Source organism: Actinomadura kijaniata NBRC 14229 (assembly GCF_001552175.1).
Classification (GTDB): Bacteria; Actinomycetota; Actinomycetes; order Streptosporangiales; family Streptosporangiaceae; genus Spirillospora; species Spirillospora kijaniata.
On the sequence record NZ_BCQR01000102.1, the window covers coordinates 1 to 43,326 of the forward strand.

Below are 43,326 nucleotides of genomic sequence, written 5' to 3' on the forward strand. Positions count from 1 at the left end.
GCTTTGGAACACGCCCTGGACGGGATGGGACCGGAACCGAGAACGATCACATCGTCGGATCCCGGTGCTCCCGCGGGTGGCCGCATCGGTCAGGAATCAAGAAGCACCGGCCCCGGTCCCGTACGTAGCGTGACGTTCGCAGAGCAGCCGAAGGGTGATCGACGCCGATGCGGCCGCCGGGCCCGACGCGGGTGTCCGGGCGGCACCTCGAACGCAGGGAGACAAGACATGAAAGCGCACGTGAGCTCGATCCTTCTCGGCGTCCAGGACCTGGAGAGGTCCAAGCGGTTCTACGTCGAGGGGCTCGGCTGGAAGATCAAGAACGACTGGGGCATCTCGGTGTTCTTCGAGTCGGACGGGGCCTCGCCGGTCGGCTTCTACGGCCGTGAGGGCCTGGCCGAGCAGGTGGGCACGAGCCCGGAGGGCAGCGGTTTCAGCGGGCTGGTGCTGACCTATGTCGTGCGCGAGCAGGCGCGGGTCGACGAGATCATGGCGGAGGCCGGGAAGGCCGGCGCCACGATCCTCAAGCCCGCCGGTGACCTGCCGTGGGGCGGGTACGGCGGCTCCTTCGCCGACCCCGACGGCTACGTCTGGAGCCTCGGCTACAGCGCCCAGGGAGAGGACCAGCCCTACGCGGAGTAGCCGAGAGACGAACGCGCGCCCGACGGCGGTGTCGTCCGTGCGCCGTCCCGGTTCCCGGTCCGCTCGGACGGCCCTTGCCGCCGGACCCGTCGATCCGAGCCGTGCCGCACGGAGCGCGCGTTCCGTCCGGCCGGACCCCGGACGCGTTCATGGCGGCGGCCACACCAGGGACGGTGCGGCCGCCGTGCGACTCCAGGTCCAAGGGCTTGGGCCACCGCCAGGGTCGGCGGTTCGGCATCGGTCAGCCGGGGCCGACGCCCCGGTCGGTCACCGAGCCTGAACCCCCTTCGCCATGCCCGCACCTCAACGGCTCGGGACTCGCTCAGCTAGGCCGGGAGGGAGAAGCCCTCGGGCGGTGCTCCCTCGGCGAACAGCATCCGCACCCGCATCGCGCCCTCCCGGATTTCCCGGGCCCGCCGGTACTCGGGGGAGTCGTACCACTCCCGGACCCGGTCCATGTCGGGGAACTCGATGACCACGAACCGGCCGGAGTCCCAGGTGCCCTCGACGGGCTCGGGTGTGGGCCCCGCGACCAGGTACCGGCCGCCGTGGTCGAGGACGGACCTCTGGGCCACGGCCGCATAGGCCAGGGCGGCCCGCTCGTCGAGCACATCGATGTTGACGACGACATAGGCGCTCACGGTATTCCCCGTTTCCTTTGGACACGGCGTGTACTTTTGACTCGGTGGAGAGTACGGCATCCCGCTAACCTGATCAAGGTGGGCACCGAGGAGGGCGAACGCGGCGTGAGCGTGATGAGCCGCCGGGAACGGCTGCGGGCGGAGACGGTCCGGGAGATCAAGACCATCGCGTTGCGGCAGATGGCCGACGAGGGCCCCGGAGCGATCTCGCTGCGCGGCATCGCCCGCGAGATGGGGATGACCCCGCGCGCGATCTACAGCTACTTCCCCACCCGGGACGACCTGGTCACGGAACTGATCGGCGGGATCGCCGCCTCGCTCGCGGCGGCGGTGGAGACCGCGTGCGACGCCGTCCCCGACACCGACCCCGGCGGCCGTCTGGTGGCGTGGGGCGAGGCCCTGAGGGAATGGGCGCTGGCCAACCCGGAGAGCTTCCGGCTCTTCTACGGCAACCCCATCCCCGGCTACCGGCCCCCCGAGGGCGGGCCGGTGGACCAGACGGCGCGCCGCGTGTGCCGCGAGCTCACCCGCCTGGTGGCCGCCGCGTGGCCCCACGCGCGACGCCACCAGCCCGAGGACGCCTCCTGGGCCGACCTCCACCCGGACTACGTCGCGAAGATCCGGGCGGACCTCCCGGACGTGCCGCCCGCCGCGGCGGCGCTCGCGCTGCGCGTCTGGGGCCGGATGCACGGCCTGGTGGCCCTGGAGGTCGACGGCCACATCCGCCCCGTCGCGGGCAACCCGGCCGCCCTCTACCGCGCCGAGATGCTCGACCTGGTCAGATCCCTGGGCCTGTCCTAGGCCGTGCCGGCACAGCGGTCAGGGCATCGACGGTCAGGCGGGTCGTACGACGGTGAAAGGGGAGGTCTCGTGACGGAGTATCTGGGGCCACTGGAACGGGTGGGCGACCGGTGGGTCATCGGGGATGCGAAGCAGGCGGGCGGCTCGTACCTGGTCCTCGCCGCCGAAGGCATGGAGCACCGGGAGTTCGGGGCGCCGCAGCCTCGCGCGGTCGTCCCGTGGTCCAGGTTCGTGAACCTGAGGGTGAAGGCCGCCGCGTGGGCGTGGCAGACCACCCGCGCCGCGGGCGTGCTGGACATGCTCGGCGGCAGCTCACCGCCGGTGGGCGGTCCCGATGCCTGTTCGGTGTGGGCGTGGCTGCGCCATCCGTACGAGGACTGGTCGGCGGACTACACCCACCACGGGCGCCGTTACACCGGTTCCCACATCTGGTTGGTGGAGAAGCTGTTCGAGAAGACGGTCGAGGCGAAGGCGGCGCACCGGCTGGGCGACCCGGAATGGCTGGGGGAGGCGGTCGCCCGGCTGGCGGCGCTGCGCGTCCGGGCGTCTCCTCGGATGGGCCGGAGGGTGGACGAGATCCTCCGGGACCTCGGCGTCTGACCTCGTTCCACCGCTCCCGCCATCAGGAGGGCTTGGCGTTCTCGGAGCGCAGGTGGGCGGCGTAGCCGATGGCCACGACGAGGGCGATGGGGGCCATGATGAGCCAGGGGACCAGGGTGTTGGAGAAGTCCTCCTCCTCACCGGCCGCGAAGACCGGGGAGAGCAGCCCGATGAAGCCCAGGGCGAACGCCAGGCCCATGGCGGCGACCATGCCCGGCGTCGGCTCCGGGCGGCGGAAGCGGGCCAGCCGCCAGGCGGCCGCGACCGTCGCCAGCAGGCCCGGAGGCACGATCACCAGCGCGCCGATGAGGAATCGCGCGCGCAGGTCGTCCGGGGCGGCGGCGGTCTTCCGGGTCTCACCGTCCGCCGAGATCTCGACGATCCGGCCGCGCCAGACCGTGCCGGTGACGCGCTCGCCCTTGTCGAGACCGGCCAGCAGGTCCTTGTCGGTGGCGACCTCCTGCTCGGAGCCGCCGGCGTCCCGCAGGCGCGCGGAGTCCGGATCGTACCTCGACGTGGTCAGGCGGACGCCGACCACGGTGAACTCCTGCGTCCAGCGACATTCGGCGGGCCCGGACGGGGCGGACGGGCAGCGCGCCGCCGCCCGGTAGAGGCGCAGGTCGCGGTCGCCGTCCGGAGCCAGGAGGACGGCCCCCGCGATGCCCCACGCCACCATGTTGAGGCCGCCCACCAGGCAGAGGACGGCCATGAGCGGGTGACGCAGGAGGCCGTACATGACCTCATGATGCCATTTGGCGATCTTTGTTATGGCCGTCGGGCCGACGGGCCCGCGCGAAGGCCCCGCGCCGTCAGAGGGCGCGGGGCCTTCCCGTGCGTCCTACGGGTCACTCCCGCGGTCGCCCGGCGGTCGGCGTGTCAGGCGGCGGCCTGGAGGTAGAGCGAGCCGTCACTCTGGACGATGAGGCTCTTCCGGCCTCCGCCGGTGCTGCTGCCCGGGACGGGGAGGCTGCTCTGGTAGCTGTTGGTCGTGCTGTACCTGACCTGGTTCTGGGTGTTCCAGTAGTCCTGGAAGACCCAGTAGCGGGTGGTGCCGCCCCAGCTGACGGTGATGCTCTTCCCCATCTCGGCGTTGTTGCCGACCCAGGGGATCCACATCGATCCGGCCCACCGGCCGTTGGCCGGGACCGTCACGGAGACCTGGTCCTCGCCCTTGTAGAGCTGGACCTGCGTGGACCTGCGGTTGAGGACCTCCCGGACGTCGGTGACCTCCGCCTTCCGGTGGGCGGTGTCGCCGGTCGTCGCGGCGACCGCGGTGGGGGCGGCGACGACCGCGGCGGTGAGAGCGGCCAGGGCGGCGGCGCTTGCGGGACGACGGTGCATGGTGGGAACTCCTTGGTGTGAGGGGACATCGAGCGCCACCCTCCGTCACACCCGCCCACCGCCACATCTGCCCGCGCGGTGCATCGTCACTTTCCCAGAGTATTGGCGAAGTCACTTTTGGTTGACATCGCCTGAAGGCCACTGCTCTGACCGGCGAAAACGCGAAACAGCGTGATCGATCGCATCATCCGGCCGACAGTCACTCTTTGTGGCCAAATGAAAACAGGCCGGCGCCGTCCGGGCGGGGTGATCGGAACGCCTCATGGGCCGATCTTCACCCGGACGGCGTCGCGGGGACCCGGGCGCGGCCCGCGTTGCCGACGAGGGGCGTCAGAGCTCGGGGATGCGGGCCTTGAGCAGGCAGAACACGTTGTCTTCGGGGTCGGCGAGCACGTGCCACTGCTCCTCGCCGGTCTGGCCGATGTCCGCCGGGCGCGCCCCGAGCGCCAGGAGGCGTTCGAGCTCGGCGTCCTGGTCGCGGTCGGTGGGGTTGACGTCGATGTGCAGCCGGGACTTCCCCTTCTCCGGCTCGTCGCGGCGGCTGAGGACGATCGTCGGCTGCGGGCCGCCGAACCCTTCGCGCGGCCCGATCTCGATGTAGTCCTCCGCGCGGTCGAGCACGACGAAGTCCAGGACCTCGCACCAGAACCGCGCCAGGACCTCGGGGTCACGGCAACCGAGCACGAGCTCACCGATCCGGCATGCCATGGTGGAACCTACTTTCAGCGTGGGGACCGCCGGGGGCCACGCGTATCTCACGGCTCCCGCGGCGCGAACTCCCGCGACCGTACCCGGCGAAGTGATCAGGCGCGAAATGATGCCGACGTCCCTGCGCGGGCCGGTCTTGGAACGGGCGGGAGTACGGCTGGCGCACCGTCGGCGAGGCGCGGGATGCCGAAGGTCATGGGTTTCCCTCCCGGGTCCCGGTGGCCGGTTCACCGTGCGGGGTGATGTGCGATCGGCCGCACGCGGGCGAGGCTCGCGCCATGAAGAAGATCTTCAGGAAGGCGATCGCCCTCGCGACCGCGTTCACCGCGATCAGCGCCGTGGCGGTGGCACCGGCGTTGCGGGCGGAGACGGCGCCGGACGACCCGGCCGACTGCCTGCCGGTCCCGCGCGCCGAGTGTGGCACGCTGCGGGTTCCGCTGGTGCGCGCGCACCCCGAGCAGGGCGGCGTCAGCGTCGCCTACGCGGTGGTCCGGCGCCGGAACGCCTCCCGGCCCGCGGCCGGGACGATCGCGGTCAATCCGGGCGGCCCGGGTGACTCCCCGTTCGCGCTCGCCGCCATGTACGCCCAGAAGTTCGGCGGCCTTCTCGACGACTTCGACCTGCTGCTGGTCGACCCGCGGGGGGTCAACCGGTCCGGCCCGGTCGACTGCGGGATCACCAGGATGCCCCCCACGCGCGACGGTTTCGTGCGCATGATCGGCGAGTGCGGCGGGACGCTGGGGCCGCGCAGCCGCGGGTACACCTCGGCCGAGATCGCCGACGACATCGACGCGGTCCGGGCCCGGCTGGGCATCGACCGGCTGGACCTGCTCGGGGAGTCGTACGGCACCTACCTCATGACGGTTTACGCGCAACGGCACCCGACCCGGGTGCGCTCGATGGTCCTGTCCAGCGCGTACCCGCTCACCCTGGACATGTGGGGCCGCCCCGGCGTCCGCGCCGCGCGCCGCGCGATCGAGCTGATGTGCGAGCGCAGCGCGGACGCCTGCCACGGCCGCCAGGTGCTGCGCGAGATCTCGCGGCTCGCGCAGCGGCTGCGCGAGCAGCCGGTCCCGTACACCCTGGGGGGCGAGAACCGGCTGCTGGACGACACCGCGCTGGCCGTCATCGTGCACGACTCGGCCACCAGCGCCCCCGAGGGCATCGGCGAGATCCCGGCCATGGTGCAGGCCGCGCTGCGCGGCGACACCGCCCCGCTGGTCGAGGCCGCCCGGCGGCTGAGCCCGATGAGCGGCTCGACGGCCCGGCGGGACCGGGAGGAGCAGCCGTTCAACCCCGACCAGGCCGCGGCCGTGACATGCAACGACTATCCGAAGCTCTGGAACCGCCGGGCACCGGTGAGCGCCCGGCTGCGGCAGTTCACCGCCAACCGCGCCGCGCTGCCGGAGAGGGCGTTCTGGCCGTTCGGCAAGCGGGCGTGGACCAGCACCTCCCCCGGCATCGGCGACGCCTGCGTCCGGTGGCCCGACCGGCACGGCCCGGTCCAGCCGACCGGCGGGCCGTTCCCCGACGTGCCGGTGCTGGTGGTGTCCGGCGACATGGACCCGAACACGCCTACCGAGGAGGGTCGGCTGGCCGCCCGCCAGTTCCGCCACGCCACCGTGGTGGAGGTGCCCAACGTGGGGCACGTGGCAGAGAAGGAGCCGAGCGGTTGTGTGGCGGGCATCGAGAGCGGCTTCATCCGGAACCTGCGGACCGGCGACACCTCCTGCCTGGCCGACATCCCGCCGGTGCCCGTACGGAGCTACACGGCCCGCCCCTGACGATCTGTGGAAGCGGGCGCCGGTCCGTTATGAAGATCATATTTGTCCTGGTCCGGGGTGAAGGATCACTGCGACCGTGTGAGGACCGATGCCCGCGGCTGAGAAGCGCCTTCCCGGTCAGAGCAACGCCGAGTACGAACGACGCCACAACCCCAACGCCGACTTCATCGGCACCCAGTCGCTCCAGGGTGGCGGGGACCCCTCCTTCATGATCAGAGGCTTCCGCGCCCTCCTGGACAGGCTCGGCCGCCGCAAGGCCCGCCAGAAGCTGTTTCAACCCTCGTGATCACCTTTGCTGCACCGCAGGTGTGGCGGCCTCCAGGGGACTGCTGAGAAGGCTCAGGAGTCGGCTCCGCCGCCACCCATGCCGCCGAATACGGGCTGCTTTGACTTCGTCGCCCCGGCCCACCGCATGCGGGCCGGGCTGACGATTGGGGCGGGGCGTCCCCGCCGGTCTGGCGGCCGTCTCGCAAGAGGCTGATCGGCGAGTGGTCCTGCAGGGGGAAGGGGCGCTCCAGCCGCCTGTATCCCCTGACGGTCGTGGGGGATGCTCTCACGACTTGGCCGGGCTTCGGCAGGCCGGCGACCGGAGCTGTGGGGTAGGGCCTGGTGTGCACTTTCAAACGCGCACTTGACTGGTCGCAGGCCGCCGGGGTGGAGCGGGCGGGGGTGGCCGAGGCGGCGGGAGTGGTGACGCACAGGGCGGACACTCTCCCAGTAACCTCGTGTAATTGCCTTGTAGCATCTCGTGAACAGGTGATGGGAGATCTCGCCGCCCCGGATCCGGCCACCCCCGGAGTGGCGGTGTCGCCGTCGGGGCGGGCCCGGCGGCCATACCAGACAGAATCCAAGCTCTGATTGGTTTGGCCATCCGGCCCGGAACGACGTCTGCGCAGGTCAGCGCCGCGCAGTCCCTCTCGGGAGTGCTCCGGCCTGCGATCACGTGGTTTCGGTCCCGGGTTCCTTCCCGTGATCCACAGCCGAAAGCCCGGGAAGCTGGGGCAACGCTGTCTCGAACGAGCGCGCGTACAGGTGCGTACGTTCATGAACGGCTTCTGGCCTGGCTGGGTGGCCAGGGCGTGATTGATGGTGCTTCCACCAGCCCCCACCGATTGCGGGCCGGTGCCTTCAGCAGCCGTCAATCCCTGCGGCTGAGAGGGCCTACATGGAGGGATACGCCATGCGCACGGTCACGAAACTGCTGGCCTCCGCTGCGGTGGTGGCCGGCCCCGCCCAGGCTGCTCCCGCCGTCGTCCAAGCTCCGGTCCCGGCGGCCCAGTACGAGTACGTCGAGTCCTAGTTCCCCGGCGACGACTACGAGCTGTGGGTGGTGTGGAAGTAGCAGCACTCTCACGAGCCCTCGCTGAACCTCCGGCGCGGCGGGGTGGGGACCGGCCCGGACAGAACCGCACTTCCAGCCCGCCGCGTCCGGCGCCATGTTCAGCGGTTGTCTACGTCTTCGTCTACGCGCCGCCCTCAAGGTGCAGGCGCGCGCGGGGGCGCAGACGAAGACGTAGACAACCGCCGTGTTCGGTCCGGCGCGGCCGCCGTCTCTAGCCGAGACAGCGCAGCTCACGACGCCGGTCCGCTTGGGGGCTGGCGGGCTCAGTCGTAGTACTGGAACCACCACTCGATGGTGTGCTTGCGGCCGACGGAGAAGTGGACGCGGTACTCCGAGTGCCCGGCGTTGTGGATGCGCACGGTGCGGTAACCGCCGTCGCAGTTCCACCGGCCCTTCTTGGCGACCGCCCAGCCCAGGGCCGCGCGGCGCTTGTACTGCAGCTCGACCGTCAGCCGGGTGTCGTTGCCCCAGCAGCGGGCGTGGACCTGGATCACGCGCACGTGCCTCTTGCGCTTCCAGTTCTTGCTCCCCGTGACCTTGGCCAGTTGCGACTTGTGCTGGATGGTCCTCCACTTGAGGGCCGCCGCACCCGCGTCCGGCTCGGCCGCGGCACTGGGCTGTGCCACGGTGGGGGCGACCGGAGTGAGGGCGGGCGGGGTGAGGGCCGCGTGGGCGGGGGCCGGGGCCAGCGTCAGGGTCGTGGCGGCCGCGACGCCCAGCAGGCCGGCCCGGGTGGCAAGGGTGGTGCGCATGACTGCTCCCAGGTTCGAGTGGATCGGCGGCGGTGGGTGCCGCCGGGTGCCACCGATCCTGATCAGCGGGAGCAGCGATCGGGTAGAGCCTGCCCGGCGGACGGGACCGCGCGGGACGTCCCGGCCCCCCGACCAGCCGCGACACCCCGTCCCACCGGGACGTCCCGGCCACCGCTTGATCCAGCCGTTTCCCTTGGCGAAGTCGGCCTGCAAGACGGCGCACTCATGAGTGCGGTTGGTCCGTCGTGGCCAAGGAGGATCTGGCCGACGTCGCCGTCCGAGTCACGGCCAGGACATCGCCGAGGTGCTGAGCAACGCGCTGGATCGTCCGGTCGATTACCAGCCGGGTCGGGCGGTGGGGGTGAGGTTCAGGGCAGGACGGCGCCCACCCGTTTGACCGTGCGGATCACGGGCGCGGTCTCCAGTTCGCGTACGCCGTCGAGCGGCGCCACCCGCTCGGTGAGGTAGCGGTAGAGGTCCTGGGTGTCGCGGCAGGTGATCCCGGCCATGAGGTTGGTGGGGCCGGTGGTGGCCGCCACCACGTCGGCCTCGGGATGCGCGGCCAGTGCGGTGCCGACCGAGGCCAGGGCCGACGGTTCCACCTTCATCCACAGCCATGCCTCGGCGCGGTAGCCCAGGGCGTGGGCGGGGATCTCGACGTCGAACCTGAGCGCGCCGCTGGAACGCAGCTGGTCGAGACGGCGGCGCACGGTGCTCTGCGACCACCCGCTGGCCGCCGCCAGCTCGCCGTGCCCGGCCCGTCCGTCCCGGGCCAGCACGCGCAGCAGGGCGTGATCCCGCTCGTTCAGGGAGATCTCCGTCTCGCGCGGCGCGGGCGGCCGGAGCCGTTCTGCCTGCTCGTCGGAGAGCGCGGTGACCCGGCTGCGCCATCCGGCGAACATGTGCAGGGTCGCGTGCGCGGACATGGCGACGATGCGGGGGGTTCGCGGCAGCTTCTCCAGCAGCAGGGCCTCGCCGTTCTGGTCGCTGTCGCCCTGGACGCCGCAGGCGATCTCGGTGCCGCCCGACAGCAGGCGCACCCAGACGGTGTCGTCGCGGCGGGCGAGCGCCTCGGCTATCGGACGGGCCGCGTCCGGTGCGCAGACCAGGCGCACCGACCACGAGGTGTGCCCGGACCGGGTGCCGTCGAGCAGGCCGACGACCCGCAGGGTGCCGTGGGAACGCAGCCTGCGGTAACGGCGGGCGACGGTGTGCTCGGAGGTGCCCAGTACCTGGGCGATCGTGCGGAAGGAGGCGCGGCCGTCGAGATGGAGCGCGTGCACGAGAGCGTGATCCGTCGCGTCCAGCAGGCTGGTTTTCGCCATATTCCATCTTCACATGATGCTTATCGCCACCTCATGGCCTGTGGCCTGCGTGCCGTGCCGGGGCGGCGTGATCGTTGGGGCATGAGCACTTACCTTGTCTTCGGCGCCACCGGGAACGTCGGCAGAAGGGTGGTCGAGCGGCTGGCGCGGGACGGCGCCGCCGTGCGGGCCACGAGCCGCACCCCGCAGACCGCGAAGCTGCCGCCCGGCGTTGAGGTGGTCACGCCGGACCTTGAGGCGCCCGGTGTCCTCGACGGTGTCGAGGCGGCGTTCCTGATGTGGCCGTTCCACTCGGCGGAACCGGCCCGTCCCCTGGTGGACGCGCTGAAGCGCGGCGTGCGCCGTGTCGTCTTCATGACCGGCGGCGGTGCCCGTCCCGGGCTGGCGCCCGAAGAGCAGCCCAACCCGGTCGCCCGCTGGCACGCCACGGTGGAACGGCTGATCGAGCGTTCGGGCATGGAGTGGACGGTGCTGAGCCCCGGCACGTTCATGGCCAACACGCTGTGGTGGAGCGAGCAGATCAGGGCGGGCGACACCGTGTGCGGGGCCTTCGGGTCGCTGGCGATGGCGCCGATCCACGAGGACGACATCGCGGCGGTGGCCGTCCACGCCCTCACCGGGTCCGGGCACGCCGGACGCCGGTACACGCTCACCGGGCCGGAGGTGCTGACCCAGGCCGAGCAGGTCCGCGTGATCGGCGAGGCGATCGGCCGCACGTTGCGCTGGCGGGAGCTGTCACCGGAACAGGAACGCGCCCGGCTGCTGGCCGATCCGGACTTCCCCGACGGCTTCGTCGATGAGCTGCTCGCCGGTTACGCCACGATGGCGGCGACCCCGCCCCCGGCCGTCAGCTCCACGGTCCGCGACATCACCGGGACGCCCGCCACGCCCCTGGAGGTGTGGGCCGCCGAACACGCCGCGCACTTCGGCGGCGAACCGCGTGCATGATCCGCCGACTGGTTTCCGATCACCCTCGAAGCCGTGGGAAACGATGGCCGATCGGGCGGCGACCCTTGCATAAGGTGCAGCAATAGGGTGACGGGAGGGAGGTGCGGGGTGGAACGACGCGAGCTGGAGGTCTTCCTCGTCCTGGCCGAGGAGCTGCACTTCGGCCGCACGGCCGAACGGCTCCATCTGTCCGCCGCGATGGTCAGCCGTATCGTCCAGAGGGTGGAACGCCGGATCGGCGCGCCGCTGTTCGCGCGCACCAGCCGCCGCGTCGACCTCACCCCGCTCGGCCGGCAGCTGCGTGATGACCTGGAACCCCACCACCGGGGCATCCAGAACGCGCTGGCCAAGGCCATCGCCGCCGGACGCGGCGTGCACGGACCGCTGCGGCTGGGTGTCATGGGCGCGCTGGGGAACGAGATGCAGCCGGTGATCGGGAAGTTCCGGGCCGAGTACCCCGGCTGCACCGTCGACATGGTCGAGATCCACTTCAGTGACCCGTTCGCCGCCCTCCGCGCGGGCCGGGTGGACGCGCAGGTGACATGGCTGCCGGTCCGCGAGGCGGACATCACCGCCGGACCCGTGGTGCTGACCGAGGGGCGCGTGCTGGCCGTCCCCTCGCACTCGGACTTGGCGGGCCGGGAGTCGGTCTCGCTGGAGGACCTGGCCGACCACACCGTGCCGGGCACCGGCCCCCAGGTTCCCGAGTACTGGATCGAGGCGATGGTCCCCTGGAGCACCCCCTCCGGGCGGCCGATCCCGCGCGGACCCGCCGCTCCACGGACCTTCCACGAGGTCCTGACCCTGGTCGCCGGCGGACACGTCGTCTGCCCGCTCAACGAGCACGTCACCTGGTACTACAGCTATCCGGGCGTCACGTTCGTGCCGATCCACGACGCCCCGCCCACCGAGTGGGCCCTCCTCTGGACCACCGACGGCGCCAGCGCCGCCACCCGAGCTCTGGCCCAGATCGCCCGCACACTCGACCCGAGGCCCATCACCCGCGGCGGAACACCCGGCTGACCGAGTGACGCCCCTCGCCCGACGACCTCACGGAACGAGTCTCCCGGGCCGGCCCCGGACGGCCCCGCTCCCGAACCGGACGGGAACGGGGCCGCCATGGGCTGCTCAGCCGATACGCGGTGTGAGGATGAAGAGCGGGTTAAGGCCGTAATGGGCCTTGTTCAGACCCGCGATGAGGTTCCTGTCACTGACCGAGCCGCCGTAGTAATTGATGCCGGTCGCCGTCAGCTTCCAGGTGTAACGCACCGAGATGCCGTTCATCTCGGGATACTCGCACTGCTTGGTCACGTATTCGACGCTTCCGCTCACCGATCCCCACAGGCCGGGATCCGCGCTCACCGACCAGGTGCCCCAACTGGTCATGGTCGTGGGCGGTTGCGTGGACCAGGTGGCGTTCCTGTCCCCTGGAGTGGCCGTGACCAGGCCGAGCGAGCAGGAGATCTCGTTGACGAACACGGCGTTCATGACACGCGTCTCGGCCGACGCCGTTCCCGTGGCGGCCCCCGTGGCGAGGACCCCCGCCGTGGTGAGTCCGACGGCGGCCGTCCTCATTTTCCACCCGATGGCCATGACCAGCCCCTCTCTTGCGAACGCCCCCCGACGCGAACGACGTTAAGAGAGGGGAAATTCAAACGGCAGTGATCAGCGTCCCGGCACTTTTCCGCCTTTGTCCCACCACGGTCGGGACCCACGTACCGACCAGATCGGGACGTCGGTGACGCTCACCGAGCGACGCACCCATGCGGTAGGGAACGACCTCACGGAACGAGGTTCACGCCGTCGTGCTGGCGCACCGGACAGGCCGGGCCATCGGCGCGCAACGCATCCAACACCCGGACCGCATACGCCTCGTCCATGAGCGAGGGGACGTCGGCGAACGCAGCCCAGCGGAACGCCCGCACCTCATCGTTCGTCGTGAGTTCGCCACCGATCGCCCGGCAACGGAAAACCAACGCCACAACGCCCCGCGTCATCGTTCACCACGACCCCGGCGACGCTGACCGAGTGACGCACCTCCTCAGGCGCCGAACTCGCCCGCCTTGATCTTCTGGAAGAACGCCCCCATCTGCGCGGCGGGGAAGAGCAGCTTGGGACCGTTCGGGTCCTTGGAGTCTCGAACGGCGATGGTGGGCGCAAAGCTCGCGAGCTCAACGCACTGCCCGCCGCTGTTGCTGCTGTGGTTGCTCTTACGCCAAGTGCCGCCAAGCTCGATGCACGCGCCGCCGGTGTCAGTGCTGCGGCTGCTCTTACGCCAGACGCTGCCAAGCTCGATGCACTGGCCACCCGTGTCGCCGCTGCGGCTGCTCTTGCGCCACTGCACGTTGGACAAGTCCAGCCCGGTCATAGGCTCTCCAAGATCGAATGGAGCAACTCCAGGGTGCCGCTCGTGGAGAGAGCCGCGCCCCTGATCAAATCGAACCGTAGCTCATGTTCTCTCACCGCATCGGGATGATCCAAGAGCTGCGCGCCCATATGACCTTCCAAATGGACGGCATCAGCCACATCAGTAAAGCTCAGGATCGTGAAAGCCCCCATAAGCCCTGGGTACGCGCCTGCTTCGGACGGCACGATCTGAAGTGTGATTTCGGGACGTTCCGACAACTCGATGAGTCGTCGGAGCTGGCCGCGCCTGGTCTCGGTGTCGCCGATCGGGCGGCGGATCGCGAACTCGTCGAAGATGGCCACGATGTGCGGCGGATCCTCGTCGTCCAGGATCTGCTGGCGTTCCATGCGGGTCGCCACCAGGCGTTCGACCACTTCGGGCTTCTTGCCTGACTTCAGTACCTCGTAGGCGTACTCGGGGGTCTGGAACAGGCCCGTCACGACCATGGTCTCGAAGATGTGCATCGAGGCCGCCTCCGCCTCGCGTTCCAGGAAGTCCGGGAAACCCGGCGGGAGGAGGTTGAGCTCGGCGACCTGCTGGATCCACTCCCAGCCCCGGAAGAACAGGCCGTTCGTCCCGAAGAACGTGTCGCAGTCCTGGGCGAACTCCTTGGACGGGGACTCCTTGCCGTTCTCGATCTGGCCGATCCACACCGACGAGTAGCCGATCCTGGCGGCGAGCTGGGCGCGGCTCTGGCCCGCCAGGTCCCGGTGGGCGCGCAGCTCCGCGCCGAAGTGCTGGACGGGGGTGCGGGGGACGCCCGGGTCTCGGGGGCGGCGGGGCATCGGGACCTCCGGATGGAAACCTGGTCGGGTTTCGAATGGCGCGCGCGGGCTTTTCGGGGCTGAGCTTCCGCTTCTTCCCGACCATAACCCGGTCACGGGAGGCTCTGGGTGGTGACCGAGAGAAATCGTTCCTCGTGAGGCGATCTTTCATGAACGAGCAGTGCCCCGCCGACGAACCAGAACTCGCCCGGCTTCGCGCCCTATATACCGGGCACCGCATTTGGCGGGCTATTCGCTATGACGGGCTACCGGGGGACTGGGTCGCGACGCTTCGGGATAGCAGCGAAGGGGTCGATCCGACCGTCATCCGTACGAGTGCCGACGAGCTTCGTAAGGCGCTGGACGTCGAGCGCGCCCGCGCCGCCCGCCGGAGCAGGCCGTGAGCGGGGCGGACGCGTTGGCCGTTCTCGGCCACGAGCTGGAACGCGCCGGGTGGTCGGTCCGGCTGCTACCTGGTCCCGTGCTGCGGGTGTTCTCCCCGGCCGTTCCGATCTTGGGGGAGACCGTCACGCTGGAGGAGGGGGCCGTTCCGGGGCGGTGGTGGTACCGGTCGAGTACGGGCAGGTTGCTGGGGGCCGACGCCGTGACCGCCGCCGCACGGGTGGGTGATCTGCTCGGGCCGCTGGTGGCGGGGGCGCTGGCCCGGCGCTCCCCGGAACGCGAGATGAGCGTCGCCGAGCTGCGCCGCCGGTTCCCCGGCGTTCCGTGCTGGTGGGGCGCTCACACGCGGCAGTGGTGGGCGCTGACGGCCGCGCCGCCCCGGCTCGTCTGCGCCGCCACGGTGGACGGGCTCGCCCGCGCCCTCGCCGACGTGCGGCCGACGGCCGCCAAGGACGCGTAAAAAGACCGTCAGATGTGCGCTTTTGTGGCGGAAGTGGCGGTTCCTGATGGTTAGCCTCGATGCGGTACGGCCCGGATTCCCGTCGGTGAAGGGGGTGAGCGTCATGTCGACGACCCTTGTCCGGCCTCGCGACGACGCGCCTCCCAGTCGCGTTCCACGTCCGACCCGCTGACGCCGCATCCGCCTTCCCCGCGCACCCCGCCCCGACGGGCGCGGTCCCGCGTGCCGCCGATGCGCGCGTCGGTCCCGCACTCGAAGGGAGACCCCTCATGGCCACGCTGACCACCCTCGACTTCGTGACCCGTCTCGCCGTGGGCGCGGCCTGCGGCACCGTGCTCGGGCTGGAGCGCCAGTGGCGGGCCCGGCTGCCCAGCCTGCGCACCAACGCCCTGGTCGCCACCGGCGCGACGCTGTTCGTGCTGTACTCGGTCGTCGTCGTGGACGTCGAGAGCCCGACCCGCGTCGCCTCCTACGTCGTCAGCGGCGTCGGCTTCCTCGGCGCGGGTGTGCTCATCAAGGACGGCGCGAGCGTGCGCGGCCTCAACACCGCCGCGACGATCTGGTGCTCGGCCGCCGTGGGATGCCTGGCGGCGGCCGGGCAGCTCGCGTTCGCCGCGATCGGCACGGCGGCGGTGATGCTGGTCCACCTCCTGCTGCGTCCGGTCGGGCACGTGGTGGAGCGCACGACGCCGGTGCTGCACGAGCGGCGGGGGCGGTCCCGCTCCTGCGACCAGGAACGGGACCGCGTCCGTTAGGCCCGGCCGAGTCGGCGGGTCAGGAACTCCTCGAACGTCAGCAGGCCAGGGAACCGCCCGCGCAGCGCGCCGAGGTCGGCCCGGTAGCCGTCCTCGGCGAACCACTCGAACATGCGCTCCTCGATCGGCAGCGGGACGAGCCGCGTCGGGACGCCGGTGACCCGCTGGTAGATCTCGGCGACGCGGGCGAACGACGGATCGTCCCCGGCGATCTCCAGCTCCGCACCGACGAACTCGGCGGGCGCGGCGAACGCGGCGGCGGCGATGCGGCCGATGTCGTCGGAGGCGATCATCTGCATCGGCCGGTCGGGCAGCACCGGGAGCTCCATGACCCGCTCGCCGGTCGCGTCGGCGTAGTGCAGCAGGTTGTCCATGAAGAACACCGGCCGCAAGATCGTGGCGGGCAGGCCGAGGGCGCGGACGTGCCGTTCGATCTCGGCCTTGGTCTCGAAGTGGTCGATGCCGGTGCCGCGTTCGGCGCCGCCGACCGAGCTGTAGACCAGGTGCCGGACCCCGGCGTCGCGGGCGGCGTCGGCGACCGCGACGCCCCGGCGGACCTCGGCGGCCAGTGTCTCCGGCTCGTACGCCAGGGGTTGCACGCTGAACACGCCGTGGGCCCCCTCCATCGCGCGGCGCAGCGACCCGGCGTCGTCCAGGTCGCCCGCGACGAGCGTGACGCCGAGACCTTCCAGTTCCCGCGCGGCGGGGGCGGCCGGGTCGCGGACCAGCGCCCGCACCGCCCAGCCGTCCCCGACCAGGGCCCGCGCGGTCGCGCCGCCCTGGTTGCCCGTCGCTCCGGTGACGAGCACGGTCTTGTCGTTCATCGGATCTCCTCGATCTCAGGTCAGGGACGCGTGCGTCCGGGAAGGAGCACCGAGGCCGCCAGCCCCAGTGCGGTGAGGGCGAACATCCAGGTCAGCGCGGTGGCGAAGGTCGTGAGCTGGAGGATGAGGGCCATCAGGGCGGTGCCGGTGGCCGCGCCGATCCGCTGGATGACGTTGCCCGCGCCGGTCGCGTCGGGGATCGAACGCTCGGGCACCGTCCGGTAGAGCGAGACGCTGATCGGGAGGCTGGCGACACCGAAGCCGACGCCCCGGACGAACAGGGCCGCCGCCAGGAGCGCCGGTCCGGACCCGGTCACGAACGGCAGCGTCCCGAGCGTCGCGACGGCCAGTCCCGCCAGGGCGAGCGGGCGCGGCGGCATGCGGTCGGTCAGGCGGCCCGCCACCAGCAGCGCCAGCGCCATCCCGGCGCTCTGCGGGGCCAGCGCCAGGCCCGCGTCGAACGCGTCCAGCCCGCGTTCCCGCTGGAAGTACAGCGGCAGCAGGAACATCGGGCCCCAGGTGGTGACGCCCAGCACGAACATCATCAGCGCGCCGCCCCGGAAGCCCCGGTCGAGGAACAGCCGCAGGTCGATCAGCCCGGTGCCGCCGTGCCGCACCGAACGCGTGACGTAGGCGGCCAGCAGGCCCGCGCCGCCGACCAGGCTCACCCACGAGGCGGTCCGAAAGCCGGTCTCGGCCGACGACAGCGCGTACAGCAGCAGGACCACGGCGGTCGGCAGCAGCGCCAGCCCGACCGCGTCCAGCGGAGCGCGCTCACGCCGGTCGTCGCGCGGGAACCACCGCCACATCATCAGCAGCGCGACCAGCACCAGCGGCACGTTGACGAAGAAGATCCAGCGCCATCCCCAGCCGTCCACCAGGAACCCGCCCAGCACCGGCCCCGAGACCGGCGCGAGCTGCCCGATCAGCCCCACCACGCCCATCACCCGGCCCAGCCGCTCCGGCCCGGCCGCCCGCGCCAGGACGAGCTGGGTCAGCGGCAGGATCATCCCGCCGCCCAGGCCCTGCACGACCCGGAACGCGACCACGCTGCCGGGCGACCACGCCAGCCCGGTCAGCACCGACCCGGCGAGGAACAGCAGCAGCGCCGCGCCCCACACCGCCCGCGCGCCGAAGCGCCCCACCGACCACCCCACCAGCGGGATGACCGCCGTCATCGCCAGCACGTACGCCGTGGTGACCCACTGGACCACCCCGACCGACGCGCCGAGCTCCCGTCCCAGGTCGTCCAGCGCCACCGCGACGATCGTCGTGTCCAGCAGCGCCGCGACCGCGCCGACCAGCAGGGTCGCCGCCAGCGGCACCAGCGCGCGGCCGGTGTCGCGTCCCGTCGTCGTCACCATCTCGCCCTCCCAATCGGAGTGAATCGCTCCGATTGACGGGAACGCTATAACGGAGCGATCTACTCCGCAACGGGCTAAGATGTGATCATGAGCACTCCGCGACGCGCCCCCCGCCAGGCCGAGGCCGAACGCAACGACCGCGAGCTGCTGCGCGCCGCCCGCGAGGTGCTGGCCGAGGACGGCGCGCACGCCTCGGTGGCCGCGATCGCCGCCCGTGCCGGGGTCGGCATCGGCAGCCTCTACCGCCGCTACCGCACCAAGGAGGAGCTCTTCCAGCGCCTCGTCGAGCTGTCCCTCGACCAGAGCGTCCAGGCCCTCGAACGCGCCCTGGAGCGCGACGACCCCTGGGAGGCGCTGGCCGGGTTCGTCACCGAGTCGCTGGAGGCGGGCGGCGGCTCACTCGCCCCGATCGCCGGGAGCGTCGAGATCACCCCGGACATGTGGGAGAGGAACCGGCGCGCCGACGCGATGCTGGCCGCCCTGGTGGAACGCGCCTCCGCCGCCGGGGTCCTGCGCCCCGACGTCACCGTGACCGACCTGTGGGCGCTGCTGGAGCAGCTCTCCGCCGCCCCGATGATCGAGCAGCTCCGCAAGCAGGGCCGCGCCGAGCGGCTCCCGGCCGCGCTCGCCGCCCGGCGGCGCGTCGTCGCGATCGTCCTGGACGGCCTGCGCGCCCCCGGCACGCCCCTGCCCGGCGATCCGCCCGGCGGCGAGCTGTTCGCCGACCGCTGGGCGCGCGACTGACCCTCAGCCCTCCCCGGGCGCGCGCGGGGCCTCGCGGCGGGCGGCGCGCTCGGCCTCCTGGCGCTCCCGGGTGGCCTGGAGCCGGGGGACGTACCAGACCCCGAACAGCCCGATCACGATGCCCGCGCCGCACACCCCCAGCCACCAGCGCTCCTCCGCGGGGAGGCCGACCAGCAGCAGCACGACCAGGGCGACCGCCCAGGCCGCGGTGCCGACGGCGGCGACCCGGACGTCGTTGGTGCGCAGCGGCGGCGGGTCGGGACGGCGCGCTCGGCTCATACGATCAAGAGTACGTGGCGCGGTCCAGAGACCGGGGTCACACCGGAGCGCGCGGACGCCCGGCGCGGGCGGGGCTCCGGGCCGTCCGCGCAGGTGGCGGCGTGGGACCATGAAGGCCGGGCAGGACCACGAGCGAGCGGAGGAGGAAGTCGGTCCCCGGCGGCGATGACGCGGAATAGCCTCCGCCCGCTTATCGTTAGCAAGGGTAATGACTTCTGCGAACGACAATGAGCATGTCACCGACCCCTCTGGCCGAAGAGCTGCGCATCGCCATCGCCCGGCTGTCACGTCGGCTGCGCACGCTGAGGCCGGTACCCGGAGCCGGCGCCGCCCCGCTGTCCCTCACCCAGTTCGCCGCGCTCGCCGCCATCGAGCGGCACGGCTCGATGACCCCGCGGGAGCTGGCCGACCACGAGAAGGTGCAGCCCCCCTCGATGACGCGGGTGATCGCGTTCCTGGAGGGGGAGGGCCTGGTGGAGCGGAGCCCGCACCCGACCGACGGCCGCCAGGTGGTGCTGCACGCGACGGAGGCGGGCAGGAACCTGCTGGCGGAGGAGCGCCGCCGCAAGGAGGCGTGGCTGTCGCAGCGCCTGGCCGAGCTGACCTCCGAGGAACGGGAGATCCTCCACCGGGCCGCGCCGATCCTGGACAAGCTGAGCAAGGCGTAGAGCGGGACGTAGAGGGGCAGGTGACCGGAGGGATGTTCCGGTCACTGCGGGTCCGCAACTACCGCTACTTCGCCGCCGGGCAGATCGTCTCCAACACCGGCACCTGGATGCAGCGCGTGGCCCAGGACTGGCTCGTGCTGGAACTGGCCGGACGCAACGGAGGAACGGCCCTCGGCATCACCACCGGCCTGCAGTTCCTGCCGCTGCTGCTGTTCGGCCTGTGGGGCGGGGTGATCGCCGACCGGTACCCCAAGCGCCGCGTCCTGATGATCACGCAGGTGGCGATGGGCGTGCTCGCGCTGGTCCTCGGCCTGCTCACGATCGCCGGGGCGGCGCGGGTCTGGCACGTGTACGTGCTGGCGTTCGCGCTCGGCCTGGCCACCGTCGTCGACAACCCGACCCGGCAGTCGTTCGTGGTCGAGATGGTCGGCAAGCGCGACCTGCCCAACGCCATCGCCCTCAACAGCGCCTCCTTCAACGGCGCCCGCATGCTCGGCCCGGCCGTCGCGGGCCTGCTGATCGCCTGGCTCGGCACCGGCCCGGTCTTCCTGGTCAACGCCGCCTCCTACGTCGCGGTCCTGTTCGGCCTGTACGCCATGCGCGAGAGCGAGCTGACCGTCCCCGAACCCGTCAAGCGGGCCAGGGGGCAGCTCCGCGAGGGCCTGCGGTACGTGCGCGGACGCCGCGACCTGATGCTGGTGCTCGCGCTGGTCGCGTTCGTGGCGACGTTCGGCATGAACTTCCAGCTCACGATTGCGCTGGTGTCGAAGGAGGTCTTCCGCACCGACGCCTCCTCGTTCGGCCTGGCCTCCTCGATGCTGGCGCTCGGCGCGCTCGCGGGCGCGCTGCTGGCCGCCCGCCGCGTCACCCGGCCGCGCCTGCGGCTGCTGATGGCGGCGGCGCTGCTGTTCGGGGTGCTGGAGGTCGCGACCGGGCTGATGCCGACGTACTGGGCGTTCCTGGTGCTGCTGGTGCCGACCGGCATCGCGCTGATGACGTTCAACACCGCCGCCAACGCCACCATGCAGCTCGGCGTCGCCCCCGAGATGCGCGGCCGGGTGATGGGCCTGTACATGTTCGTGTTCCTCGGCACCAACCCGCTGGGCGCGCCGCTGGTCGGCTGGATGGCCGAGGAGTTCGGGCCGCGCGCCAGCATCGTCGTCGGCGGGCTGGTCCCGGTGGTCGCGGTCCTGGTCCTCGGCGCCCTGGCCGCGCCCCGCGACCGCCTCCCCGCGCTCTGGCGACGCCTCCTCCGACTCGGGTAACCGCGTGACAAGGGACCGTCACTGCTGGAAAGCTGGTCGGGTGGTTCCCCGGACGTGCCCATGAGACTGTTCGCGGCGATCCTGCCGCCGCCGGACGTCCTCGACGAACTGTGCGCGTTCATCGCGCCCTACCAGGCCGAATGGCCCGACCTCCGGTGGACCGACCGGGATCTGCTGCACGTCACGCTGACGTTCTACGGCGAGGTGGACGACCGGACCCTGGAACGCCTGCTGCCCCGCCTGGAACGCGCCGTGGCCCGCCACGGCCCCCTCAACCTGTCGCTGGCGGGCGCGGGGGCGTTCCCCGGCAACGGCGCCCACGCCCGCGTGCTGTGGACCGGCCTGTACGGGGACCGGCGCGACCTGGCACACCTGTCGGCCGCCACCACCGCCGCCGGGCGCCGCGTCGGCGCCCCGGGCACCCCGCCGGACGCCCCGGCCCGCGCCTACCGCCCGCACCTGACACTGGCCCGCACCCGCCGCCCGGTGGACGTCCGCCCGATCATCGAGCCGATGTCGGCGTTCGCCGGAAGCCCGTGGACGGCCACCGAGGTGCACCTGATGCAGAGCCGGTTCGCCGCCCGCGACCGCCGCCAGCCCCTCTACGAGTCCCTCAAGTCCTGGCCCCTGACCTAGAGTCCTCGTTCCTGGGCGTCGTGCCGCGCGGGGGCGTGGCACGCGGCCGGGGCGCGGGTGGGCCGTGCCCCGGCCGACGCGGAGGTCCTACGGTCAGCGGAACGAGACCATCGGGAAGCCGTACTTCCCGTAGCCGACGTCCGGAACGCGGACGTTCTTCCTGTAGCTCACCGAAGCCGTGCCCCTGCAGTTGATTTTCGCGCGCATCGAGGAAATGGCCCGGTCCCGACCGGTGATCAGCGACTTGACGGGGAATCGGTAGCCCTTGGTGTAATGCCAGCAGGTGCCGGGCACATTTCGAACGGTGATTTTGGTGCCCCGGAAGTTCACCCCGTTCCACATGCATACGGCATTCGCGGGGCAGGAGGCGGCCAGCGCCCCGACCGAGCCCGCGGGCGCCACCGTGATCTGCGAGACGGCAGCGTTTCCCGGCGTGGCCAGCGCCAGCGTGAGGGCTGGGGCGGAGACGAGGGTGACGAACGCCGCACGGGTCATCATGCGCATTGGTGCTCCTTTACGCGGCCGAAAGGCGGCCGGACAGTGGATCATTCGCCCCGAACCTAGGCATGGGGTGATCACGAGGGCAACCCTCGGATTGCGCCATGACCACGACATGGCATTTCGGACCTGGGAAAACGGCGCGAGAATTGATTTCTCCGGTCCGCCGCGCGGTGGGCGTTTCCCGTCCACCGTGCGCCGCGCGACGTTCCGTCCCGTGCTCGATGCGCGCGGTCCCTGCGGGACACTGGAACGGTGACCACCGACGACGACCGTCCCGGCCCGCCCGTGACGAGCGCCTCCGTCGTGGTGCTGTCGCTGGCGCGCAGGGTCGAGACCGAGCTGAACGCCGCGCTCGCGCCGCTGGGGCTCACCGTCGCCCGGTTCGGGCTGCTGGGCCATATCGCCGGGGTGCCGGGCGCGTCCTTCAGCGAGCTGGCGCGCATGTCGGGGATCACCGTGCAGAGCGTGCACGGGGCGGTGAAGGCGCTGGTGGCCGCCGGGCTGGTGCGCGACCGCAACACCCGCGCCGGGTCGGCCTCGACGCTGGAGATCACCACGGAGGGCGCGCTGCTGCTGCGGCGGGCGCGGCGGGCGGCGGCCGAGGTCGACGAGCGGCTGTTCGGCCCCGACGCCGATCCGATCCAGCAGCGCCTGGGAGCGGCCGTCCGTGCCGCGTTCCCAGGCCCTCCCCCCTCCTGACCTGGTGCCGAACGGGACCGCCGCCCTTCGCCCGCCGCCACCTTCAGTCTGACTGAAGCATGGCCTAGGCTTCAGGAAACCTGAAGGGCAGGTCTCGATCGGGGGGAGTCCCGCATGTCCGACCGACCGGGGGCCCGCCTCTCGCGGCGCGCCCTGCTCACCGCCGCGGCGACCACGGGGGCGGCGGCCACCGGCACGGCGGTCGGCGGAGCGCTGCTGGCCGACGGCGACACCCCGCCCTCCACGACCCGCGCACCCTCGCCGACCGAGCCGTTCCACGGAAAGCACCAGCCCGGCATCGCCACCCCGCAGCAGCACCACGCCCTCTTCGCGGCCTTCGACCTGGAGACCGTCGACCCGGTGAGGCGCACCCGCCGGAGCGCGGAGCAGATCGCGGCCCTCCTCCGCGCGCTGACGGAGCAGTGGGCCCTGGTCGCCGGACGCCTCATGGAGGGACGGGAACCCGGCCTGCGTCCGGCCGGTTCGCCCCAGGCCCCCGCCGACTCCGGCGTCGCCGACGGCCTCACCCCGGCCTGGTTGACCGTCACCTTCGGCCTGGGACCCGAGCTGTTCGAACGCATCGGCCGACCGGAGGCCCGGCCCCGTGCGCTGCGCCCGCTGCCCGCCTTCGAGCACGACCGGCTCCAGGACGCCTGGAGCGGCGGCGACCTCCTCGTCCAGATCTGCGCCGACGACCCCCAGATCGTCAGCCGCGCGTTCCGGACCCTGCGCAGCCGCACCCCGGGAACCGCCCGGCTGCGCTGGACCCAGCAGGGCTTCCTGGGAACGTTCGGCGACGCCACCCCGCGCAACCTGTTCGGCCACAAGGACGGCACCGCCAACCCCCGCCCCGGCGACACGGGGTTCGACGCCGCGGTCTGGGCCGACCCCGCCCGCGAACCCGCCTGGTTCGCGGGCGGCACCTACCTGGTCTTCCGGAAGATCCGCATGGACCTGCCCACATGGGACACCTCTCCCGGCCACGCCCAGGACCAGACCATCGGCCGCCGCCGCGACGACGGGGCCCCGCTCAGCGGCGGGCACGAGTTCACCGCCCCCGACCTCACCAGGACCGGACCGGACGGCAAACCCCTCATCCCCGCCGACTCCCACGTGGCCCTGGTCCGGGACATCCCGATGCTGCGCCGCTCCTACAACTACGACTACGGCCTGCGGGCGGACACCGCACCGGCCACCGACCACCGGCACGACGACCACCGGCACGACCACGGCCCGGGGATGCCTGCCCGCTCCGGCAGCGGCCACGCCCGCTACGACAGCGGCACGCTGTTCTGCGCCTACCTGCGCGACCCCGCCGAGTTCGTCCGGGCCCAGCGCGCCCTGGCCGCCGACCGGCTCAACGCCTTCATCCAGCACACCGGCAGCGCCGTGTTCGCCGTTCCGCCCGGAGCGCCCCCCGGCGGCCACCTCGCCGCCGGACTGTTCCCCACCCGCTGACATCCAGGGAGACCTGACATGGACCGACGCGACCTCCTGCTCGCGGGCGCGGCCGCCACGACCGGGCTCGGCCTCGGCACGCTTCCGACGGCCCCGGCGGCCGCCGCGTCGGAGGTCCGCGAGCCGGGCGCGGAGCCACCTGCCGGTGGTGATGCCGTTCCGCAGCGTGTCACCGTCCCGGCCGGTGGTCGGCTCGTCCGCGGTCCTGGAACCCCTGCGCCGCCACGAACCGGAAATCCCCGGCGTTCTCCCCGCGCACCGGCGACCATCACACGCCGAACCCTTTTCCCGCCCGGTGCTCCACGGCTTGATCATTTGCGACCGCCGTGTCCACACCGTCACAGCCTGAGCGTAAGCGGATACCCGCATCGTCGTCGCAGTCCGGCTGCTGACGTGGCCATGTACTCCTAGAGCTCGGGGGGTGGCGGAGCGGGCCGGTCCGCGTCCGGCGGTCCCCAGGGGACGCCGTGGCGTTCGCAGGCGCGGCGCAGGGCCGTCAGGTCCGGCGGGAACGACACCTGCCGCAGCACCCGCCCCGCCGGGCTCCACACGACCAGCCGCGGCATCCGTTCGGCGGCGTCGTCGATCCCGACGCCGCCGACGCGGTCGCGGGTCAGCTCCCACTCCACGCGCCCGCGCCGCGTCACCACCGCCAGCCCGGCCGTGGACACCTTCAGCTGCGGGCGGTTCCGGTCGTACAGCCAGTAGCCGCCGAGTCCGACCAGAAGTCCGGCCGGCACCGTCCACGACGCCGTCGTGGTGAAGCCCCCCAGTTCGGGCCCCAGCCACACCGATCCCAGCATCGCCACGATCTCGCACAGCAGCACGCTCATCGCGTAGGTGGCGATCCGCGACCTACGCGTGGCGTCCAGCACCGCGCCCGGCGCGGCCACCGGCCCCGGCGGGGGCGTCAGCGACAGCTCGGCCGCCGCCGGGACGGCCTCCTTCATCGCCGTGACCTCCGACGGCCCCCCGGGGGCGTCCGACAGCGTGGAGACCGCCGAGTGGAACGCCGCGCTCAGGTAGGCGTCGTACTCGGCGTCCGTCACCGGCAGCCCCTCGCGCCGCGCGCCCTCCCGCAGGTCGGTGCGCGAGATCCGCAGCGCCGACAGCGGCGCGGCGAAGAACTCGGCGCCCTCGGAGTCGTACAGCCGCATCCACGCGTGCCCGGAGATCGTCAACAGCTCGATCCCGCCGATCCGGTCCTCGGGCATCGCCACCACCACGTCCCCGGCGGCGTCGGCCCAGCCCAGCGCGCCGTCGGCGACGACCAGCCGCCCGCCGGGCACCCGCGCGAACACGTCCGGCAGCCCCTCCAGGCCGTAGTCGGGCGTGCGCGGCGGGCGCGCCCCGGGAGTGATCACCCGGTAGCCGTGCTCGTCGAGGGCGTGCGCGAGCTGGAACGCGTCCAGCCCGTGCGCGGGCAGCCGCGCCACCAGCCGCAGCCGGTGGTCGAACGCCAGCACCGCAAGGTCCGTCGGGCGCGGGTCCCCGCCGGCCGGGTCGGTCCGCAGCCCCGGCCCCAGCACCAGCGCCGCGACCTCGGACGCGGCGACCTCCAGGCCCTGGCGGGGCGCGGGACGGCCGCGCACCCGCAGCCGGTCCCGGGTGATCGTCCACTCGACCGGGGTGGAGGCCAGCAGCCTGCGCCGGGTGCCCGCGACCGCCACGATCGCGGCCAGCGCCCAGCATCCGGCGGCCAGCCGCGTCCCGAACCCGCCGCCGCCCTCGGCCGCGATCCGCAGCACCATCACGATGCCGAGCAGCCCGGCGACGGTGCCCAGCAGCGCGATCCGGCCCCGGCCCGGCCGGGGCGCGGGCGTGGCCAGCCGCACCTCGTCGTCGCGCGCGGCGGCGTGGCCGGTGTCGTGGTCGGTGTCGTGGGCGGCGGCCAGCAGCGCGGCCTCCTGGTCCAGCAGCCGCTGCTCGGCGACGTGGTCGCGGGGCAGCGGGTCGAGCGCGTCGCGGACCGCGGACGGCGCGTCGCCGAGGGCCCGGTCCAGCGCCGGGTCGAGCAGGTCGGCGGCCTCCCCGTCCAGGATCCGCACCTGGACGCCGAGCCGCCGCGCCGTGACGAACAGGGCGAGCGGCTCCATCCCGAGCGTGACCAGCCCGCCGACCGTCGTGCGGCCGAACTTGTGCACCACGGTCAGCACGCCGTCGTCGGTCGTGATCACCAGCGCCTCGACGCGGTCCCGCTCGTAACGCACGATCGGCAGCCCGCCGGGCCCGATCCGCTCCAGCCCCGCCGCCGACAGCCGCCAGTACGGCCGGTGCCGCCCGGCCGGCGCCGACAGCACCTCCGGTGCCGCCCCCAGCAGCCACGGCATGGCCGCGACCCCGCAGATCAGCGCCGCCCACAGCCACACCGGGTGGATCGGCAGCAGCGCCAGCGCGACCGCCAGCAGGGTGAACGGCCCCGCGGCGACCGGACGCCACCGGCCTCCGGTGCCGTGCAGGCCCACCAGCTCATGCTCCACAGTCCGCATCCTCACACGGGTCCTGGTGGGCCCGTCGCCTCCTTCCGCGATCCCGGGGGCGTCCTCGCCGAGTCGAACGTCCCACCCGCCCCGAACGTCCCCACCGTCACGCCCGCCTGCGCAGCAGCCCGTAACCGACCACCGCGGTGATGCCCACGGCGAGGAACAACCCGACCCGTACCCCGCCGGGATCGTCGCGCCGCCCGTCGTCCAGTTTCCGGTCCTTCCCGGCCAGCCGGTTCGGCGTGGCCGAAGGCGCCGGCAGCGCCTCCCGGGGCAGCGGCACCTGGTGGACCGGCTGGCGGACGCCCTCGGACCCGGCCAGCAGCGACCGGCCGTCGGCCGCGTACGTGATCGACTCGCCCTGCTCCTGCGCGGGCAGCCCCACCGACCCCAGATCCTTGGCCGGCCGGCCGCCCGCGTCGACGCCGTACAGCCGCGCCCCGAAGTAGGTGCGGATCACGGCGGTGCGGCCGTCCGGCGAGAACGCCCCGTCCGTCGCGATCGGCGGCGCGTCCCCGACCTTGCGCATCCGGTTGTACCCGCCGGTCCGCAGCCGCGCCGGGGCCTCGTACAGCGCGGCCCCGAACAGCTTGCTGGCGACGTACAGCCGGTTCGTCCGCGGGTTGATCATGAGGGTCTCGGCGTTGCGCGGGCCGTCCTCGTACTTCATCCGGAACGCCGTCGCCCTGATCGTCTGGCTGCGCAGCTCGCTCGGCTCCGGGATCCGGTACACCGTCACGTACGGCCAGGCCCCGCCCAGGTTGTCGCCGATGTCGCCCACGTAGATGGCGGGGCGGCCCTGCTCGTCGCGGCCCATCGCCATGCCCTCCCAGTCGCGGGCGGCGGCCCCCGCCAGCGTGAACACGGCCCTGGTCGTCCCGTCCGGCCCCAGCGCGTAGATCTTGGGAACGCCGCCGGAGTCGTTGTGCGTGTAGATCACGCCCTGGTGCCGCCGGCTGACGCCGATCCCGCTGGCCTCGTTGATCCGCGGGTCGGAGACCGTGAACAGCACCTTGGAGTCGGCCGCGGATCCGGCCGCGGAACCGGCGGCGCGGCCGGATCCGGCCAGTCCCGGCCCGGTGAGGACGAACGCGCCCGCCAGGGCCGCCGCGGCGGCGCCCCGACCGGCCCGGCGGAGGAACGAAGACGTGATCATCCCTCGATCCTTCCCGACGCGTTTCCCGAGGTCGCGTGACCGGCGCTCGGTTTGTCGACCATCTCGTCCGGCAGCTCGGTCAGTTGAGCAGCGCACCGATGACCACGGCCAGCACGAGCGCGGTCAGCACGGTGGGAAGGAGCCATTGGGGCGCGCGGTTCACGGGTTCGAGCTTATTCGCCCGGGACCGCCGCTCGAACCGGCCCCTCATGATCTGCATCTCATGGGGCATGTGCGGATTGTTCGGGTTGTTGCGCTCGCCCCATGCCGACCACCCCGACTGGGCGTCGGACGCGTTCGTGACCCTGGGCACCCTCGCCGAGGAGCGCGGAACGGACTCGGCCGGGGCGGCCCTGCTCACGGGCCGGCCCGTCGTCGCCGGGCAGGAGGCGCACGCCAACGGGCGGGCCGACGACCGGCGCAGCGACGTCAGCCACGACGGCGTCCGGGTGGTCAAGGGCCGGGGCCGGTTCTCGGCGGTCTGGCGGCCGGACCTGGTGCCGCTGCTGGACCACGCGCCGGTCGCGCTCGGCCACACCCGCTGGGCGACGCAGGGCTCGCCGTTCACGCTGGACAACGCCAGCCCCCTGGTCGTCCCCGGCGGCGCCGCCGGACGGGTCGGCGGGGAGCCGACCGCGTCCGCCGGGGTGATCGCCTCCCACAACGGCGACATCGAGGCCGCCGCGCTGCGCGCCCGGTTCCCGATGCCGCCCGCCACCGGCACCACCGACAGCGAGCCGGTCTTCCAGGCGCTCGCCGGATGCCGCGACGGCGACGACGTGATCACCGTGCTGGCGTCGCTGGTCGGCCGGGCCGCGCTCGTCTGGGTGGACCGGGACCGGCCCGACCGCGTCCACCTGGCCCGCGCGGCGCTGAGCCCGCTGGTCGTCGCGGTGGACCACGAGCAGAACCTGTACTGGGCGTCCAACCCGCGCTGGTTCCGCGACGTCGAGCGCCACACCCGCGTCCGGTTCGCCTCCGCCGTCATGCTGCGCGAGGGCACCTACCTCCAGATCGGGCTGGCGGGCCCGGCGGCGGAGTGGTTCCAGCCCCGGCCGCGCGTGCTGGCCCGCGCGGGCTTCGTGCCGACCGCGCGGTCCTGGGACGTCGACGACCGCGTGTGGACCGGCTTCACCGACGCCGACGCCGCGGCCGACCGCGCCACGCTGTGCCACCGCGTGGCCGAGAGGGCCACCGGGGACACCGGCGAGTTCGCCGTCGCCTGACGGCGGCCCGCCCGAGGAGACGGCGAAGGCCGGGCCCCCGCGGGGGGAGCCCGGCCTTCGCGCCGTTCCTGCTAGAGGCGCTCGACGACGTGGTCGATGCAGGCCGTCAGGGCCTCCACGTCCGCCGGGTCGATCGCCGGGAACATGCCGACGCGCAGCTGGTTGCGGCCCAGCTTGCGGTACGGCTCGGTGTCGACGATCCCGTTGGCGCGCAGGACCTTCGCGACGGCGGCGGCGTCCACCTCGTCGGTGAAGTCGATCGTGCCGACGACCTGGGAACGCTGCGCCGGGTCGGTCACGAACGGCGCCGTGTAGGAGGTCTTCTCCGCCCACGTGTACAGCCGCTGCGCGGAGTCGGCGGTGCGGCGGGTGGTCCAGGCCAGGCCGCCCTGCGCGTTCATCCACTCGATCTGCTCGGCGAACAGCAGCAGCGTGGCGACGGCCGGGGTGTTGTAGGTCTGGTCCTTGGCGGAGTTGTCCACCACGGTCTTCAGGTTGAAGAACTCCGGCACGTAGCGGTCGGAGCCCGCGATCTCCTCGATCCGCGCCAGCGCGGCGGGCGAGGCCAGCGCCACCCACAGGCCGCCGTCGGCGGCGAAGCACTTCTGCGGCGCGAAGTAGTAGACGTCGGTCTCGCTCACGTCGACCGGCAGGCCGCCCGCGCCGGAGGTGGCGTCCACCAGGACCAGGGCCTCGTCGGCGGTGGTGCCCTCCGGACGCGCGATCGGCATGGCGACGCCGGTGGAGGTCTCGTTGTGGGTGAGGGCGTACACGTCGATGCCGTCCTCGGCCCGCGCCACCGGGTGGGAACCGGGGTCGGCGGAGACCAGCGACGGGTCCGCCAGCCACGGCGCGCCCTTGGTGACCTTGGCGAACTTGCTGGAGAACTCACCGAACACCAGGTGCTGGGACCGCTCGCGGACCAGGCCGAACGCCGCGGCGTCCCAGAAGGCGGTGGTGCCGCCGTTGCTCAGCAGGACCTGGTGGCCCTCGGGCAGGGAGAACAGCTCGGCGAGCCCGGCACGGACCCGGCCCACCAGGGACTTCACCGGCTTCTGGCGGTGCGAGGTGCCCAGGTAGGTGGAGCCGGACTCGGCCAGGGCGGCCAGCTGCTCGGGCCGGACCTTGGACGGACCGCAGCCGAAGCGGCCGTCGGCGGGCTTCAGATCGGCGGGAATGACAATGGCAGGATTCGCGCTCTCGGTCACCTCGCAAACCCTAACGCCCCAGCTAGGAAGATCGCCGGACGGCTCACATAGCGAGACGCGGCTCACGTCGTGGCGCGTTGGGACAGGTCGGGGCAGGTCGCGTCACGAGGCGCCGCGGCGGCGACGGCGACGCAGCCCCCACAGCAGCAGGCCCACCAGGAGCAGGACGAAGATCGCGGCATTGGTCGCGGGCGGGTACAGCCAGTCGTCGCCGCGGCCGTGCGCCCGCACCGCCGTCGCGACCGAGTCGTAGGCCAGGAACGCCAGCAGCGCCGCCGCGAGCCGGAAGGCGACACGCCCGGCGACCGCGTCGGCCCGCCGCCGGCGTTCGGCGCGTTCGGCCTCGTACCGGCGCAGCTCCTCGGCCGCCGCCTCCGCCTTCCCCGCCTCCCCGGCCGGGGAGGAACGGTCCGGAACGGCGGTCGCGGCGGGGCCGATGTCGCCGTCGAGTGGTTCGTCCGGGGCATGCGTCACACGGCCCATGATGGCAAAGGGCTTCCCCGGACCCGTAGTTGATCGCTTTCATGGCCGGAGCACCCCGCCAGGGCGGGCGGCACGAGGGGGACCGGTGACGAGGGGGTACGGGTGACGACGGGGCACACCGACGGCCAGGGGGCCGACCGGCTGGAAGGCCTGCTCGGGCTGTTCGAGCGACTGCGGGAGCGGCCCACCGCCCGCGCCGGGGACCGGCTGCGTCCGCTGCTGGTCACCATCGGGTCGGCGGTCGAGACCCGGCAGGCGGCGCACGCGTTCGTGGAACGCTGCATCGCCGACGGCGGCCCGTACGCGCACGTCGCCGACGACCCCGGCCACACCGAACGGCTCACCGACCTGGCGGTGCTGCTGCGGCACCTCAGCCGCCAGCTCTCGGCCCACCACCGCCGGTTCGAACCCGCGCTGCGCTTCCCGCTGCTGTCGATGGTGGTGTGGCTGCTGGAGCTGCGCCGCATGCGGATCCGCCAGGAGCGGGGCGAGGGCGCCCCCGACTTCGCCTCCGACGCCCAGCGCGAGCTGTGGCTGCTGGCCGGCCAGCTGCACGCCGCCGACGAGGACTCCCACCGCCGCACCCTGCTGGGCCGGGGCATCCTGCGCCGCCGCCAGATCGTGGTGCCCGCCGAACGCCCCGGCCAGCAGGGCCGCATCGCCTCGGTCCTGTCCCACCTGGAGCAGGTCGCGCCGATCGGCGTCGCGGCCGTCGCGCTGATCAGCGCCACCGCCGCCAGCACCCTGGACCTGGCGGCGGCGTTCCTGGCCGCCGGGGTCGGCTCGTCGGTGATCCTCGGGCAGGTCGCCGCCCGCACCCGCGACCGCGCGGGCCGCCGCCGCTACCGCTGGTTCACCTCGCCCACCCAGACCTACCTGCGCGGCAACCGCTCCCTGGACTTCCTCGGCTTCGCCCTCGACGTGATCTACCGCGAGGAGGCCGACCCCGCCCGGCCGCTGGACGAGGAGCTGGAACGCCTGCTGGTCGCGGCGTTCCTCCAGGACCTGCGGCAGGCGTACCGGCGCGGCGTGTGGCGCGCGACCTGGGCGCGGGTCCGCTACCCCGCCGTCGTTGTCGACCTGCTGCCCGAGCAGAGCCCCGCCCGCGCCCAGACCCGCCGCTTCGTCGAGCGCGTCGAGGAGATCCGCCGCGCCGAGGAACGCTTCGACCCCCTGGTGACCGCCCTGGCCGTCGCCGACGAACGCGAGGCCGCCGCGCTGGCCGACGCCGTCCGCGTCCCGCTGGCCGACGACGACCCCGTCCACCTGGGCACGCTGCGCGAGACTCCCGAGGGCATGCCGTTCTGGGCCACCTACCGGGCCGAACAGCAGCGCGCCGCCGTGCTCGGCACCCGCCGCGCGCTGCGCGTCCACACCGGCCGGGGCGACGGCTCGTCCCCCGAGCCGGTCCACCGGGGCCGCCGCCGCCCCCTGCTGGCACACCCGGCGCTGCCGTGGCTGGCCATGGGCGCGATCCTGGCCGCCTCCGTCAGCGTGATCTCGGTGCAGACCGTGCGGTACTGCGACCCGTTCACCGTCGCCCACGCCACCAACGGCGAATGCGTCGGCATCACCGACGGCTCCTACGTCTTCACCCCGCGCCTGGCGGCCGTGGAGAAACGCATCGAACGCCTCAACGACGACGTCCTGAACTCCGGCAAGCCCTACGTCACCCTCGTCTACCTGGGCGCGATGACCACCGACCCGCAGACCCGCAACCCCCAGGCCGACCTGCTGGCGGGCATCCACGGCGAACTCGTCGGCCTGTCCATCGCCCAGGAACGCCACAACGCCGCCAGCGGCCTGCCCCGCCTGCGCGTCCTGCTCGCCAACGCCGGATCCCGCTTCCGCTACGCCCGCCACATCGCCGACCTGGTCCGCCGCCGCGCCGCCGCCGACCCCACCCTGGTGGCCGCCGTCGGGTTCGGGCAGAGCCGCCGCCAGACCAGCGAGGCCATCGACGTGATCTCCAAGTCGGCGCTGCCGATGATCGGCACGACGAACACCTTCGACGGCACCGGCCGCCTCCCGGGCGGATTCTCCCCCTACTACTTCCGGCTGGCCCCCTCCAACGCGCGGCTGGCGGCGCACGCGGCGTTCTGGGCCAGGAACGGCCAGACGGGCGCGCGGGCCGCGACCGCCGACGTCTTCTACGACGCCACCACCGACGACCTCTACAGCCGCAACCTGGCCGAGGACTTCGTCCGCGCCTTCGCCCCCGGCCGGGTCCGCCGCCTGCCCTACTCCGACCCCAGCCAGGTGCCCAACCGCATCCTGGAGGCGTGCCAGAACCCGTCCGACCTGTTCTACTACGCGGGCCGGTCCGACGAGTTCCGGTCGTTCATCAACCGCCTGGCCAACACCGACTGCAAGGGCCGCCGCACCGTCCTGGCGGGCGACGAGGTGACCAAGTACGTCAGCGACAACGCCGCCGAGGTCGCCCGCACCGACTCGATCCGCCTGTTCTTCACACCCCTGGCCGCCCGCGAGGCGTGGGTCCCGCGCTGGGTGGGCCGCCAGCCCCTCCAGCTCTTCTACAGCGAGTTCGACCCGGTGGTGAACGCCCTGGTGGGCCGGGAGACCGCCGCCAACGGACGCCCCTCACGCACCCACGCCGCCCTCGGCTACGACGCCGCCCGCACCGTGATCAGCGTCGCCGAACGCATCTACGGCGACCAGGGCCGGGCCCTGCCCACCGCCGCCGCGATCCTGTCGGAACTGACCGAACCGGGCGCGGGCGCCGAGACCCAGGGGGCCACGGGGTTGCTGCGCTTCGGCCCTCGGGCCGGCGGCCATCAGATCGAGCACAAGCCGGTTCTGCTCACTGAGTTGAGGACTGACGGGGCCTTGATGGTGGTGGCGGTTTGCGGGCGGCTGGTCAGCACCGGGCAGGCGGGTGCTCCTTGTCCTCGGTGATGTGAGGTTGAGGTGGTCGTGGGTGGGCCGGGGCTCTGAGCGCCTCGTGGCTCAGATGGCGTACCTGTCGCGGAGGTTGGGACCTCCGCGACAGGATCTGCCTCACGGGCTCAGCGCAGGGCGTAGGCCCGGATCGTGGTCTGGGTGACCGAGTCTCCCGCCGTGTCGGTGGCGGTGACTCTCAGGGAGACGTGGCCGGGGCGTGGTGGGTGGTTCAGGGTGATGGTCCGGTTGTTGCGTACGGTCGCGGGCTGCCAGGTCTGGCCGTCGTCGTAGGAGACCTGCGCGGTCATCCGGGCGACCGCGCGGGGGGTGACGCCGGGTGGGGTCAGGACGGTGGTGTCGAGACGGAAGGGGTGGCCCGCGGTGGCCTGGCCCAGGGGGTTGAGCGCGGCCTTGTACCGCACGGTCATCAACGGCGGGGCGGTCGGCTCCGTCGACGGCTGGGAGGTGAACGTCCAGGTCGCGCTGCTCCGGGTGCCCAGGGGCGACCAGGGGGCGGTCCGGGTCGCGTTCGTCTCCAGCACGTACCGGCCCGGCTCCTTCGGGACGTCGAACGAGCCGTATCCCGCGAACGGGCTCGTCCCGATCGGCTCACCGTCCCGGCTGAGCGTCGTGTCGCCGGTGATGTGCCCGTCCTCCCAGGGCGCGCTGCGCGGGCCGACGTGGTCGCCGGCGCCGTCGGAGAACAGCGACAGGTTCACCTCGATCCGGTCGTCGCGGCGCACCACGCCCGGCCGCAGATCGCGCGCCTCCCACATCCAGGGCACCGGGACCGACGGCACGGTGAACCAGGAACGCCGGTAGTCGCCCGGCGCGGGGAACCGGTCGGTGCCGTGGCCGCTCTCGGTGATGGCGCAGTCGGTCCCGCCCAGGCCGTGGTCGGACCGCCAGGTCACCCCGGGGCTCAGGTACGAGGTGCGGACGGACGGGGTCGGGCCGGTGACCACGCCGTGGGCCAGGGCCGCGCTCATGTCGGGCAGGTCGGGGCTGAGGAACGCGCCGTGGCACTGCGCGGCCCCCTGCCCGGGGACGGTGGTGCGCACCCTGGCCAGGTCCCGCGCCCGGACGTCGAGCTCGGGCCGGTCCGGGATGCGCCCCGCGAACTCGTGGTAGGCGGTGTAGCGGTACGGGCTGGTGTACCCGCCGTCCCTGGTCCAGGTCGCCAGGAGGCGCAGGGGCACGCCCGCGGCCGGGGACACGCGGACGCCGTCCTCCAGCGGCAGCCCGTAGCCGTGCCGCTGGCCCTGCGTGGTCATCGGAACGATCACGTCGCCGAGCGCGAGCCTCGCGTCCGGGGTCTCCGGCGCGTCCAGCGCGACCTTGACCTCCCTGGTCGCGCGGGCGTCCAGGACGAGCGTCGCGTCGCCGGTCAGCTCCAGCCGGGGGTGGATCATGAGGGCCTTGGCCTCGGGCCGCCCCGGCTGCGGGACGTAGATCCAGCTCCCGACCCGGTAGACGCCGGGCGGCAGCTCCACCCGCCCGCTGCCGTCGACGAGCCCGCCGGTGGTCGGCGCCCCGGTGGCCAGGTCGAACACGGTGAACATCGAGGCGGCGTCACCGGCGGGCGCCGTCCCGTCCAGGCCCAGCACCCGGACGGTCAGCCGGTGGACCGGCCCGGCCCGGCGGGGGGCCGGACGGGAACGCTGCGCTTTCTGGACGACACGCCTCCCGGATGTCGCTTTCCCGCTCGTCGTCTCCCCGGCCAGGCTTCCGGCCCGGACCCGGGGCTCCCGCGCCTCGGCCGCCGGGCCGGTCGGGGCCAGGAGGGCGGCGCCCAGGGCGAGGGTCATGCCGTACACGTGGAATCTCATGGATTCCCTTCGTCTCTCGTGGACCACATCTGCTCTGTCTGTGTCCGGGAGAGACGCGGGGATTACCCATCCCTGGGAACCGAAAAGGCCCCCGGAGAACCGGGGGCCTCAAGGCGCTCGACGCGGGGGGCGAGACGATCCGGGGGATCAGCTCGCGTAACGCTTGAGGGCGTCGGCGGAACCGGGGACCTCGTCGATGGAACGGGTGCCCGGACCGGTGTAGCGGGCGCTCGGCCGGACCAGGCGGCCGGTGCGCTTCTGCTCCAGGATGTGCGCCGCCCAGCCGGCGGTGCGGCCGCAGGTGAACATGGCGGGCATCATCGCGGTCGGGACCTCGGCGAAGTCCAGGATGACCGCCGCCCAGAACTCGACGTTGGTCTCGATCGCGCGGTCGGGGCGGCGCTCGCGCAGCACGGCCAGGGCCGCGTCCTCCAGGGACTTGGCGGCCTCGAAGCGCGGGGCGTCCAGTTCCTTGGCGGTACGGCGCAGCACGCGGGCGCGCGGGTCCTCGGCCCGGTAGACGCGGTGCCCGAAGCCCATCAGGCGCTCGCCCGAGTCGAGGATGTCGGTGACGACCCGGCGGGCGTCGCCGACCTGCTCGACCTTCTCGATCATCGGCAGCACGCGGGCCGGGGCGCCGCCGTGCAGCGGACCCGACATCGCGCCGATCGCGCCGGACATCGACGCGGCCACGTCGGCGCCGGTGGAGGCGATGACGCGGGCGGTGAAGGTGGAGGCGTTCATGCCGTGCTCGGCGGCCGACACCCAGTACGCGTCGATGGCCTGGACGTGCTTGGGGTCCGGCTCACCGCGCCACTGGATCATGAACCGCTCGGTGATGGTGCGGCCCTCGTCCACCCGCGACTGCGGGACGACGGGGACGCCGATGCCGCGCGCGGACTGCGCCACGAACGACAGCGCCGTCGACGAGACGCGGGCCAGGTCGGCGCGGGCCTCCTCGTCGGTGATGTCCAGCAGCGGGCGCATCCCGTACTTGGGGGCCAGCGTGGGCAGCCCTGCCTGGGCGTCCACCCGCACGTCGCCGGAGGTGACCGGCAGCAGGTGCGGGTCGGCCGGGGTCAGGCCCGGGTCGAAGCTGTTGTCGACCAGCAGGCCCCACACGTCACCGAAGGAGACGCGGCCGACGAGATCCTCGATGTCGACGCCCCGATAGCGGAGGGCGCCGCCCTCCTTGTCCGGTTCGGCGATCTCGGTCTCGAAGGCCACGACCCCCTCGAGCCCGGGTTTGAAGTCGGACATTTGTTCGTCCTGCCTTTCGTCCCCATAGTGATAAGGCGGTAGCCGTGCCATTGAACCCTGTCCGCCTTACTGACCAGTACCCAGGTCCCCGTGATGTGCACAACGCCCTGGTGGGAGGCTGTGAGGCTGTGGATCGCACCGCTGCTCACAACACACCTGACCCCGCACGGCTCCGCAGATCCTACGAGGGAGCCGGGCTGACCGAGGATTCCGTCCCCGCGGACCCGTTCACGCTGTTCGCGGCCTGGTTCACCGAGGCCGCGGCGGCCGGGCTGCCCGAGCCGAACGCCATGGTGCTCGCCACCGCCTCCGCCGACGGGACCCCCGACGCCCGTACCGTGCTGCTGAAGGGCTTCGGGCCCGACGGCTTCCGTTTCTTCACCAACCTCACCTCCGTCAAGGGCGCCCAGCTCGCCGCCAACCCGCGCGCGGCGCTCGTGTTCCCCTGGCACGACCTGCACCGCCAGATCCGGGTGTCGGGGCCGGTGACGCGGCTGACCAGGGAGGAGGACGCGGCCTACTTCCGTTCCCGCCCCTACGGATCGCGCCTCGGGGCATGGGCCAGCGAGCACCAGTCCGGCGTCATACCGGACCGCCGGACGCTCGCCGAACGCTACGCCGCCCTCGCCGAACGGTGGCCGAAACCGGCCGACGGTGACGACTTCGATGCCGTTCCATTGCCGGAGTTCTGGGGTGGCTACCGCGTCGTCCCGACCGCCGTCGAGTTCTGGCAGGGCCGCCCGAACCGCCTGCATGACCGGCTGCGCTACCGGCGCGCGCTTTCCGCTGAGCGGGAGCCGGACGGATCGGGCGGATGGGTGTTGGAGAGACTCTCTCCGTGAAACCGGAACAGGACCAAACACCCCCCGACACTCCTGACACCCCCCGCAAGGAACCCGAGGAACCCGAGGAACCCGTCCGGCGCGGCGGCCGGCTGCGCCGGCTGGCGATCGACACCCGGCCGCTGGCCGACCGCTCCTTCCGGCGGCTGTGGCTCGGCCAGGGCGTGTCGTTCGTCGGCTTCCAGGTGACCGCCGTCGCCGTGCCGGTCCAGGTCTACGACATGACCCGGTCGTCGTTCTGGGTCGGCATGCTCGGCGTCGTCAACCTCGTCCCGCTGATCGTCTTCGGGCTGTGGGGCGGCGCGGTCGCCGACCACGTGGACCGGCGCCGGCTGCTGTTCTGGTCGTCCTGCGTCACCTGGGTCTCCACCCTGCTGCTGCTCGCCCAGGCCCTGCTGGACGTCCGCAACCTGTGGCTGATCATGGCGATCGTCGCCGTCCAGGCCACCGGCTTCGCCGTCTCCTCGCCGACCCGCAGCGCGATCACCCCGCGCCTGTTCGACAAGGACATGGTCCCCGCCGCCAACACCCTCAACTTCACCGCCAGCCAGGTCGGCATGCTCGCCGGGCCCCTGCTGGCGGGCGTCGTCCTCGCCCGCTGGAGCTACCCGGCCGCCTACGCCCTGGACGCCGTGCTGTTCACCGTCGGCCTGTACGCCGCGCTGCGCCTGCCCCCGATCCCGCCGCTGGGCGACGTCACCGGAACGCCCGGCCTGCGCTCGGTCGTCGAGGGCCTGCGCTACCTGGCCACCCAGCCGGTGCTGATGATGTCGTTCGTCGTCGACATCATCGCCATGGGCGTGGCGATGCCGCGCGCCCTGTTCCCCGAACTCGCCGAGGCCCGGTTCGGCGGCGAGGCCGCCGTCGGCTGGCTGTTCGGCGCGATCTCCATCGGAGCCGTCCTCGGCGGGCTGATGTCCGGCTGGATCGGTCGCGTCCACCGGCAGGGCGTCGCGCTCGTCGCCGCGATCGTCGTGTGGGGCCTGGCGGTCGCCGCCGCCGGACTCGCCCACTCCCTCTGGCTCGCCGTGGTCCTGCTGGCCGTCGGCGGCGCGGCCGATCTGGTGTCGGCGGTGTTCCGGCAGACCATGCTCCAGACCTACGCGCCCGACGAGATGCGCGGCCGGCTCCAGGGCGTGTTCACCGTCGTCGTCGCGGGCGGCCCCCGCCTCGGCGACCTGCGCGCCGGGGCGACGGCCACGTTCGTCGGGGCGTCCGCCTCCTGGGTCGGCGGCGGGATCGCCTGCGCCGTTCTGGTCGTGCTGGCCGGCCTGGCCGTCCCGGCGCTGCTGCGCTACGACACCCGCACCGCGACGCCCGTCCGGGCGTGACCGGCGGGCGAGGCCGACGGGACGGGGGAAGAAAACGCAGACTCCCAAACGTTGTGCCATACCCCGCCGACAGGGATATGTGCGCAACCCGGCCGGAGACGTCGAGAACAAGTAGACTCTAAGGCCGAAAGACTGGAGGGAGCTGTGACCTCACACGGCCTGATCGACACCACGGAGATGTACCTCCGGACGGTGTTCGAGCTCGAAGAAGAGGGGATCGTGCCCCTCCGCGCCCGGATCGCCGAACGGCTCTCGCAGAGCGGCCCGACGGTGAGCCAGACGGTGGCGCGAATGGAACGTGACGGGCTGCTGCGGGTCGAGGGGGATCGGCACCTTGAACTGACGGAGGTCGGCCGCAGCCTGGCGACCAGCGTGATGCGCAAGCACCGCCTCGCCGAGTGCCTGCTGGTCAACGTCATCGGACTGCCCTGGGAGGACGTCCACATCGAGGCGTGCCGCTGGGAGCACGTGATGTCGGAGGAGGTCGAACGGCGCCTGGTCGCGCTGCTCGGCAACCCCACCGTCTGCCCCCACGGCAACCCGATCCCCGGCCTCGACGAGCTCGGTGGACACAGCGACGACGCCGGCGACACCGACCTGTCGGTGATGACCGCGGTCGCCGGCGAGGAGGGCACCCCCGCGATCATCCGGCGTATCAGCGAGCAGGTGCAGAGCAACTCGGACCTGATGCTTAGACTCAAGAGGTCCGGGATACAACCCGGACGAGAGGTGACCCTCCGGGCAACCGACGACGGGGTACGGGTGATCAGTGACGACGAGGCGGACGACCCTGCCGACCTGCCCCGCGACATCGCCGAGCACGTCTTCGTCAGCCGGCGCTGACGGGCCGCCGGTGCGGACGCTCGCGGTCTATACCGAAGATCTCCGTACCGGCGCGCCGTTCCGGCGTATCCCCGCGGCGGTTTCGTCGTTCAATACCTACGACGGCGGCGTCCGCTCCCGAGGGGCGACCGCGCACCACAACGGCACGAGGCATACGAAAGCGGCGCCTACCCTCGGTGGACGGGCGAGGAGCGCGATGGTGGTCAGGGTGGGCACATGAACGACTGGGGGGAAGCGCCGATCACGGCGCACCTGCCGCCCGAGACCGTGCTGAACCAGATGGAGATGGCGGTCATCGTCTGCGACCGCTTCAGCAACGTCATCTACGGCAACGCGTTCGCACGCGAACTGTTCGGCTTCGGCGGCGACGACCTGATCGGCCACTCGGTGCTGTCCCTCGGCATCGCCGAGGAGGACCACGAACAGGCCACCGAGCTGGCCCGGCACGTCCTCAAGGGCGGCGTCTGGGAGGGCACGTTCTGCAACCTGCGCGCCGACGGGTCCACCGTCTACACGCGCGCGCACGCCGTCCCGCTGCGCCACCCGTCCGGCGCCGTCGACGGCGTCGTGATCTTCGCGCGCGAGGCCCTCCGCTCCAACCAGCGCGAACAGGACCGCTACGGCCTCCTGGAACGCATCGGCGAACGCCTGGCCGGCTCCCTGGAACTCGAATCCACCCTCCGCCGCGTCGCCGACACGCTGGTCCCGCAGTTCGCCGACCACTGCTTCATCGACCTGTTCTCCGGCGACCGCCTCTACCGGCGCGTGTCCCGGCACGCCGGCGGCTGGACCCCGCCCCCCGGCACCTGGGCCGAGGTCGGCGAACCCGTCTCCTACCCGCCCGGCCACTTCAGCGCCAAGGCCATGAGCCGCCGCGACGCCGTCCTGGTCGAGGACATGGTCCAGCGCAGCTTCGCCGCGCCCAGCGAGGAGTCCAAGCGCCTCGGCGACGCCATGGGCATCACCTCCGTGATCTCCGCGCCGCTGCTGGTCCGCGGCGAGCTCCTCGGCGTGATGAGCCTCGCCCTGTCGAACCTGTCCAAGCGCCCCGACCCGCACTACGACGGCTTCGACCGGGACCTGATGGGCGCGATCGCCAGCCGCGTCGCCCTCGCCGTCGACAACGCCCTGCTGTTCGAGGAGGAGCGCGAGACGGCCCTGGCGTTCCAGAAGCACCTGCTCCCCGGCGACCGACCGCCCCGGCTCGACGGCCTCCAGATCGCCTGGCGCTACGAACCCGCCCGCCCCCTGGAATCCCACGGCCACGGCATACAGACCCAGGTCGGCGGTGACTGGTACGACGTGATCCCGCTGTCGGCGGGCCGCGTCGGCGTCGTCATCGGCGACGTCGAGGGCCGCGGCGCCCGCGCCGCCGCCGTCATGGGCCAGCTCCGCGCCGCGCTGCGCGCGTTCGCCCAGGACGACAAGCCGCCCGCCGACATCCTCCGCAAGCTCGACGAGTGGGTCCGCACCATGACCCGCCCCGAGCGGATGAGCTCCGGCTGGAACAGCGACGACCTCGTCCGCCCGCCCCTGGTCTCCTGCACCTACTTCGTCTACGACGCCTGGTCACGGGTCCTGGAGTTCGCCAACGCGGGCCACGACCCGCCCCTGCTGATCGTCGACGGCCAGGTCAGCGAGCTGAGGTTCGAGAGCGAGGGCGCCATGCTCGGCGTCCGCGGCCCCGGCCTGGGCGGCGAGATCCTCTTCAACGAGGAGACCGCCGAACTCAAGCCCGGCTCCACCCTCGTCCTCTACACCGACGGCCTCATCGACCGCCGCCCCAAGGACGACGGCGACTACTACACCCGCGAGGAGGCCCGCGAGGCGGTCCGCTCCGCCGTCGCCGAGGTGGCCCGCCGCGACGTGGAGACCATCGCCGGAGCCGTCTACGACGCGCTGCCCGGCGACATCAACGACGACGTCGCGATCATGGTCATCCGCACGGCGGGCGAGGAGCTCGCGGTCGCCGACCGGACCTTCCCCGCCGAACCGATCATGGTGTCGGAGGCCCGCCGGATGGCGGCGGACACGTTCGCGGCCTGGGGCATGCTCGACGAGCAGTCCGAACTGGCCTGCCTGCTGGTCTCCGAGGTCGTCACCAACGTCGTCCTGCACGCCACCGCGACCCCCGCGCCCCGCCGCGAACTGGTCCTGGACGGCGGCCTGGGCGCGGTCCAGTTCAACACGGGCTTCGGCCAGAACGCGTTCGACGAGGACGACTGGAGCCTGGACAGCTTCGACGACCTGGACCTGGCCGAGCAGCTGGGCCGCCGCGAACCCCCGACCAAGGAGTTCCGCCTGCGCCTGCGCAAGGGCGCGAACTCCATCTGGGTCGAGGTGTTCGACACGGACATGCGCCTGCCGAGGATCCGCAGCGCGGGCGAGACCGACGAGGGCGGCCGGGGCCTGTACCTGGTGGACCAGCTGGCGTCCCGCTGGGGAGCCCGCCCCACCTCCAACGGGAAGGCCGTCTGGTTCGAACTGCCCCTGAAACCCTGACCGAACGCCACGCTGAAGGACGACGGTGACGACCCAGACCCTGGCGGGCGGGCCGTACCGGTGCGCGCTGGTGATCCGGTCGACGGACGGGGTGGACGATGACCTGCTCACCGAGATCGCCGACGCGACGGGCCTGAACTTCGCCCTGTACGGCCACGGCGGCTTCGGCGGCGAGAGCACCGCGACGGTCTACACCGCCGACGACGACCTCCTCATGGAGGTCCGGTGCGACGAGACCGACGCCAAAGCCCTGTTCGTACGGGTGCACTCGGCCGAACACGCGGCCGCGATCCGGAACGTCATCGCCGCGCGGCGACCGTTCTGGAACGAGCCGGCACTCCGCGCCCAACTGGAGGAGAACCTCCGCGAACAGCCCCGGGCACTGGTGGCGCTCCTGATGGCGACCGGCGGAGCGCCTCCCGAACCGGAGACGGCGGAACTCCTCCAACGCGCACTCGACCACGACGACGAAGAGGTCCGGAACGCCGCCGAGTACGCACGGCTGGTCGCCGCGGAACTCGTTCACCCCGTCCTCGTGCGGAAAGCCCAGCCGAAACCGGAACTGGAGCCGATCCTGCGGCCCGCCCGCCCCGTGGACGACGAAAGACACTGGATCACGGTGCGCGCGGGCGTCCCGGAACGGGCGGTCCCCCGTCCCGTGACCTGGCTGCGCGCCCCCTTCGACGACCCGGACGAAGCGGTGTTCTGGGCGGCGGCGCGGGCCTACTGGGTCCTCCTGGCGGTCGACGACCGTGACGGCACGGGATGGCACGAGGAAATCTTCAGCGAGCCGCGCGGCCACCGCACCGCACTCCACATCGTGCGGCATCCGGCCGTGGACGAGGTGCACCTCGCCCTCCACGGCGACGCCGCCGACACCACCGCCATGGAGCTGGTCAGGGACCTGGGCGCGGAAGTCCTCGACGGACCTCCCGCAGGCTGGGAACGCACAGCCCCCTGAGACGGACGGGCGCGTTTTGGGGAATGCCTGCGCGACCGACGGCGTTGTCCTACAGTGGAGACGCGCTGAGGCGGAGCGCACACCACGGGCTCCTGGCCTCCCGGTTTGACGTCTCCGCTTGAAGCGCATAGATTCTTTCCTTGTCCCCAACGGGATGCAGGACGCCCATGCGGCGGCCGGCCCGGGGGAAG

At 72.6% G+C, this 43,326-nt stretch carries 43 protein-coding genes; 22 read left to right on the forward strand and 21 right to left on the reverse strand.

The features are described from left to right. Positions 1 to 228: 228 nt before the first annotated feature. Positions 229 to 642, forward strand: coding sequence for a VOC family protein (locus tag AKI01S_RS29155; RefSeq protein WP_067824950.1), 414 nt, complete (start codon positions 229 to 231; stop codon positions 640 to 642). Positions 643 to 968: 326 nt separating this feature from the next. Here AKI01S_RS29155 and AKI01S_RS29160 read toward each other — a convergent pair whose 3' ends face one another. Next, the gene (locus tag AKI01S_RS29160) at positions 969 to 1,283 is read right to left on the reverse strand and encodes a DUF1330 domain-containing protein (RefSeq protein WP_067824952.1); all 315 of its coding nucleotides are present in this window, start codon (positions 1,281 to 1,283) and stop codon (positions 969 to 971) included. A gap of 78 nt (positions 1,284 to 1,361) precedes the next feature. Here AKI01S_RS29160 and AKI01S_RS29165 point away from each other — a divergent pair, with 78 nt between their 5' ends. Both AKI01S_RS29165 and AKI01S_RS29170 read left to right on the forward strand, forming a co-directional pair. Beyond that, entirely contained in the window at positions 1,362 to 2,084 is a 723-nt protein-coding gene (locus AKI01S_RS29165; protein WP_245681823.1) for a TetR/AcrR family transcriptional regulator, read from the forward strand. 69 nt (positions 2,085 to 2,153) lie between these two features. Beyond that, positions 2,154 to 2,684, forward strand: coding sequence for a hypothetical protein (locus AKI01S_RS29170; RefSeq protein WP_067824954.1), 531 nt, complete (start codon positions 2,154 to 2,156; stop codon positions 2,682 to 2,684). A gap of 22 nt (positions 2,685 to 2,706) precedes the next feature. Here AKI01S_RS29170 and AKI01S_RS29175 read toward each other — a convergent pair whose 3' ends face one another. The 3 genes from AKI01S_RS29175 to AKI01S_RS29185 all read right to left on the reverse strand — a co-directional run bounded on the left by AKI01S_RS29175 (position 2,707) and on the right by AKI01S_RS29185 (position 4,733). Then, complete coding sequence (locus AKI01S_RS29175) at positions 2,707 to 3,420, reverse strand: hypothetical protein (RefSeq protein ID WP_067824956.1); 714 nt, start codon at positions 3,418 to 3,420, stop codon at positions 2,707 to 2,709. Positions 3,421 to 3,560: 140 nt separating this feature from the next. Next, positions 3,561 to 4,025 (reverse strand): hypothetical protein, encoded by a 465-nt coding sequence (locus tag AKI01S_RS29180; protein WP_067824958.1) that lies wholly within the window; start codon positions 4,023 to 4,025, stop codon positions 3,561 to 3,563. Positions 4,026 to 4,355: 330 nt separating this feature from the next. After that, positions 4,356 to 4,733, reverse strand: a complete 378-nt coding sequence (locus AKI01S_RS29185) for a VOC family protein (RefSeq protein WP_067824960.1) — start codon at positions 4,731 to 4,733, stop codon at positions 4,356 to 4,358. A 278-nt stretch (positions 4,734 to 5,011) separates the two neighbouring features. On the opposite strand from AKI01S_RS29185, the gene AKI01S_RS29190 reads away from it, so the two are divergent. Next, complete coding sequence (locus AKI01S_RS29190; RefSeq protein WP_067824962.1) at positions 5,012 to 6,517, forward strand: alpha/beta hydrolase; 1,506 nt, start codon at positions 5,012 to 5,014, stop codon at positions 6,515 to 6,517. Between the two features lie 88 nt (positions 6,518 to 6,605). Beyond that, complete coding sequence (locus tag AKI01S_RS29195) at positions 6,606 to 6,803, forward strand: hypothetical protein (RefSeq protein ID WP_067824964.1); 198 nt, start codon at positions 6,606 to 6,608, stop codon at positions 6,801 to 6,803. Between the two features lie 1,319 nt (positions 6,804 to 8,122). On the opposite strand, the gene AKI01S_RS29200 is transcribed toward AKI01S_RS29195, so the two are convergent. Beyond that, complete coding sequence (locus tag AKI01S_RS29200) at positions 8,123 to 8,611, reverse strand: hypothetical protein (RefSeq protein ID WP_067824966.1); 489 nt, start codon at positions 8,609 to 8,611, stop codon at positions 8,123 to 8,125. A gap of 368 nt (positions 8,612 to 8,979) precedes the next feature. Next, positions 8,980 to 9,936 (reverse strand): Lrp/AsnC family transcriptional regulator, encoded by a 957-nt coding sequence (locus tag AKI01S_RS29205; protein ID WP_067824968.1) that lies wholly within the window; start codon positions 9,934 to 9,936, stop codon positions 8,980 to 8,982. 81 nt (positions 9,937 to 10,017) lie between these two features. Here AKI01S_RS29205 and AKI01S_RS29210 point away from each other — a divergent pair, with 81 nt between their 5' ends. After that, positions 10,018 to 10,884 carry an NAD(P)H-binding protein gene (locus AKI01S_RS29210; protein WP_067824969.1) on the forward strand — a complete coding sequence of 289 codons (867 nt, stop codon included), beginning with the start codon at positions 10,018 to 10,020 and terminating at the stop codon, positions 10,882 to 10,884. Between the two features lie 108 nt (positions 10,885 to 10,992). Beyond that, positions 10,993 to 11,907 carry a LysR family transcriptional regulator gene (locus AKI01S_RS29215; RefSeq protein ID WP_157420225.1) on the forward strand — a complete coding sequence of 305 codons (915 nt, stop codon included), beginning with the start codon at positions 10,993 to 10,995 and terminating at the stop codon, positions 11,905 to 11,907. 105 nt (positions 11,908 to 12,012) lie between these two features. Here the strand turns inward: AKI01S_RS29215 and AKI01S_RS29220 are convergent, their stop codons facing one another. From AKI01S_RS29220 to AKI01S_RS29235, 4 genes are all read right to left on the reverse strand, one after another. Further along, positions 12,013 to 12,477: a hypothetical protein gene (locus tag AKI01S_RS29220; RefSeq protein ID WP_067824971.1), complete on the reverse strand. Its 465-nt coding sequence runs from the start codon at positions 12,475 to 12,477 to the stop codon at positions 12,013 to 12,015. Positions 12,478 to 12,665: 188 nt separating this feature from the next. Then, positions 12,666 to 12,866 carry an NUDIX hydrolase gene (locus tag AKI01S_RS29225; protein ID WP_067824973.1) on the reverse strand — a complete coding sequence of 67 codons (201 nt, stop codon included), beginning with the start codon at positions 12,864 to 12,866 and terminating at the stop codon, positions 12,666 to 12,668. Between the two features lie 59 nt (positions 12,867 to 12,925). Beyond that, a complete protein-coding gene (locus tag AKI01S_RS29230; protein WP_067824975.1) occupies positions 12,926 to 13,252 on the reverse strand; it encodes a DUF397 domain-containing protein in 327 nt (108 codons plus the stop codon). Continuing rightward, on the reverse strand, positions 13,249 to 14,076 hold the full coding sequence (locus tag AKI01S_RS29235; protein WP_067824977.1) for a helix-turn-helix domain-containing protein: 828 nt from the start codon (positions 14,074 to 14,076) through the stop codon (positions 13,249 to 13,251). The genes AKI01S_RS29230 and AKI01S_RS29235 overlap by 4 nt, the downstream gene beginning before the upstream one ends. Positions 14,077 to 14,455: 379 nt before the next feature. On the opposite strand from AKI01S_RS29235, the gene AKI01S_RS29245 reads away from it, so the two are divergent. Then, positions 14,456 to 14,917, forward strand: a complete 462-nt coding sequence (locus tag AKI01S_RS29245) for a hypothetical protein (protein WP_067824981.1) — start codon at positions 14,456 to 14,458, stop codon at positions 14,915 to 14,917. A gap of 269 nt (positions 14,918 to 15,186) precedes the next feature. Continuing rightward, positions 15,187 to 15,672, forward strand: coding sequence for an MgtC/SapB family protein (locus AKI01S_RS29250; protein ID WP_084000357.1), 486 nt, complete (start codon positions 15,187 to 15,189; stop codon positions 15,670 to 15,672). On the opposite strand, the gene AKI01S_RS29255 is transcribed toward AKI01S_RS29250, so the two are convergent. Both AKI01S_RS29255 and AKI01S_RS29260 read right to left on the reverse strand, forming a co-directional pair. Then, entirely contained in the window at positions 15,669 to 16,496 is an 828-nt protein-coding gene (locus AKI01S_RS29255) for an NmrA/HSCARG family protein (protein ID WP_067824983.1), read from the reverse strand. The two genes, AKI01S_RS29250 and AKI01S_RS29255, sit on opposite strands and share 4 nt — an antisense overlap. 20 nt (positions 16,497 to 16,516) lie before the next feature. Continuing rightward, positions 16,517 to 17,860, reverse strand: a complete 1,344-nt coding sequence (locus AKI01S_RS29260) for a DHA2 family efflux MFS transporter permease subunit (RefSeq protein ID WP_067824985.1) — start codon at positions 17,858 to 17,860, stop codon at positions 16,517 to 16,519. Between the two features lie 87 nt (positions 17,861 to 17,947). On the opposite strand from AKI01S_RS29260, the gene AKI01S_RS29265 reads away from it, so the two are divergent. Then, a complete protein-coding gene (locus AKI01S_RS29265) occupies positions 17,948 to 18,604 on the forward strand; it encodes a TetR/AcrR family transcriptional regulator (RefSeq protein ID WP_067825028.1) in 657 nt (218 codons plus the stop codon). A 3-nt stretch (positions 18,605 to 18,607) separates the two neighbouring features. On the opposite strand, the gene AKI01S_RS29270 is transcribed toward AKI01S_RS29265, so the two are convergent. Then, entirely contained in the window at positions 18,608 to 18,883 is a 276-nt protein-coding gene (locus tag AKI01S_RS29270) for a DUF2530 domain-containing protein (RefSeq protein WP_067824988.1), read from the reverse strand. Positions 18,884 to 19,116: 233 nt separating this feature from the next. On the opposite strand from AKI01S_RS29270, the gene AKI01S_RS29275 reads away from it, so the two are divergent. Genes AKI01S_RS29275 through thpR form a run of 3 tightly spaced genes read left to right on the forward strand, consistent with a single transcriptional unit; the run spans position 19,117 to position 21,452 of the window. After that, complete coding sequence (locus AKI01S_RS29275; RefSeq protein ID WP_084000358.1) at positions 19,117 to 19,551, forward strand: MarR family transcriptional regulator; 435 nt, start codon at positions 19,117 to 19,119, stop codon at positions 19,549 to 19,551. A 32-nt stretch (positions 19,552 to 19,583) separates the two neighbouring features. Next, positions 19,584 to 20,816 carry an MFS transporter gene (locus tag AKI01S_RS29280; protein ID WP_067824992.1) on the forward strand — a complete coding sequence of 411 codons (1,233 nt, stop codon included), beginning with the start codon at positions 19,584 to 19,586 and terminating at the stop codon, positions 20,814 to 20,816. Between the two features lie 60 nt (positions 20,817 to 20,876). After that, positions 20,877 to 21,452, forward strand: a complete 576-nt coding sequence (gene thpR / locus AKI01S_RS29285) for an RNA 2',3'-cyclic phosphodiesterase (protein ID WP_067824994.1) — start codon at positions 20,877 to 20,879, stop codon at positions 21,450 to 21,452. A 93-nt stretch (positions 21,453 to 21,545) separates the two neighbouring features. Here the strand turns inward: thpR and AKI01S_RS29290 are convergent, their stop codons facing one another. Then, complete coding sequence (locus AKI01S_RS29290) at positions 21,546 to 21,956, reverse strand: peptidase inhibitor family I36 protein (RefSeq protein ID WP_067824996.1); 411 nt, start codon at positions 21,954 to 21,956, stop codon at positions 21,546 to 21,548. Between the two features lie 249 nt (positions 21,957 to 22,205). Between AKI01S_RS29290 and AKI01S_RS29295 the strand changes: the two genes are divergently transcribed. Beyond that, positions 22,206 to 22,652: a MarR family winged helix-turn-helix transcriptional regulator gene (locus tag AKI01S_RS29295; RefSeq protein WP_067824999.1), complete on the forward strand. Its 447-nt coding sequence runs from the start codon at positions 22,206 to 22,208 to the stop codon at positions 22,650 to 22,652. Positions 22,653 to 22,766: 114 nt separating this feature from the next. Continuing rightward, positions 22,767 to 24,110, forward strand: coding sequence for a Dyp-type peroxidase (locus AKI01S_RS29300; protein WP_067825001.1), 1,344 nt, complete (start codon positions 22,767 to 22,769; stop codon positions 24,108 to 24,110). A 407-nt stretch (positions 24,111 to 24,517) separates the two neighbouring features. Here the strand turns inward: AKI01S_RS29300 and AKI01S_RS29305 are convergent, their stop codons facing one another. The 3 genes from AKI01S_RS29305 to AKI01S_RS50950 all read right to left on the reverse strand — a co-directional run bounded on the left by AKI01S_RS29305 (position 24,518) and on the right by AKI01S_RS50950 (position 27,981). Next, the gene (locus tag AKI01S_RS29305; RefSeq protein ID WP_067825003.1) at positions 24,518 to 26,590 is read right to left on the reverse strand and encodes a hypothetical protein; all 2,073 of its coding nucleotides are present in this window, start codon (positions 26,588 to 26,590) and stop codon (positions 24,518 to 24,520) included. A 106-nt stretch (positions 26,591 to 26,696) separates the two neighbouring features. Next, positions 26,697 to 27,749, reverse strand: coding sequence for a hypothetical protein (locus AKI01S_RS29310; RefSeq protein ID WP_084000359.1), 1,053 nt, complete (start codon positions 27,747 to 27,749; stop codon positions 26,697 to 26,699). Between the two features lie 79 nt (positions 27,750 to 27,828). Beyond that, a complete protein-coding gene (locus AKI01S_RS50950) occupies positions 27,829 to 27,981 on the reverse strand; it encodes a hypothetical protein (RefSeq protein ID WP_157420226.1) in 153 nt (50 codons plus the stop codon). A 19-nt stretch (positions 27,982 to 28,000) separates the two neighbouring features. Here AKI01S_RS50950 and AKI01S_RS29315 point away from each other — a divergent pair, with 19 nt between their 5' ends. Beyond that, a complete protein-coding gene (locus AKI01S_RS29315; protein ID WP_169814033.1) occupies positions 28,001 to 28,975 on the forward strand; it encodes a class II glutamine amidotransferase in 975 nt (324 codons plus the stop codon). A 71-nt stretch (positions 28,976 to 29,046) separates the two neighbouring features. Here AKI01S_RS29315 and serC read toward each other — a convergent pair whose 3' ends face one another. Together serC and AKI01S_RS29325 are read right to left on the reverse strand one after the other, a co-directional pair. Beyond that, a complete protein-coding gene (gene serC / locus AKI01S_RS29320) occupies positions 29,047 to 30,183 on the reverse strand; it encodes a phosphoserine transaminase (protein ID WP_067825007.1) in 1,137 nt (378 codons plus the stop codon). A 102-nt stretch (positions 30,184 to 30,285) separates the two neighbouring features. Next, a complete protein-coding gene (locus AKI01S_RS29325) occupies positions 30,286 to 30,657 on the reverse strand; it encodes a hypothetical protein (protein ID WP_157420228.1) in 372 nt (123 codons plus the stop codon). Positions 30,658 to 30,768: 111 nt separating this feature from the next. On the opposite strand from AKI01S_RS29325, the gene AKI01S_RS29330 reads away from it, so the two are divergent. Beyond that, on the forward strand, positions 30,769 to 33,582 hold the full coding sequence (locus tag AKI01S_RS29330) for an ABC transporter substrate-binding protein (RefSeq protein ID WP_067825011.1): 2,814 nt from the start codon (positions 30,769 to 30,771) through the stop codon (positions 33,580 to 33,582). A gap of 110 nt (positions 33,583 to 33,692) precedes the next feature. Here AKI01S_RS29330 and AKI01S_RS29335 read toward each other — a convergent pair whose 3' ends face one another. After that, entirely contained in the window at positions 33,693 to 35,396 is a 1,704-nt protein-coding gene (locus tag AKI01S_RS29335; RefSeq protein ID WP_157420229.1) for a hypothetical protein, read from the reverse strand. 147 nt (positions 35,397 to 35,543) lie between these two features. Continuing rightward, positions 35,544 to 36,656: a citrate synthase 2 gene (locus AKI01S_RS29340; protein WP_067825016.1), complete on the reverse strand. Its 1,113-nt coding sequence runs from the start codon at positions 36,654 to 36,656 to the stop codon at positions 35,544 to 35,546. A gap of 128 nt (positions 36,657 to 36,784) precedes the next feature. Here AKI01S_RS29340 and pdxH point away from each other — a divergent pair, with 128 nt between their 5' ends. From pdxH to AKI01S_RS29365, 5 genes are all read left to right on the forward strand, one after another. Continuing rightward, positions 36,785 to 37,498, forward strand: a complete 714-nt coding sequence (gene pdxH / locus AKI01S_RS29345; protein ID WP_174567426.1) for a pyridoxamine 5'-phosphate oxidase — start codon at positions 36,785 to 36,787, stop codon at positions 37,496 to 37,498. Beyond that, positions 37,495 to 38,829, forward strand: a complete 1,335-nt coding sequence (locus tag AKI01S_RS29350; protein ID WP_245681824.1) for an MFS transporter — start codon at positions 37,495 to 37,497, stop codon at positions 38,827 to 38,829. The genes pdxH and AKI01S_RS29350 overlap by 4 nt, the downstream gene beginning before the upstream one ends. Positions 38,830 to 38,973: 144 nt before the next feature. Then, positions 38,974 to 39,672, forward strand: coding sequence for an iron-dependent transcriptional repressor DtxR (locus AKI01S_RS29355; RefSeq protein WP_067825018.1), 699 nt, complete (start codon positions 38,974 to 38,976; stop codon positions 39,670 to 39,672). A gap of 216 nt (positions 39,673 to 39,888) precedes the next feature. Beyond that, positions 39,889 to 42,174 carry an ATP-binding SpoIIE family protein phosphatase gene (locus tag AKI01S_RS29360; RefSeq protein ID WP_067825020.1) on the forward strand — a complete coding sequence of 762 codons (2,286 nt, stop codon included), beginning with the start codon at positions 39,889 to 39,891 and terminating at the stop codon, positions 42,172 to 42,174. A gap of 25 nt (positions 42,175 to 42,199) precedes the next feature. Continuing rightward, complete coding sequence (locus tag AKI01S_RS29365) at positions 42,200 to 43,135, forward strand: hypothetical protein (RefSeq protein ID WP_067825022.1); 936 nt, start codon at positions 42,200 to 42,202, stop codon at positions 43,133 to 43,135. Positions 43,136 to 43,326 lie beyond the last annotated feature (191 nt).

Bases quoted from the DNA above. Each gene is read 5' to 3' on its own strand.
- AKI01S_RS29155 (WP_067824950.1), top strand. From the start codon at position 229: ATGAAAGCGCACGTGAGCTCGATCCTTCTCGGCGTCCAGGACCTGGAG.
- AKI01S_RS29175 (WP_067824956.1), bottom strand. From the start codon at position 3,420: ATGTACGGCCTCCTGCGTCACCCGCTCATGGCCGTCCTCTGCCTGGTG.
- AKI01S_RS29180 (WP_067824958.1), bottom strand. From the start codon at position 4,025: ATGCACCGTCGTCCCGCAAGCGCCGCCGCCCTGGCCGCTCTCACCGCC.
- AKI01S_RS29185 (WP_067824960.1), bottom strand. From the start codon at position 4,733: ATGGCATGCCGGATCGGTGAGCTCGTGCTCGGTTGCCGTGACCCCGAG.
- AKI01S_RS29190 (WP_067824962.1), top strand. From the start codon at position 5,012: ATGAAGAAGATCTTCAGGAAGGCGATCGCCCTCGCGACCGCGTTCACC.
- AKI01S_RS29195 (WP_067824964.1), top strand. From the start codon at position 6,606: ATGCCCGCGGCTGAGAAGCGCCTTCCCGGTCAGAGCAACGCCGAGTAC.
- AKI01S_RS29200 (WP_067824966.1), bottom strand. From the start codon at position 8,611: ATGCGCACCACCCTTGCCACCCGGGCCGGCCTGCTGGGCGTCGCGGCC.
- AKI01S_RS29205 (WP_067824968.1), bottom strand. From the start codon at position 9,936: ATGGCGAAAACCAGCCTGCTGGACGCGACGGATCACGCTCTCGTGCAC.
- AKI01S_RS29210 (WP_067824969.1), top strand. From the start codon at position 10,018: ATGAGCACTTACCTTGTCTTCGGCGCCACCGGGAACGTCGGCAGAAGG.
- AKI01S_RS29220 (WP_067824971.1), bottom strand. From the start codon at position 12,477: ATGGCCATCGGGTGGAAAATGAGGACGGCCGCCGTCGGACTCACCACG.
- AKI01S_RS29230 (WP_067824975.1), bottom strand. From the start codon at position 13,252: ATGACCGGGCTGGACTTGTCCAACGTGCAGTGGCGCAAGAGCAGCCGC.
- AKI01S_RS29235 (WP_067824977.1), bottom strand. From the start codon at position 14,076: ATGCCCCGCCGCCCCCGAGACCCGGGCGTCCCCCGCACCCCCGTCCAG.
- AKI01S_RS29250 (WP_084000357.1), top strand. From the start codon at position 15,187: ATGGCCACGCTGACCACCCTCGACTTCGTGACCCGTCTCGCCGTGGGC.
- AKI01S_RS29255 (WP_067824983.1), bottom strand. From the start codon at position 16,496: ATGAACGACAAGACCGTGCTCGTCACCGGAGCGACGGGCAACCAGGGC.
- AKI01S_RS29260 (WP_067824985.1), bottom strand. From the start codon at position 17,860: ATGGTGACGACGACGGGACGCGACACCGGCCGCGCGCTGGTGCCGCTG.
- AKI01S_RS29265 (WP_067825028.1), top strand. From the start codon at position 17,948: ATGAGCACTCCGCGACGCGCCCCCCGCCAGGCCGAGGCCGAACGCAAC.
- AKI01S_RS29270 (WP_067824988.1), bottom strand. From the start codon at position 18,883: ATGAGCCGAGCGCGCCGTCCCGACCCGCCGCCGCTGCGCACCAACGAC.
- AKI01S_RS29275 (WP_084000358.1), top strand. From the start codon at position 19,117: ATGTCACCGACCCCTCTGGCCGAAGAGCTGCGCATCGCCATCGCCCGG.
- AKI01S_RS29280 (WP_067824992.1), top strand. From the start codon at position 19,584: ATGTTCCGGTCACTGCGGGTCCGCAACTACCGCTACTTCGCCGCCGGG.
- thpR (WP_067824994.1), top strand. From the start codon at position 20,877: ATGAGACTGTTCGCGGCGATCCTGCCGCCGCCGGACGTCCTCGACGAA.
- AKI01S_RS29290 (WP_067824996.1), bottom strand. From the start codon at position 21,956: ATGCGCATGATGACCCGTGCGGCGTTCGTCACCCTCGTCTCCGCCCCA.
- AKI01S_RS29300 (WP_067825001.1), top strand. From the start codon at position 22,767: ATGTCCGACCGACCGGGGGCCCGCCTCTCGCGGCGCGCCCTGCTCACC.
- AKI01S_RS29310 (WP_084000359.1), bottom strand. From the start codon at position 27,749: ATGATCACGTCTTCGTTCCTCCGCCGGGCCGGTCGGGGCGCCGCCGCG.
- AKI01S_RS50950 (WP_157420226.1), bottom strand. From the start codon at position 27,981: ATGCCCCATGAGATGCAGATCATGAGGGGCCGGTTCGAGCGGCGGTCC.
- AKI01S_RS29335 (WP_157420229.1), bottom strand. From the start codon at position 35,396: ATGAGATTCCACGTGTACGGCATGACCCTCGCCCTGGGCGCCGCCCTC.
- AKI01S_RS29340 (WP_067825016.1), bottom strand. From the start codon at position 36,656: ATGTCCGACTTCAAACCCGGGCTCGAGGGGGTCGTGGCCTTCGAGACC.
- AKI01S_RS29360 (WP_067825020.1), top strand. From the start codon at position 39,889: ATGAACGACTGGGGGGAAGCGCCGATCACGGCGCACCTGCCGCCCGAG.